Below are 54,806 nucleotides of genomic sequence, written 5' to 3'. Positions count from 1 at the left end.
TTCTTGCCGACCTCGCCGTCGACCTTCAGGACGCCGTCGTAGTTCTTGAACATGTGGTCCGCGACCGGACGCGTGAACGCGTACTGGGTGTCGGTGTCGAGGTTCATCTTCACGACGCCGTTCTCCAGCGCGGTGGCGATCTCCTCGCGCGTGGAGCCCGAGCCGCCGTGGAAGACGAAGTCGAACGGGCTGGCCTTGCCGAACTTCTCGGCGACGCCGGCCTGCAGGTCCTTCAGCAGCTCGGGACGGAGCACGACGTTGCCCGGCTTGTAGACGCCGTGCACGTTGCCGAAGGAGGCGGCGAGCAGGTAGCGGCCCTTCTCGCCCAGGCCCAGGGCCTCGGCGGTGCGGACGGCGTCCTCGACGGTGGTGTACAGCTCGTCGTTGATCTCGTGGGTGACGCCGTCCTCCTCGCCGCCGGTCGGGGTGATCTCGACCTCGAGGATGATCTTCGCGGCGGCGGCCTTGGCGAGCAGCTCCTGGCCGATGGCCAGGTTGTCCGCGAGGGTCTCGGCCGAGCCGTCCCACATGTGGGACTGGAACAGCGGGTTCTCGCCACGGGCCACGCGCTCGGCGGAGACCTCGATCAGCGGGCGGACGTAGCCGTCCAGCTTGTCCTTCGGGCAGTGGTCGGTGTGCAGCGCGATGTTGATGTCGTACTTCGCAGCGACGATGTGCGCGAACTCGGCCAGGGCGACGGCGCCGGTGACCATGTCCTTGTTGTGCTGGCCGCCCAGGAACTCGGCGCCACCGGTCGAGATCTGGATGATGCCGTCACTGCCGGCCTCCGCGAAACCGCGCAGGGCAGCGTGCAGCGTCTGGGACGAGGTGACATTGATGGCCGGGTAGGCGAACTTGCCTGCCTTCGCCCGGTCGAGCATCTCGTTGTAGACCTCGGGGGTTGCGATGGGCATTCGTCCGCTCCTTGTGATGTGCGGGTGAGTGTGGTGCTAGCCCTGACCTGGGGTCGACGTCATCGTCGGTGCGCCCATCTTTCCAGACTCCTGACCTCCCCTTACAGGTCAGGGCGGAGCGTTTCACGTGAAACACTCCGCCCTGCCCGAAAACCGCTGGTCACGCCTTGATCAGGTGGAACATCCGCTGCTGCGGCGTGGTCAGCCGAGACCCAGCTCGTCCAGCGCGTACGCGTAGAGGTACGGCACGCCGGCGGTGCCGCTGATCTTCTCGCCGGCCCCGGTGGCGCGGTCCACGATCGTCGCCACGGCGACGACCTCGGCGCCGGCCGCGCGGGCGGCCTCGACGGCGGTGAGCGGCGAGCCGCCGGTGGTGGAGGTGTCCTCGACGATCAGGACGCGGCGGCCCTTGATGTCCGGTCCCTCGACCTGGCGCTGCATGCCGTGCGCCTTGGCGGCCTTGCGGACGACGAAGGCGTCCAGGCGGCGGCCGCGGCCGGCGGCGGCGTGCAGCATCGAGGTGGCGACCGGGTCGGCGCCGAGGGTGAGCCCGCCGACCGCGTCGAAGTCCAGCTCGGCGGTCAGGTCGAGCATGACCTGACCGACCAGGGGCGCGGCAGAGCCGTCCAGCGTGATCCGGCGCAGGTCGACGTAGTAGTCGGCCTCCAGACCCGAGGAGAGGGTCACCTTGCCGTGCACCACGGCCTTGTCCTTGATCTGCTGGAGCAGCTCAGCGCGTACGTCAGTCATGCGCACGAGCTTAAAGGCCCCGCGCTAGAGCCGCCGCCACGCGATCGTCGCCTCGATCTCCAGCGGATCGATCGGGGTCACGAGCCGCGGCAGGGTGTTGAGCCCGTTCGGGGGACCGGACTGCGGCTCGACGCAGACCGCCGCGTCCTGCTCGTCGTAGATGACCACCCACTCGGCGCGGCTGGTGACCCTGACCTCGAGCCGCTCCGGCCAGGTCAGCGTCACGTCGACCCCGTCCGGCATCCCGAAGCAGTCGTCCCACGGGCCGGGCAGGGCGTGGTCGATACGGCGCCCGGTCGGCAGGTGGTCGTCGCCCCGCTCCTCCTGCCAGGCGGGCGAGAAGTCCAGCCGCACCGGCGCGGACGGGCCCTCGGGCCCGTCGAGGACCCGGTTGAACCAGGGGTGCCAGCCGGCCTGCGCCGGGAACGAGTCGGCGGCCGTCTCCACGCCCATCCGCATGGTGAGCGAGTCCTCGGCGAGCTCGAAGACCTGCGTCACGGTCCCGGCGTACGGCCAGGGCTCGCCCAGCTCGAACGTGAAGCTCGCGCTGCGCTCACCGGCCGTCGCGGGGCGCCAGGCGCCCTCCCGCACGGTGCCGTGGATGGCGTGCGGCGGGGAGTTCAGCGGCAACTGGTGCTTCTCGCCGCCGTTGCGGAACTCGCCGAGGGCGGTCCGGCCGCACCAGGGGGCCATGGGGAAACTGCCGAAATGCTCGCCCTGGCGCAGGAGCTCTGCGCCGCCGATCCGGAGGCCGGAGATACGGCAGCCGTTCTCGGGGTCGATGGTCAACTCGGCGTCGCCCGCCGTCAGTCGTGTCTGCTTGCTCACGGACCCGACCTTAGGCGCTGTCAGCGCCGGCGACGCAGTGCACGCCCGACCACCACGGCGGACGCGATGGCCAGCGCGGCCGCCGGGGCCACCCACCGCAGCGCCGCCCCGGCCCGCGCGGACTCCGGCGCCGGCACCGGCGCGTACCGGCCGCGCGGCGGCGCGTGGTCCACCTCCTCCGCGCTGCGCCCGATCATCGTCCGCCGCGCATGCGCCGCCTCGGCCGGCGGCTCGGCGTCGAACTCGCCCTCGATCAGGGGCTCCAGGGAGGAGGGCGGGACGGGCACGTCGAACACGGAGGCGGAGGCGTCGTCCTGGGGGGCGGGGGCGGGCTCGTCGTCGGGGGCGGACTCGCGGTCGGAGGCGGAGGCGTCGTCGGAAGCGGGCCCGTGATCGCGGGCGTCGTCGGGGGCGGGCCCGTCGCTCGGCTCGACGCCGTCCGTCGCCCCGGCAGGGGCATCGGCCTCGTCCGCGACCCCATCCGCGGAGGCCGGCTCGGCCCGACCGTCCGACGCTTCCCGCGCCTCCGGCAGCGCACCGGCCGCGGACTCGCCGTCGTCCGCCCCGGCGGCGGGCGTCGTCCGCTCCCGGGTCGCCTCCTCCGCCAGAGCCTCCGTGAAGCGGGTCAGGAGGCGGTGGGCCGCGGTGGCGGCGGTGGCCGGGGGGACCTCGGCGAGGCGGCCGTCGGCGGTGGCCCCGCCGGCGAAGCCGAGCGTGGCGCCGCCCTCGGCGGGTGCGAGGCGCAGGGTCAGGGCCAGCTTCGCCGCGCCCGTGCCGCGGGCCTCCGTGCCCTCGCCCTCCACCGTCCACGTGTCGTCCGCCCCCGTGAGGCGGAGGGCGCCGCGGTACGTGATGGTGTGACCGCCCACGCGGACCCGCAGCCGGCCGGCGAGCGGCCCGGCGGCCGCGTCGGCGTCCTGCTGGAGGCCGGGCACGCAGCGCGCCACCCGTGCGGGGTCCGCCAGCGTCTGGCGGAGCAGTTCGGGCGTGACCGGAACGAACACCTCATGCTCCATGGAAACCGAGCCTACTCAGCCCGCCCGCCGCCGTCTGCGCTTTGCGCCCCGCCGCGCTCACCCCGCGTACCGCGGGTGCACCAGTGTGGACGGGGGCAGGTCGCCCGGGCCGCGGGTCCGCTCGACGCGGCGCGCGCCGGTCACCAGGGCCCCCGGCGTCAGCGAGCGCAGGCGCGGGGCGTCGGCCGGCAGGGCCGTGCGCGGGGCCGCGCCGCGCGCGGCCAGCACGTACCCCCAGTCGTGGCGCGCGGCGCCCGCGTCGTACGGGCTCGTCGTGAAGCCCGCCGCGCGGAGCGTCGCGTCGACGGTCCAGTACGCGTCCGGGTGCTCCGCCGCCGAGCCTGCGTGCACCGCCAGCCGTCCGCCCGGCGCGAGGACCCGCGCGGCGAGCCCGTAGAACTCCTCCGAGTACAGCTTGGCGCTCTCGGCGACCCCGGGGTCGGGCAGGTCGGAGACGACCACGTCGTACGCCCCGGGCTCGCGCACCGCCTCCTGCCGCAGCCAGCGGAACGGGTCCGCGGCCTCCACCCGCACCCGCGGGTCCCGCAGCGCGCCGCCGTTGAGGGCGGTGAGCTCGGGGTGGCGGCGGGCGAGCCGGACGACGCCCGGGTCCCGCTCGACGACGGTGACGCACACGACCCCCGGGTACCGCAGCGCCTCGCGCGCCGCGAGCCCGTCCCCGCCGCCGAGGACGAGGACCCGGCCCCGGGAGCCGTTCATCGCGGGGTGCACGAGGGCCTCGTGGTACAGGTGCTCCCCGCCGCCGCCGGCCCGCAGCCGGCCGTCGAGGAACAGCGCGGCCGGGCCCTCGCGGCCGCCGGTCACCACGACGTCCTGGAAGTCGGTGCGCACGGCGACGCGCACCCCGTCGCCGTACACGGCCCGCCGGGCGGCCCGCTCGAAGTCGTCGACGAGCACCGTCGCGGTGGCGAGCAGCGCCAGCACGACCACGTTCACCGCGAGCAGCAGCGTCCGCGTGCGCCGCGTCAGGTCGTGCCGGAACAGCCACAGCACCAGCGCCCCGCCCGCCACCGCGTTGACCGCGCCGGTGACCAGCGCGCCGGTGAGCTGGCCGAGCCAGGGCAGCAGCAGGAACGGGAAGGCGAGGCCGCCGACCAGCGCGCCCACGTAGTCGGCGGCGAAGAGGTCGGCGACCGTACCGGCGGGGTCGTCGGCCGCGCCGGCCGCCCGCCGCCGCGCCCCGCGCACCCGCCCGCGGGGGCCCGAGCCACTGCGGGCGGGGACCCGGGCCGGGACCCGGGCGGGACCGGTGCCCGGACGGCCGTCGCCCGCGGCCGCGGCCCGCTGGATCAGCGCCATCAGCAGCGGGATCTCGGCGCCGATCAGCACCCCGATCGCCAGCGAGAACGCCACCAGCACGTACCGCGCCTCGCCGAACCAGGCGAAGGCCGCGTACAGCACGAGCGCCGAGCAGCCGCCGATGAGCGCGAGGCCCGCCTCGACCAGGCCGAAGCCGACCGCGGCGCGGCACCGCAGCCGCTTGGCGAGCAGCGAGCCGACGCCCATGGCGAAGACCATGACGGACAGCACGACGGACGCGTGGGTGACCGAGTCGCCGATCAAGTACGAGGCGAGGGCGACCAGTTCGAGCTCGTAGACCAGTCCGCAGGCGGCGCAGACGAAGACGACCGCGAGCACCCGGTACCGCACCGCGGCGGGCCGCACCGGCGGTGCCGGCGGAACCGGCGGTGCCGGCGGAACAGGCGGTGCACCCGGCCGCTGTCGCTCCGCGGGCTCGGACAGCAGGTCCGCGGGCGGGGGCGACAGAGACAGGGGCGGGTCGATCATGTCCGTAACGCTACGTCACACATGTTGAACCCTTTGTCACCCACACGAGTGCAATGGGCAGGTCTCCGGGGGTGCGAGCGGGGGCGCGGGCGGCGCTACAGGACGGTGGACATCCGCGCGCCGATGCGTGTCCGCGTCACCACCAACTGCCCTTCCTCCGGGTAGGCGTGCCAGGTGCGCCAGCGCACCTGGCCCTCGTGCTTCTGCGCCAGCATCGCGGTGAACGCGTAGGGCGAGCCCGGAAACATTCCGGCGAGGCCGTGCGGGTGGTCGGCGACCAGGGCGAGGAGTTCCTGCGCGCGGCCGGCGAACGAGCCCCGCGACAGGTTCTCGACGCGGGCGGCGAACTCGTACTCCCAGTCCCCCACGCGCTTGGACACGCCCAGCGGCAGCGGCGTACTGCTGCCGGGCATGCAGGCGACGGTCTCGGAGCAGTCGCCCTGCTCGTCCTCCAGGAGCACCTGATGGGAGGCGCCAAGCAGGCGCAACTGAAGCTTGACGCCGGTCAGTTCGAGATCGAGCACGGCGAGGGCGGGCAGCGGCTCGCGCCCGAGTGCCCAGGCCAGGTCGGCCGCGCACGTGTCGGTATAGGTGGTCTTCAGGGTGGTGAGCATGGGTCGGCTCCGCAAACACGGTTTGACGGGTGGGCCGGGGGCGCCCCGGAGAGGGTTTTCAACGGGAGTGGGGGATCGCCGTCTCGGTGCCACACACGGTCCGAGGGCTGGATGTTCTCAACAGCGAGGGAAGCACGAACTCCAGGAACCGTGCAGCGTTTTTACCCAACTTGACGTGGTTTCCATCCCCTCGGGGGCTCCTGAGTTCAACTGTTCAATGAGAACCGTTCTTCCAGTTCCGACAAGGGACCGCTCCCACGCAACAGAAGGCCGCCCGGCGTCCCTTGCCCCGCCGGGCGGCCTCCCGCCCGGCGGCGGACCGACTGCCCCGTGTCAGTCGCCTCCGCCGCCGCCCCCGCATCCGCCGCCCCCGCAGGACGACGAGCTGCACGAGCTCCCACCCCCGCAGGAGTTGCCGCCACCGCCCTCCCACCAGCTGCCCCGGCGGCCGCGCCGCTGCCCGGGCCGGGCCCGCTTGGCGCGGATGGCGACCAACAGAACGACCAGCAACGCAGCGATGATGATGATCGGAACCGCTTCCATGACGTCCCCCGTCACTCGAGTCCACGCGCCGTGCGTGCACGTGCCGGGGAAATGCCCTCGCGGCGCGCCGCCCCAACCCCACTTGAGGAACTCCAGAGCTTCGGCCCAGGATGGCCGTCATGACGAGGCCACTGCTCAACCGCCGGCTCGCGGAGTTCGGCACGACGATCTTCGCGGAGATGTCCGCGCTGGCCGTGCGCACCGGGTCGATCAACCTGGGCCAGGGCTTCCCCGACACGGACGGCCCCGAAGAGGTCCGCGAGGCCGCGGTGCGCGCGCTGCGGGACGGCCGGGGCAACCAGTACCCACCCGGCCCGGGCGTGCCCGAACTGCGTACCGCCGTCGCCGAGCACCAGCTGAAGCGGTACGGGCTCGCCTTCGACCCCGACGCCGAGGTGCTGGTCACCGCGGGCGCGACCGAGGCGATCGCCGCCTCGCTGCTCGCGCTGCTCGAACCGGGCGACGAGGTCGTCGCCCTGGAGCCGTACTACGACTCGTACGCCGCCTGCATCGCGATGGCCGGCGCGACCCGGGTCCCGGTCACCCTCCGTCCGCACGACGGCGCCTATGTGCTGGATCTGGACGAGCTGCGGGCCGCGGTCACCGACCGGACGCGGCTGATCCTGCTCAACACCCCGCACAACCCGACCGGCACGGTGCTGACGCGCGACGAGCTCGCCGCGATCGCCGAACTGGCCGTCGAACGCGATCTGCTGGTGGTCACGGACGAGGTGTACGAGCACCTGGTCTTCGACGACGCCGCGCACGTGCCGATCGCCACGCTGCCCGGCATGCGCGAGCGCACGGTCACCATCTCCTCCGCCGGCAAGACCTTCTCCTTCACCGGCTGGAAGGTCGGCTGGATCACCGCCCCGCCGGAGCTGACCGCCGCGGTCCGCTCGGCGAAGCAGTTCCTCACGTACGTCGCGTCCGGCCCCTTCCAGTACGCCGTCGCCGAGGCGCTGCGCCTGCCGGAGACGTACTTCGACGGCCTGCGCGCCGATCTGGCCGCCAAGCGCGACCTCCTGAGCGACGGCCTGGAGCAGGCCGGCTTCGCGGTGTACCGCCCGTCCGGCACGTACTTCGTCACCACCGACATCCGCCCGCTCGGCGAGACCGACGGCTTCGCCTTCTGCCGCTCCCTGCCGGACCGCTGCGGCGTCGTCGCCATCCCCAACGCGGTCTTCTACGACCACCGCGACGAGGGCGCCCCGTTCGTACGCTTCGCGTTCTGCAAAACGGCCGCCGTCCTCCAGGAGGCCTCCGACCGCCTGCAGCGTCTGGCGAGCTGACCTCGGAGCTCGGGGGGGTCCTCGGCGCGCCCCCTCCGTGGTGCCTGGATCGTCGGGTAGACCGATTTGTCGGAAATGACCCGATGTGTTTCGCCCGGAGGTGCGTCCTGTCCGCCGAGACCCTCGAACGCGCGGCCCCCTCGGCCGCGGGCGTCGTCGTCCGGGCGTTGCCGCGCCGGCAGGCGGCGCTGCGGCGGGCCGTGCCCGCGCTCGGGCTGTTCGCCGCGGCGCGGCTGACCGGGATGGCGGTGCTCGCGCTCTGGGCGTGGCACGTCGGCCGTTCGCCGCGGGCGCTGCTGGCCACGTCCCTGGACTCCGAGTGGTACGCCGGGATCGCCGCGCACGGCTACGGGCGGACACTGCACCTGGCCGGCGGGGCCGTCCACTCCGACCTGGCGTTCTTCCCGCTGTACCCCGGTCTCGTCCGGGCCGTGTGCACCGTGCTGCCGGTCACCGGCGGCACCGCCGGGCTGCTGGTGTCCTGGGCCTCGGCCGCCGCGGCCGCCTGGGGCGTGTACCTGGTCGCCGAGCGGACCGCCGGACGGGCCACCGCCACCTGGCTGGTGCTGCTGTGGGGCCTGCTGCCGCACTCGATCGTGCTGACCATGGCGTACACCGAGCCGCTCATGACCGCCCTCGCCGCCTGGTCGCTGTACGCGCTGCTCACCCGCCGCTGGCTCTGGGCCGGCGCGCTGGCAGCGCTCGCCGGGCTGTCCCGGCCGAGCGGGATCGCCGTCGCGACGGCGGTGCTCGCCGCGGCCGCCTGGGAGCTGTGGCAGGAGCGCGGCCGGGCCGGGGCCCGGGTGTGGGCCGCCGCCGCGCTCGCGCCGGCGGGCTGGCTGGCGTACGTGCTGTGGGTGGGGTGGCGGCGGCACGACCCGCTGGGCGGCTACTTCGCGGTCCAGGACGGCTGGACCTCCCGCTTCGACTTCGCCCGGGGCGCGCTGCTCGTCGTCCGGGACATGCTGCTCCGGCCCGCCCAATTCGGCTTCACCATGGCGCTGGTGATCACGGCCGCCGGGGTGCTGCTCTTCGCGCTGCTCCTGCTCGCCGAGCCGGAGCGGCGGCCCCCGCTGCCGGTCCTCGTCTACACCGGCGTGCTCGTGCTGATCACGGTCGGCGGCTCCGGCTTCTTCGAGTCCAAGCCGCGCTTCCTGCTGCCGGCCTTCCCGCTGCTGCTGCCGCTCGCGGCCGCACTGACGAGAGCCCGGCCACGGGCGGCGATCACGATCGCCGTCGCCCTGGCCGGGCTCTCGTTCTGCTACGGGGCGTACGCGCTGACGCTCGCCCGGATGGCGCTCTAGGGGAGGCCCCCCGAGCGCCCGCCGTCACTCGGAGTCGCCGGCCTCGCCGGGCTCCTTGTCCTCCGGGGAGGCCAGGCCGAACTGCTCGACGAGCCACTTGTCGAACTCGATCGACGCGCGGACCCAGCTGACCGTGGACGACACGAAGTGCTCCAGGGCGACGCCGGTGCCGATCAGCATCTGCGCCTCGCCGATGAGCCGGAGGGTGGCGGAGCCGTCCTCCTCCTCGTGCAGGTGCGTGTACACCTTGGGCCACAGGGTGCGGCGGTTCCAGTCGTCGATCGCGTCCAGGACCCTGGCGCGGTCGTCGGCGGAGTGCGGACGGTCGTAGAACGTGCGGACGGAGAAGACCTGCTGCTCGCCCTCGCCGCGGAACATGAAGTACGTGCGGAAGTCCTCCCACGGCGCGGCGAGGTCACCCTCGTCGTCCACCACGTACTTCAGCTCCATCTGGTCGAGGAGCTGCTTGACGAGATCCTGGTCGGGGACGACGGGGCCCGCCGGTCCTCCGGCCTGAGGCTGGGGCTGGGCCCCGAAATTCGGAATCGAGGACGGGTCGATGCTCACCGAGGATTTCCCTTCGTACGGATGTTGTCATCCTCTCCCATGCGGGGCGGGGGGTGGCAACCCCACCGGGCCGTATCGGGTCCGGATCAGCTGCGAGCTGACATGATCTCCCGCGCGCCGCTTACTGCGCGCTTACTGCGCCGCGCCGACGATCAGCCCGTCCTCGAAGCGGTCCACGCGGACCGTGTCGCCGTCGCGGACCTCGCCGGCCAGGATCTCCCGGGCGAGACGGTCGCCGATGGCCGTCTGGATCAGGCGGCGCAGCGGGCGCGCCCCGTACGCGGGGTCGTTGCCCTCGTTCGCCAGCCACTCCAGGGCCGCCGGGGTGACCTCCAGGGTGAGCCGGCGTTCGGCGAGCCGCTTGGCGAGGCGGTCGATCTGGAGCTGCGCGATCCGGCCCAGCTCGGCCTTGTCCAGCGCCGAGAAGACCACCAGGTCGTCCAGGCGGTTCAGGAACTCGGGCTTGAAGCTCGCCCGCACCACCTCCAGGACCTGCTGCTTCTTCTCGTCGTCCGAGGTCATCGGCTCCACGAGGAACTGGCTGCCCAGGTTCGAGGTCAGGATGAGGATCGTGTTGCGGAAGTCGACCGTACGGCCCTGGCCGTCGGTGAGCCGGCCGTCGTCGAGGACCTGGAGCAGGATGTCGAAGACCTCCGGGTGGGCCTTCTCCACCTCGTCGAGCAGCACGACGCTGTACGGGCGGCGGCGCACCGCCTCCGTCAGCTGGCCGCCCTCCTCGTAGCCGACGTAGCCGGGGGGCGCGCCGACGAGCCGGGCGACGGAGTGCTTCTCGGAGTACTCCGACATGTCGATGCGGACCATGGCCCGCTCGTCGTCGAAGAGGAAGTCCGCGAGCGCCTTCGCCAGCTCGGTCTTGCCGACGCCGGTCGGGCCGAGGAAGAGGAACGAGCCGGTGGGGCGGTCCGGGTCGGCGATCCCGGCGCGCGTCCGGCGTACGGCGTCGGAGACGGCCCGTACGGCCTCGCTCTGGCCGATGAGCCGCTTGCCCAGCTCGTCCTCCATGCGCAGCAGCTTCTGCGTCTCGCCCTCCAGGAGGCGGCCGGCGGGGATACCGGTCCAGGCGCCGACGACGTCGGCGATGTCGTCCGGCCCGACCTCCTCCTTGACCATCGTGTCTTTGGACGCCTCCTGCCGGGCTTCCGCCTCGCTGGCCTCGGCCAGCTCGCGCTCCCGGGCCGGGATCTCCCCGTAGAGCAGCTTGGACGCGGTGTCGAAGTCTCCGTCGCGCTGGGCGCGCTCGGCGCGGCCGCGCAGCTCGTCGAGCTGCTCCTTCAGCTCGCCGAGCCGGTTGAGGGACTGCTTCTCCTTCTCCCAGCGGGCGGTCAGACCGCGCAGTTCCTCCTCGCGGTCCGCGAGGTCGCGGCGGAGCTTGTCCAGGCGCTGCCTGCTCGCCGCGTCGGTCTCCTGGGAGAGCGCCAGCTCCTCCATCTTGAGCCGGTCGACGGTGCGCTGGAGCTCGTCGATCTCGACGGGCGAGGAGTCGATCTCCATGCGGAGCCGGGAGGCGGCCTCGTCGACGAGGTCGATGGCCTTGTCGGGCAGGAAGCGGGACGTGATGTACCGGTCGGAGAGCGTCGCGGCGGCGACCAGCGCGGAGTCGTTGATCTGGACCTTGTGGTGGGCCTCGTAGCGGCCCTTGAGGCCGCGCAGGATCGCGATGGTGTCCTCGACCGTGGGCTCGGCGACCAGCACCTGCTGGAAGCGGCGCTCCAGGGCCGGGTCCTTCTCGATCCGCTCGCGGTACTCGTCGAGCGTGGTCGCGCCGACCATGCGCAGCTCGCCGCGGGCCAGCATCGGCTTGAGCATGTTGCCGGCGTCCATGGCGGAGTCGCCGCCGGCGCCCGCGCCGACGACGGTGTGCAGCTCGTCGATGAAGGTGATGATCCGGCCGTCGCTGGCCTTGATCTCGGCGAGGACGGTCTTCAGCCGCTCCTCGAACTCGCCGCGGTACTTCGCGCCCGCGACCATCGCGCCGAGGTCGAGGGAGACCAGCCGCTTGCCCTTGAGGGACTCGGGGACGTCGCCCTTCACGATCCGCTGGGCCAGGCCCTCGACGACGGCGGTCTTGCCGACGCCGGGCTCGCCGATGAGGACCGGGTTGTTCTTGGTGCGCCGGGACAGGACCTGCACGACGCGGCGGATCTCGTGGTCGCGGCCGATGACCGGGTCGAGGCGGCCCTCGCGGGCGGCGGCGGTGAAGTCGGTGCCGAACTTCTCCAGGGCCTTGTACGAGCCCTCCGGGTCGGCGGTGGTCACGCGGCGCGTGCCGCGGGCCTTCTCGAAGGCGTCCTGGAGGCGGCGGGCGCCGGCGCCCTGCTGGTCGAGGACCTGGCCGGCCGTGCCGCCCTTGGCGGCGACGCCCATGAGCAGGTGCTCCGTGGACACGTACTCGTCGCCCAGCTTCTTCGCGCGCGCGGCGGCGTCGGCGATCACGGCGAGCAGTTCGCGGTTCGGCTGCGGCGGGGCGACCGTGGAGCCGGTGACGCTGGGCAGCGCGGCGAGCAGCCGCTCCGCGCCGGAGCGCACGGCGGCCTGGTCGGCCTCGACGGCGGCGAGCAGGTCGGTGATGTTCTCGTTGTCCTGACCGGCGAGCAGTGCGAGGAGCAGGTGCGCGGGGGTCAGGTCGGGGTGCCCCTCGGACACGGCGCGGCTGCTTGCCGCGTTCAGCGCGTCACGGCTCTTGTTGGTCAGTTCGGCGTCCACGTAAGTCGTCTCCTCCTCGGCGTCGGGGACCGGTTGCGGGTGTTTGAGCGTTCTCCTACTGCTCTGACCCGTCTAACATACACAAAGTTGAGTCCATTCCGCTCAAGGTGTCGGGAAGGGCCGTGCGGCGGGTAGCTTCCGGGCATGGCGATTGACCCGAGGAACCCGGACGACTCGTATCTCGGCTTCTGGCGCGAGTACCACATGTGCACCCTGACGACGCCGCGGCCGGACGGCACGCCGCATGTGGTGGCGGTGGGCGTCACGTACGACCCGGAGGGCGGCGAGCGGGGCGTCGCGCGGGTGATCACGAACAAGCACAGCCACAAGGTCGCCAACGTGCTGGCGGCGGGTCCGGAGGGCGCGCGGGTGGCGGTCTGCCAGGTGGACAAGGGCCGCTGGGCGACGCTGGAGGGCGTGGCGCGGATCCGTACGGAGGCGGACGCCGTCGCGGACGCGGTGGCGCGCTACGCGGCGCGGTACGGGCGCACGCCGGCGCCGAACCCGGACCGCGTGGTCATCGAGATCGCGCTGACCCGCGCGATGGGCCGGGCGTAAGGGCTCCGGCCGGGACCCCGGACGCGGACAGCACAGCGGCGCCATCGTGTTTCAGGTCCACGATGGCGCCGCTGTGTGGGGGAAGCACCTGAGCGATCTGGAACGACGGGGGAACCGCTCAGGCACTGCGGGGGGTGGCGGTGATGGTCTCCGGTTCGACCAGCTGGTGGTCGCGCTGGTCGAGGTTGACGAAGATCATGCCGTACCGAATGGCACAGCGGACGGGCTGCGGGGCGCCTCGGGGCCGCCGGAGACAGCGGTAGGCCCGGACGTCCTCGTCCTGCTCGCGGGCGACGACGATCGGCTCTCCGAAGAGGGTGACCATCAACGAATCGCCACGGTGGGGGATGGCCGTGACGAGGTCGATGAAGTGCCACCCGGACCGGTAGGCCGAGGCCATCTCACGCCGGAAGACCCGGTCGTCGGGCGGGAAGCTCATGCGTCAGCACCGTCCGAGGCGAAGTCCCACGAGGGCTCACCGTTGGTGCCGAGCGTCGAACCCGCCGGAGTGCTGTCCCACGAGGGCTCACCAGGTGAAGCAAGTACGGAGCTGGCCGGCGCACTGTCCCACGAGGGCTCGCTGCCGACCGAAGCACCGAACACGCCGAGAGCAGCCGCCGCAACAACAGCTATGGCGCCAAGTGCACGAACCGTCCTGGTCATGGCCGTTCTCCACCTCTTTTGATCATTACCTCCTCCCCCGCGTCTACGACGATGGCTCACTCCGAACGCTTCCACCAGCGAGGGCAGGCATCATGTTCCTGTAATTCAGGACCCTGAGGGGGGTGCATATGCGACCAAAAGGGGACGATGGGGGACATGAGCATGGTGCGGAGGAACTCTGCGCCGCAGGGAGGGACCTCTACGCGAAGGCTTTGCGATCGGGACGCATCGCGCGCAAGGAGACCGAGGTCGCTCCCTGCCTGATCGATCTTGCTCTGCTGCGCCCCGATCCGGACGACTTCACCTGGCTGAGACCCATACCGCCTTCCGTCGCCCTCAACCAGCTGATCCACCCCATCGAGCGCGAGATCCAGGAACGCCGGCAGCTCACCGTCGCCTGGGCGGACACCTTCGAGCCGTTCATGTCGATCACCACCAAGGACCCGTCCGCGGCCGACTCGATCAACGTGCTGGAAGGGCTCGGCCTGATCAACGCCACGCTGGACCGCGCGACCGCCGAGTGCACCGAGGAACTGCTCACCGTCCAGCCCGGGAGCGGACGCCGTCCTCACATCCTGCAAGAGGCGCTGCGCCGGGTCGAGCCACTTCTCGGACGCGGCATCTCGATGCGGACGCTCTATCAGCACACCGCGCGCCACCACTCGTCGACGATGGCGTACGTCGAACACGTCGCCCCGCACGGGCTCGAGGTGCGCACGCTGGAAGAGATCATCGACCGGCTGATCATCATCGATCGCAAAGTCGCCTTCGTGCCCGCCCGCACGGATCGACAGGTCGCCCTGGAACTCCGGCACGAGGGTCTCGTGCAGTACCTCGTAGGGGTGTTCGAACAGTTCTGGCTCCACGGCGTGCCGTGGGAGGACGAGGTCGTCGCGTACACCCCCGTGCTCGACGGCATCAGCGGCGTCCAGCGTTCCATCGCCCGGCTGCTCATCGAGGGGCATGTCGACGAGGCCATCGCGCGCCGGCTCGGGATGAACGTGCGGACCTGCCGGGCGCACATCGCGAAGCTCGCGTCCGCGCTCGGCAGCGGGAGCCGGGCCCAACTCGGTTATCTGATCGCCCAGTCCGGCATTCTGGAGCAAGACCGGTGAACTCATGAACACACTGTCACCGCGCGTAGACCTCGATCTCGCGGCCGGCACCGTCCGGGTCGGCGGCGAAGGGCTGCCCGAGGTCGTCGTCGCGCGGACCCCGGGCGACGGCGAGACGAACGACGCGATCCCCGTCGGCACCCGCGACCCCGCCCGCCTCACGCTCACCGTCGACGGGCGCGAGGCGCGCCTGCGGCCCGCCAAGGGGCGGGTGTTCCGGCGGTCGTTCCGCGTGGACGCGACCGTCGACGGGGTCCGGTACCGGCTCGTGCCCTGTTCGTACGTGGAGAGCCGGCTCAGCCGCGGCAGGGACGCTCTCGGGCGGCTGGACTCGACCGGGGACGGACTCGTCGGCGCCGAGTGGGACACCGAGCCCGACGCCCTGGCCCTGGCCCTCGGCACCGCCCTCGCCGCCGCCTTCGGCACCGGCGCCGCGCCGTGGTGGGAGATCATGACGGACGTGATCGGGGAGCTCATTCCGTGAGCACACGCGTGCGGGGCCCCCGGCCGGTACGACCAGGGGCCCCGCACGTGAAGCTCAGAACCTGAGAACCTCAGAACCTGAGGACTAGGAGGACTACTCCGGGCGCTTCGGGCGCCACACCACCAGCGCGCTCGCCTGCTGGACGTCCTGGTACGGCACCAGGTCGCGCCGGTACGAGGCGTGCACCTGGGCCTCGCGCTGACGCAGCGTCGCCGCCGCGCCCTCGACGGCCGCCGACAGCTCGGCGACCCGCGCCTGCAGCGCGGCGACCTGGTTCTCCAGTTCGATGATGCGCTTGATGCCGGCCAGGTTGATGCCCTCGTCCTGCGACAACGCCTGCACCGTGCGGAGCAGTTCGATGTCACGGGCCGAGTAGCGCCGGCCCCGGCCCGCGGTGCGGTCCGGGGAGACCAGCCCGAGCCGGTCGTACTGCCGCAGGGTCTGCGGATGCAGGCCGGAGAGCTGGGCCGCCACCGAGATGACGTACACCGGCGTCTCGTCGGTCAGTTCGTAGGGGTTGCGACTGCGTCCCGGACGGCTCTCCATGTCCTCATGCTCCCTTCGCGGCCTGGAACAGCTCTGCCCGCGGGTCGACGTCCGCAGTCGCCTCGCGGTACGTCTCCAGGGCCTCGCGCGCCTTGTCGGACAGGTCCGTGGGGACCTGGACCTCCACGGTCACCAGCAGGTCCCCGCGGGTGCCGTCCTTGCGGACCGCGCCCTTGCCCCGGGCCCGCATGGTGCGGCCGTTGGGGGTGCCCGCCGGCAGCTTGAGGGTGACCGCGGGGCCGCCCAGCGTCGGGACCTTGATCTCGCCGCCGAGCGCCGCCTCGTCGAAGCCGACGGGGACGGTCACGGTCAGGTTGTCGCCCTTGCGGCCGAACACGGGGTGCGCGTCGACGTGCACCACCACGTACAGGTCACCGCTCTGCCCGCCGCGCTCGCCCGGGGCGCCCTTGCCGCGCAGCCGGATCCGCTGGCCGTCGGAGACGCCCGCCGGGATCCGGACCTGCATGGTCCGGGACGACTTGGCGCGCCCGCTGCCGTGGCAGACCTCGCAGGGGTTCTCCGCGATCAGGCCGCGGCCCTTGCAGTCCACGCACGGGTCGGTGAGCGAGAAGCCGCCGCCCGAGCCGCGCGAGACCTGGCCGGTGCCGACGCAGGTCGGGCACACCCGCGGCGTGCCGTTCTTGTCGCCCGTGCCGGAACAGGCCTTGCAGGGCTGCTGGCTGGACATCCGCAGCGGAACCGTGGCCCCGTCGACCGCCTCGGTGAAGCTGAGCGTCACCTCGGACTCGATGTCCTGGCCGCGCCGCGGCTGGGTGCGCGTGCCCGCGCCGCCCGCACCGCGGTTGAACAGACCGCCGAAGACGTCGCCCAGACCGCCGCCGCCGCCGAAACCGCCGGCTCCGCCCTGGGCGCCGCCTCCGAAGAGGTCGCCCAGGTCGAAGTTGAAGGAGCCGCCGCCTCCGGGACCGGCCCGGAAGCCGCCGTTGCCGAACAGGGCGCGGGCGTCGTCGTACTCCTTGCGCTTCTTCGGGTCGCCGAGGACGTCGTTCGCCTCGGAGATCTCCTTGAAGCGCTCCTCCGCCTTGGTGTCGCCCTTGTTGGCGTCCGGGTGGTTCTCGCGCGCGAGTTTCCGGTACGCCTTCTTGATCTCGGCGTCGGTGGCGTCCTTGGGGACGCCGAGAACCTTGTAGTAGTCCTTCTCCACGAAGTCCTTCGTGCTCACCGGCGTCCCTCCTCTCGGACGATCTTCGCGTCAGCCCTTCTCGGGGCCACCGCTCTCCTCGTCGGCCTGCTTCTTGTCGTCCTTCGCGGCCGTCGCCCCGGGCTGGGGTTCCGCCACCGCTACGCGCGCGGGCCTGATGGTCCGCTCGCCGATGCGGTACCCCGGCTGCAGGATCGCCACGCAGGTCGTCTCGGTGACGTCCGGCGCATACGAGTGCATCAGGGCCTCGTGGATGGTCGGGTCGAAGGGCTCGCCCTCCTTGCCGAACTGCTGCAGGCCCATCTTCGCGACGACCGTCTCCAGCGATTCGGCCACCGACTTGAACCCGCCCACGAGCTCGCCGTGGTCCCGGGCCCGACCGACGTCGTCGAGCACCGGCAGAAGCTCCGTCAGAAGGCCCGCGACGGCGATCTCCTTGACGGTGATCCGGTCGCGCTCCACCCGGCGGCGGTAGTTCTGGTACTCGGCCTGGAGCCGCTGGAGGTCCCCGGTGCGCTCGCCGAGCGCGCTGCGGACCTGGTCCAGCTCTGCCGTCAGACCGGCGATCTTGCTCGCGTCCCCGGCCGGGGCCGCCGAGCCCTCCTTGGCGGAGGGAGTCTCGGCGGTCTCGGCGGCGTCGTCAGGGGTGGCGCCGGAGGGGACGTCGGGCTTCTCCTCGAAGCCCGGGGTCTCCTCCGTCATCAGACAGCGCCGCCCTTCGGCTTCTCGTCGTCGACGATCTCGGCGTCCACGACGTCGTCGTCGGCCTTGGGGGCCTCGGCGCCCGCGGCGCCGCCGGCTGCCTGCGCGTCGGCGTACATGGCCTGGCCGAGCTTCTGGGAGACGGCCGCGACCTTCTCGGTGGCGGTGCGGATCTCCGCGGAGTCCTCGCCCTTGAGCTTCTCCTTCAGCTCGGCGACGGCGGCCTCGACCTCGGCCTTGACGTCGCCCGGGACCTTGTCCTCGTTGTCCTTGAGGAACTTCTCGGTCTGGTAGACGAGCTGCTCGCCCTGGTTGCGGTTCTCGGCGGCCTCGCGGCGGGCGTGGTCCTCCTCCGCGTACTTCTCGGCCTCTTCGCGCATCCGGTTGACCTCGTCCTTCGGCAGCGAGGAGCCGCCGGTGACGGTCATCTTCTGCTCCTTGCCCGTGCCCAGGTCCTTGGCGGTCACGTGCATGATGCCGTTGGCGTCGATGTCGAAGGCGACCTCGATCTGCGGGACGCCGCGCGGGGCCGGCGGGAGGCCGGTCAGCTCGAACATGCCGAGCTTCTTGTTGTACGCCGCGATCTCGCGCTCGCCCTGGTAGACCTGGATCTGCACGGACGGCTGGTTGTCCTCGGCGGTGGTGAAGATCTCGGACCGCTTGGTCGGGATCGTCGTGTTCCGCTCGATGAGCTTCGTCATGATGCCGCCCTTGGTCTCGATGCCGAGGGACAGCGGGGTGACGTCGAGGAGCAGGACGTCCTTGACCTCGCCCTTGAGGACACCGGCCTGCAGGGCGGCGCCGATGGCGACGACCTCGTCCGGGTTCACGCCCTTGTTGGCCTCGTTGCCGCCGGTCAGTTCCTTGACCAGGTCGGCGACGGCCGGCATACGGGTCGAGCCGCCGACGAGAACGACGTGGTCGATCTCGGAGAGCTGGATGCCCGCGTCCTTGATGACGTTGTGGAACGGCGTCTTGCAGCGGTCCAGAAGGTCCGAGGTGAGCTGCTGGAACTGGGCGCGGGTGAGCTTCTCGTCCAGGTGCAGCGGGCCCTCGGCGGAGGCCGTGATGTAGGGCAGGTTGATCGTGGTCTCGGTCGAGGACGAGAGCTCGATCTTCGCCTTCTCCGCGGCTTCGCGCAGGCGCTGGAGAGCCATCTTGTCCTTGGACAGGTCCACGCCGTGCCCGTTGGCGAACTGCTTCACCAGGTAGTCGACGACGCGCTGGTCCCAGTCGTCGCCACCGAGGTGGTTGTCGCCGTTGGTGGCCTTCACCTCGACGACGCCGTCGCCGATCTCCAGGAGGGACACGTCGAAGGTGCCGCCACCGAGGTCGAAGACGAGGATCGTCTGGTCGTCCTTGTCCAGGCCGTAGGCCAGGGCGGCCGCGGTCGGCTCGTTGACGATGCGCAGGACGTTGAGGCCCGCGATCTCGCCGGCCTCCTTGGTGGCCTGACGCTCGGAGTCGTTGAAGTACGCCGGGACGGTGATGACCGCGTCGACGACCTTCTCGCCCAGGTACGCCTCGGCGTCGCGCTTCAGCTTCTGCAGGATGAAGGCGCTCATCTGCTGCGGGTTGAAGTTCTTGCCGTCGATCTCGATCTTCCAGTCGGTGCCCATGTGGCGCTTCACCGACCGGATGGTGCGGTCCACGTTGGTGACCGCCTGGCGCTTGGCGACCTCGCCGACGAGCACCTCGCCGTTCTTCGCGAAGGCGACGACGGACGGCGTGGTCCTGGCGCCCTCGGCGTTGGTGATGACGGTGGGCTCGCCGCCTTCGAGAACGCTGACGACGGAGTTAGTCGTGCCCAGGTCGATGCCGACCGCACGTGCCATTTCAATTCCTCCAGCTGAACTGACTTGAGTGGAACTGGCTCAAGGATGCACCACCCGTCCCGTTGAGTCAACAGACCTGAGTGGAGGGGGCTCAACTCTTCGACAGGGCGGCGGCTCAGGAAGCCTTCGAGGCCCGGTGCGGGCCGGGCGCGGCGGCCCGGGAATGAGATCCGACCGTGAGAGAGTCGGGGCATTCGACGCCCCAAAGCCGGACATATACCGAGAAGGATCCCACGAGCCGGCATGAAGCGGAGGTAAGGCATGGCGAAGGCGAAGGGCATCGACGCCAAGCGCGCACTGGACCTCACCGTCGCCCTCGTCCTGCTGGCCCTCGCCTCCCCCGCCCTGCTCGCCGTCGCGACCGCGCTCACGCTCGGCGCGCTCGGCCCCCTGGAGCCTCCCGGCGCGGTGCTGCGGCGCGAGCTGCGGGCGGGCCTGGGCGGCCGCCCGTACGAGCTGCTCACCTTCCGGCGCGGCGGCCGACTGCTCGCCCGACTGCCGCGGCTGCTCCATGTCGTACGGGGCGAGATGTCCCTGGTCGGGCCCGTACCGCTGGCGCCGGACGACGAGGAGTGCCGGGGCGACGGCGCGCGGCGGCACTCCGTACGGCCGGGGCTGACCGGACTCTGGCAGGTCAGCGGAGACCCGGACCTGCCCTGGCAGGAGCGGCCCCTGCTGGACCTCCACTATGTGGACCACCACTGGCTGGGCATGGATCTGGCCATTCTGGGCCGTACGATTCGAGCATGGCGGCGGACGCCGGCAAGGCTCACCTGAGCGACACAGATCACCGCGGGCGCAACTACAGCACGGTGGAATATCTGGGTACCCTCAGCACGGACCAAAATAAGTTACCGCTTAGTACGTTTCTGCAGCTTCCGCCTCGCAGGCCCGCCCGAGGAGCCCGTCATGCAACTCGCCGCGATCATCGTGTCGATCGCCATCACGGTGGTGGCCGTCGCGCTGTTCGGCCGCGCCACCGTGCAGATCTACCGCTTCGTGCGGCTCGGTCAGCCGGTGCCCGCCGGCACGCGTACCGGTGACCCCAAGCAGCGCACCATCACGCTGGTCAAGGAATTCCTGGGCCACACGCGCATGAACCGCTGGGGCATCGTCGGCTTCGCACACTGGTTCGTCGCGATCGGCTTCTTCGCGCTGCTGCTGACGATCGTCAACGCCTTCGGCCAGCTGTTCCAGGCCGACTGGCTGATCCCGATCATCGGCGACTGGCTGCCGTACGAGATCTTCACCGAGTTCCTGGGCACGATGACGGTGCTCGGCATCGTCACGCTCATCGTGATCCGCCAGCTGAGCAAGCCGACCAAGGCGGGCCGCAAGTCCCGCTTCGCCGGCTCCAAGACCGGCCAGGCGTACTTCGTCGAGGCCGTCATCCTCACCGTCGGCGTCTGCATCATGATGCTGCGCGCGCTCGAGGGCGCCCTGCACCACGTGGACGGCTGGGAGCCCGGCTTCTTCGCCTCGTACCCGGTGATCGCGCTGCTCGACGGCCTGGACCTGGGCACGCTGCAGAACCTCACGTACTTCTTCGCGGCGCTGAAGATCCTCACGTCCTTCACGTGGATGATCGTCGTCTCGCTCAACACCAACATGGGTGTGGCCTGGCACCGCTTCCTCGGCTTCCCGAACATCTGGTTCAAGCGCAACGCCGACGGCTCCACCGCCCTCGGCCCGCTGCAGCCGATGACGACCGCCGGCAAGGAGATCGACTGGGAGGACCCGGCCGAGGACGCCGTCTTCGGCGTCTCCCAGGTCGAGCAGTTCTCCTGGAAGGGCATCCTCGACTTCTCCACCTGCACCGAGTGCGGCCGCTGCCAGTCGCAGTGCCCCGCCTGGAACACGGGCAAGCCGCTCTCCCCGAAGCTCCTCATCATGTCGCTGCGCGACCACGCGCACGCCAAGGCGCCGTACCTGCTCGCCGGCGGCGGCAAGACGATGGAGGGCGACGAGAAGGCGACCGAGGAGCAGCTCAAGGACGTGCCCGCGGCCGCGCTGGCCGAGGCCGAGCGCCCGCTGATCGGCACCGCCGAGGAGAACGGCGTCATCGACCCGGACGTCCTGTGGTCCTGCACCACCTGCGGCGCCTGTGTCGAGCAGTGCCCGGTCGACATCGAGCACATCGACCACATCGTCGACATGCGCCGCTACCAGGTGATGATCGAGTCCGCGTTCCCGTCCGAGGCGGGCACGATGCTCAAGAACCTGGAGAAGAAGGGCAACCCCTGGGGCCTGGCCAAGAAGCAGCGGGTCGAGTGGACCAAGGAGGTCGACTTCGAGGTCCCGATCGTCGGCAAGGACGTCGAGGACCTGTCGGAGTACGACTACCTCTACTGGGTCGGCTGCGCCGGCGCCCTGGAGGACCGCGCCAAGAAGACCACCAAGGCCTTCGCGGAGCTGCTGCACATGGCGGACGTCAAGTTCGCGATCATGGGCGGCGAGGAGAAGTGCACCGGTGACTCCCCGCGCCGTCTGGGCAACGAGCCGCTGTTCCAGCAGCTCGGCGCCGAGAACGTCGCGATGCTGAACATGGCGTTCGGCGAGGACGACGAGGACGAGTCGACGAAGAAGCCGAAGTCGGCGAAGCGGATCGTCACCACCTGCCCGCACTGCTTCAACACCATCGCGAACGAGTACCCGCAGCTCGGCGGCGAGTACGAGGTCATCCACCACACCCAGCTGCTGCAGCACCTGATCGACGAGGGCCGCCTCGTCCCGGTCACCCCGGTCGACGGTCTGATCACCTACCACGACCCGTGCTACCTGGGCCGCCACAACAAGGTCTACACGCCGCCGCGCGAGATCATGTCGGCCGTCCCGGGCCTGCGCCAGCAGGAGATGCACCGCCACAAGGAGCGCGGCTTCTGCTGCGGCGCCGGCGGCGCGCGGATGTGGATGGAGGAGCGCATCGGCAAGCGCATCAACACCGAGCGCGTCGACGAGGCGCTGTCCCTCAACCCGGACATCGTCTCCACCGCCTGCCCGTTCTGCCTCGTCATGCTCACGGACTCCGTGAACGGCAAGAAGAACGACGGCAAGGCCAAGGAGAGCCTCCAGGTCGTCGACGTCGCGCAGCTGCTGCTCGACTCGGTGAAGAAGCCGGTGGAGGAGCTCCCCGCGGAGCCCGAGCCGGAGCCCGAGCCGGCGCAGTAGGACGACAGCGGTACGCGGCGGAGGGGCCGCTCCCGAGAAGGGAGCGGCCCCTCCGGCGTACCCGGGTCCGAACCCCCGGTCCGAGCCCCGTCCGGCACCCCGTCCGGCACCCCGTCCGGCACCCCGTCCGGCACCCCGGTCAGTACCCCGGTCAGTACCCCGGTCGGTACCCCCTAGGGGATGTCACAGGTCGGCCGCAAAGGGTCCCCCGCGACCCCGCGTGTGCACGACTCACAGCGGGAACGGGTACGTTCGACGACGTGGCTGGATTCAGGATCGGACGCGGCCGAAGCAACCGCACCCCGCAACAACACCCGCAGCAGGCACCGCAGTACGGGCGGCCGGCGGCCCCGCCGCCGTACGCGCAGCAGCAGTGGCAGCAGGGCTCGCAGCAGCCGTACGGGGAGCCGGAGTACTTCGGGGACCCGTACCCGCAGCAGGGCGGCCGGCCGCCCCGGGGCGGTTACCAGGGCCAGGGCGGCGCGCCCGGCGGCGCGGGCCACGCCGGCCAGGGCGGCCAGGGCGGCCAGGGCGGGTACGCGGCGAACAACGCGGGCCACACCCGCGCGTTCAGCATCCACGACGACCCGTACAACGACGGCTCCACGTACCAGGCGGGCGCGGCCCCGGCCGTCCCGGCCGGCCCGCGGCTGCCGTGGAAGGCGCTGCTGAGCGGCATCGTGCTGCGCCCCGGCCCGACGTTCCTGCAGATGCGGGACTACGCGGTGTGGGGCCCGGCGCTGGTCGTCACGTTCCTCTACGGCCTGCTGGCGATCTTCGGCTTCGACCAGGCGCGCGAGGAGGCCATCAACGCGACGCTGTCGAAGGCGGTCCCGTACGCCCTGATGACGGGCGCGGGCTTCGTCGTCGGCGGTCTGATCCTCGGCGCGGTGACCCACACCCTGGCCCGCCAGCTCGGCGGCGACGGGGCGTGGCAGCCGACGGTGGGCCTGTCGATGCTGATCATGTCGATCACGGACGCGCCCCGCCTGATCGTCGCCCTGTTCCTGGGCGGCGAGAACGGCCTGGTGCAGGTGCTGGGCTGGGTGACCTGGCTGGCTGCGGGCGCGCTGTTCACCTCGATGGTGAGCAAGTCCCACGACCTGCCGTGGCCGAAGGCGCTGGGCGCCTCGGCGATCCAGCTGATCGCGCTGCTGTCGCTGATCAAGCTGGGCACGATCTGAGTCTTTGCGGCGGAGGCCGCCGTCGGCCGGGTGACCGGTCGGCGGCGGCCTCTTTCGTACGCCCGCGGCTACAGGTCCGAGGACTGCAGCAGCAGGTTCGGGGAGCCCTTCGAGACGGTCAGGACGTCCTGCGCGCCGTGCTCGAGGACCCAGTCCCGGACGGTGTTCGCGTCCGCGGCCGGGTGCGCCGCCTTGTAGAGCGCGGCGACGCCCGCGACGTGCGGCGCCGCCATGGACGTACCGTCCATCGGCATGCTGCCGCCGCCCCTGCGGGCGGAGACGATCTGCGCGCCGGGGGCGTAGATCTCCAGGCAGGGACCGAAGTTGGAGAAGTCGGTCTCACGGTCGCGGTGGTCGGTGGCGCCGACGGTCAGGACGCGCTCCGCGCTCGCCGGCGAGATCTGGCAGGCGTCGAGCGAGCTGTTGCCCGCGGCGACGACGGGCAGGATGCCCTTGGCGGCCACGGCGTCGACCGCGTCGTTCAGAGCCTGGCTGCGGGCGCCGCCGAGGGAGCCGTTGAGCACGCCGACGACGCCCGCGTCGGCCTGCCGGCCCACGTAGTCGAAGCCGGCGATCATGCCCGAGTACGAGCCGGAGCCCTGGCAGTCCAGCACGCGGACGCTGACCAGGTCGGCGGCGCGGGCCACGCCGAAGCTCGCGCCGCCGGCCGTGCCCGCCACGTGGGTGCCGTGCCCGTTGCAGTCGGCGCCCTGGCGGCCGTCGCCGACCGCGTCGTACCCGAACCAGGCCCGTCCGGCGAACTCCTGGTGGCCGTAGTCGAGGCCGGTGTCCACCACGAAGACGGCGACGCCCCGGCCGTCGGAGCCCACGTCGAACCGGTTGTCGAGCGGCAGGTACGGCTGGTCGATGCGGTCGAGGCCCCAGCTCTGCGCGACGACGCTCCTCCGGGCGGCCACGGGCCCGACCTTGACGGTCGCGTCCTCCTCGACGGCCGCGACGCCCGGGGTGCGGCGCACCGCGTCCAGCTGGGCGGGCGTCAGCTTCGCGGCGAACCCGTTGAGCACGGAACTGTACGTGTGGAGCGCCTTCACCCCCGGGACCTGCGCCGCGAGGGCGGCCGCGTCCTGGCCGCCCGAGAGGGTGACGATGTACTGGCCCGGGATGGCGTCCGCCGACGCGCGCAGCGGGGCCGGCACGGGGGACGGGACGGGCGCGTCCGCCGCCGACGGCGCGGCGGCGGCGAGCGGGAGGGCGAGGAGGAAGGCTGCGGCGGTGACGTGCGCGGACAGGCGCATGGAAGGGTGCTCCGTTCGGAAGGGGACCGCGCGCCCCGGCCGACGGGCCGGGGCGCGCGCATCACAGCCCTGCCAAGCAAGCACGGCACGGATGTGCGAAAACGTTCACTCGCACCGCGACATCACGAGTCCCGGGACCGGAACCCGTATGCCGCGCCCGGTCGGGTGAGCCGGGCCACCACCTCGTTGCTCAGCCGTACCGGCGCGGTGTCCAGGTGATCGTGCGGCCGTCGGCGCGCTCGACCGCACGGGTCTGGGAGGAGCCGATCAGGAGGAGGGTGCGCATGTCGACCTCGGAGGGTTCCAGGGTCTTCAGGGTCACCACCCGCAACGACTCCTCCGGGCCGCCGACGTCGCGGGCCACCACGACCGGGGTCTCGGGCGAGCGGAGTTCCAGGAGCAGCTCGCGGGCCGCGGCGACCTGGTGCGTACGGGACTTGGAGCCCGGGTTGTACAGGGCGAGGACGAGGTCGGCCTCCGCGGCGGCGCGCAGCCGCCGCGCGATGACGTCCCAGGGCTTGAGCCGGTCGGAGAGCGAGATGGTCGCGTAGTCGTGGCCGAGCGGCGCGCCGGCCGCCGCAGCCGCCGCGTTGGCGGCCGTCACGCCGGGCACCACGCGCACCGGCACGTCCGTGTACGCCGGCTCCGAGGCGACCTCAAGGACCGCCGTCGCCATGGCGAACACACCCGGGTCGCCGCCGGAGACCACCGCGACGCGGCGGCCGCGGCGGGCCAGGTCGAGCGCGAACTCGGCGCGCTCGGACTCGACCTTGTTGTCCGAGCCGTGCCGCCGCTGCCCGGGCCGCAGCACCGGCACCCGGTCCAGGTAGGTGGTGTAGCCGACCAGGTCGTCCGCGTTCTGCAGCACGCCCCGCGACTCCGGCGTCAGCCAGCGCGCCCCGGCCGGGCCGGTGCCCACGACCACGACCTCGCCGACCTCCGGACGGGACTCCGGCGCCTGCGCGTCGATCCGGGACGGCAGCACGGCCACCGAGAAGTACGGCACCGACTCCGGGTCCACGTCCGCCAGCCGCCCGGTCCGCTCGCCCGCCATCGTGGCGCGCTCCACGTACCGCGCGTCCTCCAGCCGGCCGGCGCGCTCCAGGGCCCGCTTCACGGCCGGGAAGGTGCGGCCCAGCTTCATCACGACCGCCGAGTCCGTACCGGCCAGACGGGCCGTCAGCTCCTCCTCCGGCAGCGTGCCGGGGACGATCGTCAGCACCTCCTCCGCCTCGCACAGCGGCTCCCCGAGCCGGGCGGCGGCCGCGCTGACCGAGGTGACGCCGGGGATGACCTCGGTGTCGTAGCGGTGCGCGAGCCGCTTGTGCATGTGCTGGTACGAGCCGTAGAACAGCGGATCGCCCTCGGCGAGCACGGCGACCGTGCGGCCCGCGTCGAGGTGCGCGGCGAGCCGCGCCGACGCCTCCTCGTAGAAGTCGTCCAACGCGCCCCGGTAGCCGCCGGGGTGGTCCGTGGTCTCCACCGTGAGCGGGTACATCAGCCGCTCCTCGACGTGGTCCTCGCGGATGTGCTCCGCGGCTATCGAGCGCGCGATGGAGCGGCCGTGCCGGGCGGAGTGGTACGCGATCACGTCGGCGGCCGCGATGGCCTTCACCGCGGCCACGGTCATCAGATTCGGGTCGCCGGGGCCGAGGCCCACGCCGTACAGCTTGCCGGTCACTTCTGGATCTCCGCTTCGTGCGCGAGGGCGTTGAGCGCGGCCGCCGTCATGGCGCTGCCGCCGCGCCGGCCCCGTACGACCAGGTACTCCAGGCCGAGTGCGTTCGCCGCGAGGGCGTCCTTCGACTCGGCCGCGCCGATGAAGCCGACCGGGATGCCGAGCACGGCCGCCGGGCGCGGCGCGCCCTTCGCGATCATCTCCAGGAGGTGGAACAGCGCGGTCGGCGCGTTGCCGATGGCGACGACCGAGCCTTCGAGACGGTCGCCCAGCACCTCGAGGGCGGCGGCGCTGCGGGTGGTGCCCCGCTGCGCGGCCAGCTCCGGCACCGACGGGTCGGACAGCGCGCAGAGCACCTCGTTGTCGGCGGGCAGCCGCTTGCGGGTGACGCCGCTGGCGACCATCTGCGCGTCGCACAGGATCGGCGCGCCGGCCCGCAGCGCGGTCCGGGCGGCCGTCACGACGCCCGGGGAGTACGCGAGATCGCGGACCAGGTCGGTCATGCCGCAGGCGTGGATCATCCGTACCGCGACCTGGCTCACGTCGGCGGGCAGGCCGGCGAGATCCGCCTCGGCGCGGATCGTGGCAAAGGACTGGCGGTAGATCTCCGCGCCGTCCTTCTCGTAGTCGAACATCCTGGTGCTCTCGCTCATCTCGTCGTACGGGCCGTGGCGACGGCTTCGGGCAGGGAGGTACGGGGGACGGGGACGCCGTCCACCAGGTAGCCGCCGCCCTCGGCGGCGAGCACGTCGACCCAGTCGCCGTGCGGGTGGCCGCAGCGGCGCGCACAGCCGGAGTAGTGGACCGGCAGCCCGGTGCGGCCGCCGGGCACGGCGTCGGCCCGCACGTCCGCCAGGGACTTGGCGCAGCCGGGGCGTCCGGTGCAGGCGCTGACGCCGGCCCAGGGCGAGTCGGGGCGGGCGATCAGCCCGGCGGCGGCCAGCTCCGGCAGCCGCGCGGCGGGCGCGCCGACGGCGACCGCCCCGCGCCACGGCGTCAGCCGCACCTCGTCGGCGGGCAGCAACGCCCGCAGCTGCGCCGCGGTGAGCCGCCCGAGCGGCGCGAGCACGTACACGGCCCGCTCGCCGAGCGCGCCGGGCGCGGGCGGCGCGCCGTGCGGCAGCGGCGGCGGTACGGGGAGCGGTTCGGCGGTCACGCCGGCGCGGGCGAGGGCGGCGGCGAGGTCGACGGCCGCTCCGTCCGGGAGTTCCCGCACCCGCCAAGCCCCGCTCGTCCGCGCCGCGCGCAGGAACGCGTCGGCCGCGGCAAGCGCCGCACGGGGGGCGTCCGGAGCGGGGAGGCGGTACGTCTGTCCGCCGATGTGCAGCTGGGCCGTGCCGTCCGCGCCTGCGATCAAGGTCACATCCCCGCCGAGGCCCGCGACATCGCCGCGGCCGTCGTCCAGGACGAAGAGGAAACGGCCCGAAAGGGACGTCGTCCACGCTTCGTCGCACAGCAGCGCGTCCAGCTCCCGGGCCCACAACTGCACGTCCGCGCCGCCGAGTCCGTCGAGGTCGGCGGCCGGGGAGGCGACGATGTTGCGGATCCGTTCGTGCTCGGCCGACGGCAGCAGGCCGACGTCCGCGAGCAGCGCCGCGAGTTCCGCCCCGCAGCCGTCGCCGAGGCCGCGCAGCTCGGCGTTGCCGCGCGAGGTGACGGTGATCCGCCCGTCCCCCAGGGACTCCGCGGCGGCCGCCAGAACCTCAACCTGATGTACCGTCAAACGCCCTGCGGGCAGGCGCAGTCGGGCCAGACGCCCGTCGTCGGCGGGGTGCAGGCGCAGCGCCCCGGGGCAGGCGTCGCCTCGGTCCCGTATGGGACTTTCGCCCGACTCGGGCGACGTGGGTGGGGTGGGCGGCATGGCGGCGAGCATACCCACGGGAAACCGGCCTTCCACGAGGTGTGATCCGGTCGACTCCGCGGCCCCGCCCGGCCCGCCGCGGCCAGGATCTACTATGCACACGGCATGGGGTCGAAGGACCCCGGGGAGGAAGCCCGGTGAGATTCCGGCGCGGTCCCGCCACTGTGAGCCGGCCCCGCCGTAACGGGGACGGTGAGTCAGGAACTCCTGCCATCCACACGACCACCCGGGGCGCGGACAACCCCGAGGAAGGCCAGCGCTCGCATGCGAATCCTGCTGCTGTCGCACTCCGACACCGACCTGCTCAGCGCCCGAGCGGCGGGCGGTCCGGTCGAGTACCGCTTCGCCAACCCCTCCCGCCTCGCGGCAGACGACCTGCCGGGGCTGCTCGACGGCTCCGACCTCGTCGTGATCCGCCTGCTCGGCGGCGTCCGCGCCTGGGAGGAGGGTCTCGACACGATCCTCGCGGCCGGAAAGCCGGTCGTCGTGCTCACCGGCGAACAGGCCCCCGACGCCCAGCTCATGAGCACCTCCACCGTGCCGGTCGGCGTGGCCACCGAGGCGCACGCCTACCTGGCGCACGGCGGCCCGGACAACCTGGAGCAGCTCGCCCGCTTCCTCTCCGACACCGTGCTGCTGACCGGCCACGGCTTCGAGGCCCCGGCGGCCGCCCCGACCTGGGGCCCGCTGGAGCGCACCCCGCGGAACACCGACGGCCCGACCATCGCCGTGCTGTACTACCGCGCCCACCACATGAGCGGGAACACCGCGTTCGTCGGCGCGCTCTGCGAGGCGATCGAGGACGCCGGCGCGCAGGCCCTGCCGCTGTACGTGGCCTCCCTGCGCGCCCCGGAGGAGGAGCTGGTCGAGACCCTCCGTTCCGCCGACGCCATCGTCACCACCGTCCTCGCGGCCGGCGGCACCAAGCCCGCCGAGGCGCAGGCCGGCGGGGACGAGGAGTCGTGGGACGCGGGCGCGCTCGCCGCGCTCGACGTGCCCGTCCTCCAGGCGCTGTGCCTGACCGGCTCGCGGGAGGCCTGGGAGGAGAACGACGAGGGCCTGTCCCCGCTGGACGCCGCCAGCCAGGTCGCCGTCCCCGAGTTCGACGGCCGCCTGATCACCGTCCCGTTCTCCTTCAAGGAGATCGACGAGGACGGCCTGCCCGCGTACGTCGCCGACGCCGAGCGCGCCGCCCGCGTCGCCGGCATCGCCGTCCGCCACGCCCGGCTGCGGCACATCCCCAACGCCGAGAAGAAGCTGGCGCTGGTCCTCTCCGCGTACCCGACCAAGCACTCCCGGATCGGCAACGCGGTCGGCCTGGACACCCCGGCCTCCGCGGTCGAGCTGCTGCGCCGGCTGATCGCCGAGGGCTACGACTTCGGCCCGACGGCCGACATCCCCGGCCTGGTGTCCGGCGTCGGCGACGAGCTGATCTACGCCCTGATCGAGGCCGGCGGCCACGACCAGGACTGGCTCACCGAGGAGCAGCTGGCGAGGAACCCCGTCCGCATCCCGGCCGCCGACTACAAGCGCTGGTACGCCGAACTGCCCGCCGAACTGCGCGAGCAGGTCGAGGAGCACTGGGGCCCGGCCCCCGGCGAGATGTTCCTGGACCGCTCCCGCAACCCGGAGGGCGACATCGTCCTCGCCGCGCTGCGCCGCGGGAACCTGCTGGTCCTCATCCAGCCGCCGCGCGGCTTCGGTGAGAACCCGATCGCGATCTACCACGACCCCGATCTGCCGCCCTCGCACCACTACCTGGCCGCCTACCGCTGGATCGCCGCCCGCGCCGAGGACGGCGGCTTCGGCGCCGACGCCATGGTGCACCTGGGCAAGCACGGCAACCTCGAATGGCTGCCGGGCAAGAACGCGGGCCTGTCCGCCGCCTGCGGCCCGGACGCGGCCCTCGGCGACCTGCCGCTGGTCTACCCCTTCCTGGTCAACGACCCGGGCGAGGGCACCCAGGCCAAGCGGCGTGTGCACGCCACGCTCGTCGACCACCTCGTCCCGCCGATGGCGCGCGCCGACTCGTACGGCGACATCGCCCGCCTGGAGCAGCTGCTCGACGAGTACGCGCAGATCAGCAGCATGGACCCGGCGAAGCTGCCGGCGATCCGCGCCCAGATCTGGACGCTGATCCAGGCCGCGAAGCTCGACCACGACCTCGGCATGGAGGAGCGGCCCGACGACGACGGCTTCGACGACTTCCTGCTGCACGTCGACGGCTGGCTGTGCGAGGTCAAGGACGCCCAGATCCGCGACGGTCTGCACGTCCTCGGCGGCGCGCCCACCGGCGAGGCGCGGGTGAACCTGGTCCTGTCGATCCTGCGGGCCCGTCAGATCTGGGGCGGCACGCAGGCCCTGCCGGGTCTGCGCGAGGCCCTCGGCCTGGACGAGTCGGCCGCCACCCGCACCACCGCCGACGAGGCCGAGGCGAAGGCGCGCGAGCTGGTCGAGGCGATGGAGTACGCGGACTGGAACGTCGCCGCGGTGCCCGACGCCTACGGTCCGGACGTCGCGGCGGTGCTCCGCTTCGCCTGCGAGCAGGTCGTGCCGCGCCTCGCGGCCACCACGGACGAACTCACGCACGCGGTGCACGCGCTGAACGGCGGTTTCGTGCCGGCCGGTCCGTCCGGCTCGCCGCTGCGCGGCCTGGTCAACGTGCTGCCGACCGGACGCAACTTCTACTCCGTCGACCCCAAGGCCGTGCCGTCCCGGCTCGCCTGGGAGACCGGCCAGGCGCTGGCCGACTCGCTCCTGGAGCGGTACCGCACCGACAACGGCGAATGGCCCACCTCCGTCGGCCTCTCCCTGTGGGGCACGAGCGCGATGCGCACCGCGGGCGACGACGTCGCCGAGGCGCTGGCGCTGCTCGGCGTCCGCCCGGTGTGGGACGAGGCGTCCCGGCGCGTGAAGGGCCTGGAAGCCGTCCCGCTGGAGGAACTGGGCCGCCCGCGCATCGACGTGACCCTCCGTATCTCCGGCTTCTTCCGGGACGCGTTCCCGCATGTCATCGGCCTGCTCGACGACGCCGTCCGGCTGGTCGCCGGGCTCGCGGACGAATCGGCCGAGGACAACTTCGTCCGCGCGCACGCCCAGGCCGACCTCGCCGCGCACGGCGACGAACGCCGCGCCACCACCCGTATCTTCGGCTCCCGGCCGGGCACGTACGGCGCGGGTCTGCTCCAGCTGATCGACTCCCGCGACTGGCGCACCGACGCCGACCTCGCCGAGGTGTACACGGTGTGGGGCGGCTACGCGTACGGCCGCGGCCTCGACGGGCGGCCGGCGCGCGAGGAGATGGAGACGGCGTACAAGCGGATCGCGGTGGCCGCGAAGAACACCGACACCCGCGAGCACGACATCGCCGACTCGGACGACTACTTCCAGTACCACGGCGGCATGGTGGCGACGGTCCGCGCGCTGCGGGGCACCGCCCCGGAGGCGTACATCGGCGACTCCACCCGCCCCGAGACCGTGCGCACCCGCACGCTGGTGGAGGAGACGAGCCGGGTCTTCCGCGCCCGCGTGGTCAACCCCCGCTGGATCGAGGCGATGCGCCGGCACGGCTACAAGGGCGCGTTCGAGCTGGCGGCGACCGTCGACTACCTCTTCGGCTACGACGCCACGACGGGGGTCGTAGCCGACTGGATGTACGACAAGCTGACGCAGGAGTACGTCCTCGACCCGGCGAACCAGGCCTTCCTGAAGGAGGCCAACCCCTGGGCCCTGCACGGCATCGCGGAGCGCCTCCTGGAGGCGGAGTCGCGCGGCATGTGGGAGAAGCCGGACCCGGAGACCCTGGCCGCCCTACGCCAGGTGTTCCTGGAGACGGAGGGGGACCTGGAGGGCGACGACGACTGACCTGCGGCCCGGGTTACGATCCCGTCCGCACAATTGTGCGGACGGGGAACGTGACTTGGGGCGGGGTGGTGGGCATGCGTGCCCGTGGAGCGGTGACGACGGCGGTGGCGCTGAGCCTGGGCCTGGCCCTGGGGGCCTGCTCGGGAGGCGGCGGAGGCGGTACGGCTCCGAAGCCGGGCGCCACGCCGTCCGGGAAGCCCTCCGCCACGGCCACGCCCTCGCCCTCGGCCTCCGAGTCGGGGACCCCGGCGAGGCCCCCGGCCACGACCCCGCCGCGGGTCGGGATCACCCCGGGCGTCGGGGGCGGTTCGGCGAAGCCGTACCGGCCGGGCGGAGCCGGCAAGCCCGGTGGCATCCGGAAGAAGGCGGCCGCGGCGGAGCCGCAGAACCCGAACACGGGGCGGAACCCGCGCCCCGCGCCGCCGCGCCCGATCCCGACGCCGGAGGTCCCGCCGCCGTGGACGCCGGGCGACGACGTCGTCGTCACGCCGCCCACCGTCGCCGCGCCGACGTTCACACCGGACACGGTGCGCTAGCGGTACGTGCCGCCGCCCATGGGGCCAGCTCGACTCGGCGGCCCCGGAAGCCCGCGCGGATCCGGCGGTCGTGGGTGACGATCACCAGCGTGCCGGCGTAGCGCGCGAGGGCGGCCTCCAGCTCCTCCACCAGGCCGGGGGCCAGATGGTTGGTCGGCTCGTCGAGCAGCAGCAGGTCGACCGGACGGGTCACCAGACGGGCCAGTTCCAGTTTCCGCCGCTGTCCGGTGGAGAGCTCGCGCACGGGGGTGGCGAGGTCTCCGGCCGCGAACAGCCCGAGGGAGAGCAGTTCCTGCTCCCGGCCCTCGCCGAACGCGGCGGCGACCGTGCGGGGGTCGTCGGGCAGGGCGGTGTCCTGGCGCAGCATGCCCACCCGGGGCGGGGCCGTCACCGTGCCGTCGTCCGGGGCGAGTTCGCCGGCCAGGACCTTGAGCAGTGTGCTCTTGCCCGCGCCGTTGGGCCCGGTGACCAGGAGCCGCTCGCCCGGGTCCAGGCGGAGCGCGTCCAGGCGCAGCCGGCCCTCGACCCGTACGCCGGTCAGATCGACCGCGCGGGCGGGCGCGTAGGTGGGCGCGTCGGCGGGTCCTCCGGCGGCTTCGAAGCCCGCCGTGAACCGCAGCGGCTCCGGCGGTGCGGCGACCGGGTGCTCGGTGAGCCGGCGCTGCTGCTCGCGGGCCGCGCGGATCCGGCTCATCGCGCCGTGCGCCCGTGACCGGGCCCGGAACGCGCCCGCGCCGCTGAAGGACGCCGGGGCCTTGCGGGGGATGGCGGTGAACCGGTCGATGTTCGCGTCGGCGACCGCGGAGTACCGGGCGAGCTCGCCCTTCCACTCCTCGTACTCCCGCTCCCAGCGGGCCCGTTCGGCGGCCCGGCCGGTCAGGTAGCCGGCGTAGCCGTTGCCGTACCGGCGCACGGTGTGCCGTTCGTGGTCCACCTCCAGGACGGTCGTGGTGACCCGGTCCAGGAAGACCCGGTCGTGGGTGACGGCGACGACCGTCCCCCGGTGGGCGCGCAGCCGCTCCTCCAGCCAGGCCACGGCCTCGTCGTCGAGGTCGTTGGTCGGCTCGTCGAGCAGCAGCAGCTCGGGGTCGGCGGCGAGGGTCGCGGCGAGCGCGAGCCGGGAGCGCTGTCCGCCGGACAGCGTGCCCAGCGGGCGGCCGCGGTCGAGCGGGGCGGACTCGCCGAGCTGCCGCAGGACCGTCTCGACGCTCCGGTCGGCGTCGGCGCCGCCGCGCGCCTCGTAGGCGGCGAGCAGCGCGGCGTATCCCTCGAGGTCACCGGTCGCGTCGAGCTCGGCCTCGGCCTCGCGGATCGCCCGCTCCAGCTCCCGCAGGTCGGCGAGGGCGTGGTCGATCGCCTCGCCGACGGTCGCCGTGGCGGGCAGGTCCAGGGTCTGGGCGAGATGGCCCAGACCGCCGGGGGAGACGACGGTCACGGCGCCGTTGTCCGGCTGCTCCAGGCCGGCGAGCAGCCGGAGCAGCGTGGACTTGCCGGAGCCGTTGTCGCCGACGACGCCGACGCGCTCGCCGGAGCGGACGGAGAGTCCGACCCGGTCGAGGACGAGCCGGGTGTCGTAGCGCTTGGTGACGTCGGTGAGATGGACACGGAACAAGAGCGCCTCCTGCGGCGGTCGACGGCATCGCTTGACGAGACGGTACGTCTCGTTTCGCTTCGAAGACCGTACGACATGCGGAGCGCGTTCGCAAGACGCTGCGTCTCGCTGACTTCCGGGAGGCGTCAGACGGAGAGCAGGCGCAGGGCGAGGGCGGCCATCGCCAGCAGCGTGAGCACCACGACCGGGGCCACCTCGAAGTCCTTCTTGCGCAGGTGCGCGATCAGCGCGCCGACGAAGTAGAGGACGACGCCGACCGCCGCCGCGCCGCCGAGCAGCGGGACCGCGAGACCGGCGAGCAGGCCGAGCGCGCCGGCGACCTTGGCGGTGGCGAGCCACGGCAGCCAGGACTCGGGCACGTCCAGCTTGGTCATGCTGCCCACGATCTGCGGATTCCTGGTGAAGGTCAGGAAGGCGGAGGCGGACAGGGCGAACGCCAGCAGGACGGCGACGGAGGCATAGCCGATGAACATGGGGATACTCCAAGAGTCTCAATGGTCCGGGGACGAAAACCGTTGATGACTATAAACGATTTCTCCGGCTCCACAATGGGCCCGCTGCTACGGTGGACGCCATGGCAGCAGCTGACTCCAACGACCGCCTCGGCTTCCTCCTCTCGTACCGGGGAGAGCTGACCGGCACCCGCATCCGCGCCGCGCTGGCCGTCGCCGGGCTGCACCCGAGGAACGCCATGACGCTGATGCAGCTGGCCCCCGGGGCCATGAGCCAGCGGGACCTGGCCGCCGCACTGGAGGTCGATCCCAGCCAACTCGTCGCGATCCTCAACGACCTGGAGGGCTCCGGACTCTGCGAGCGGCGCCGCGATCCGGCGGACCGGCGCCGGCACATCGTGGAGATCACGGACGCGGGCGCGGCCACGCTCGATCAGGTCGACGCAGCGGTGAGCGAGGCCGAGCGGGAGCTCTTCGCGAACCTCACGGACGCCGAACAGGACACGCTGCGCCGTCTGTTGGACCGGGTCGTCGTGGACCGCGGCACGCACGAGTGCGGGACGGAGTAGGCGCGGGGGCGATGCGGCGATTTCCGGCCGGCGCCCACCCGTCCCGTGATTGTTCTAGTAGAGTGCGAACAACTCGAACTAGGGGAGGGTTGGGATGACCTCGGACACGACGCGCCGGATCCGGCTCCCACTGCTGGCCGCACTGCCGTTCCTGCTCGCCCTCGCGGCGTACGCGACGGCGCTCGCCGTCTGGTGGGGACGGCTGCCCGACCCGGTGGCCACGCACTTCTCCGGCGACGGCCGCGCCGACGGCTGGACGTCCCGTACGGGCGTCGCCGCGATCGGCGCGGTGCTGCTGTGCGCGGCAGGCGCGGCGTGGACCGCGTTCGCCCGGCGGAAAGTGCTGGCGGGCGCCTGGGCGACGGCCGGGTTCCTGGGCGTGCTGCTGATCCTCATGCTGCGCGACAACCTGGACGCCCCCGATCCGCAGCTCGTCGTCTCGCCGCTGGTCAACCTCGCCGTGGCGGTGGGCGCCGCAGGGCTCGCGGCGCTGGTGGGGTGGGCGGCGGCCCGGCTCGTACCGGAGGAGGAGCGGCCGGCCGCGGACACGGCGGGCGCGGAGGCGTACGAGCGGCTGCCGCTGGGGCCGGGCGAGGTGGCCGGCTGGTCCCGCGACGCCGGCTCCGGGGTGCTGACCGCGCTCGGCGCGGCGCTGGTCCTGGGCGGTCTGGTCGCGCTGGTCCTCGCGCCGTGGCCGCTCGCGACGATGCTGCTCGTGGTCGGGGCTCCGGGGCTCGCGCTGTCCCGGGTGCGGGTGACGGCCGACCGGCGCGGGCTGACCGTCGCGCCGGCCCTGGCCGGGCGGCCCCGGATCCGGGTGCCGCTCGACGAGGTCGAGAGCGCGGGCGTGCGGGACGTGGACCCCGTGGCGGACTTCGGGGGCTGGGGCTACCGGGTCCGCGCCCACCGCACCGGCGTGGTGCTCCGCTCCGGCGAGGCCCTGGTCGTACGGCGGCCGGGCGGCCGGGAGTTCGCGGTCACCGTCGCCGACGCACGCACCGCGGCGGCACTGCTGAACGCCCTGGTCGCACGCCGGGACGCCGCGCGCGGGGAAGGGGTCTGACCGTGCTGTTCCGGGTGGATCCCGCCTCCGCGGTCCCGCTGGGCGACCAGATCGCCGCCTGCGTCCGCTCCGCACTCGCCGACGGCGCCGCCGAACCGGGCGAACGCCTCCCGGCCGCCCGCCAGTTGGCCGACTCCCTCGGCGTCAACGTGCACACCGTCCTGCGCGGCTACCAGCGCCTGCGCGAGGAGGGCCTGATCGAACTCCGCCGCGGCCGGGGCGCCGTCATCGTCCCCGACGCCACCGCCCCGACCCGCGCCCGCCTGGTGGAACGCGTCCGCGAAGTGGCCCAGGAGGCACGCGAGTTGGGTGTCTCGGAGGAGGAGCTCCTGGGCCTCGTACGGACGGAGCTGGCGGGAGGGTAGAGCCGCACCCGCCGGGGCGCCCGCGCGCCCCGGCGCGGTCAGTCCGTCGAGACCTCCGGCCCCGCCAGGGGTTCGCCCAGGTGGAGGTTCCAGCGGCCCGCGCGCCCCGAGAGATGCGTCGCGGTCAGCGGGCGCGGGTCCAGACGCCACAGCGCCGCGTCGTCCAGGGACAGGGCGTGGACCACCGCCGCGCGCAGGACGTCGGGTTCGACGACCGCGAGCACCGGGCCCGGCTCCAGGCCGTCCAGCCACGCGCCGACCCGTTCCCGTACCGCCCGCAGCGATTCGCCGCCGTGCGGCGCGGCCGACGGGTCGGCGAGCCAGGCCGCCACGGCCGGACCCTCCTCCGCCGCCACCGCGTCGAGCCGCCGTCCGGCCCAGCGCCCCATCGCGCAGCCCGCGAGCGCCGCGCGCGGCTCGGCCGTCGCGCCCAGGCCCAGCGCGCGCGCCGTCTCGCGGCAGCGCTGTGACGGCGAGACGCGCACCCGCGCGTCCCCGGCGTGCAGCGTTCCGGCCGCCGACTGCGCCGCGGCGCGGCCCGCAGGGTCAAGCGGCGCGTCGGCGAACCGGGCCTCGCGGAGCGCCGAGTTGAGCGCCGGAGCGATCAGCGTCAGCCGTACCGTCATCGTGATTCATCCCTCACGGCCTTGGCGGCGACCGTCCGTCGCGGTACGGTCACCGCGACAATTCCACAAACTCGACGACGGCGAGACGGAAGTCCGGTGCAACTCCGGCACGGTCGCGCCACTGTGAGCCGCCCCCTTGCGAGGGGACGGTGAGTCAGACCCGCGGACCGTCGTCGCGCACCACCGTATGGGACGCGAGCTCCCGAGGAGGTTCCACCATGGCCGAGGCCGTCGCCCCCGCCGTCTCCACCAACCCTTCCGTCGCCGTGCCGGCTGCTCTGCCGGTCCGTGCCGTCCTGCCCTGGGCCGTCTTCGGCGGTCTGCTGATGCTGATCGCCCTCTACTTCGTCGGCGCCGAGCAGGGCGCCACCTCCGTCTTCGCGGGCGCCGAGGTGCACGAATGGGTGCACGACGGCCGCCACCTGCTCGGCTTCCCCTGCCACTGAGGGGCGGCAAGCACGTGCACGGTTCCACCGTCAGATCCCTGCTGGTCCGCGGCATGCTCGCGGGCCTGATCGCCGGACTGTTCGCCTTCGCCGTCGCGTACGTCGCGGGCGAGCCATCCGTCGACGCCTCGATCGCGGTCGAGGAGGCGGCGGCCGCCAAGGAGGCCGCCGCCCACCCCGGCCACCACGAGGAGGAGGAAGAACTCGTCAGCCGGGCCGTCCAGTCGACGGCCGGCCTTGCCACGGGCGTTCTCGTCTACGGCGTGGCGATCGGCGGCATCGCCGCCCTCGCGTACTGCTTCCTGGCCGGCCGCGTCGGCCGGTTCACCCCGCGCGCGACCGCGGCGCTCACCGCCGGGGCCGCGTTCGTCACCGTCTACCTGGTGCCGTTCCTGAAGTACCCGGCGACCCCGCCGGCCGTCGGGAACCCGGACACCATCGGGAAGCGCACCACGCTCTTCTTCCTGATGATCCTGCTGAGCGTGCTGCTCGGCGTCGCCGCGACCATCCTCGGCCGCCGCCTCGCACCGCGCCTCGGCAACTGGAACGCCACCCTCGTCGCCCTCGCCGGCTTCGTCGCCGCGGTCGTGCTCGCCTGTGCGGTGCTGCCCGGCAACGACGACGCGGTGGCGGAGAGCTTCCCTGCGGCGGTCCTGTGGGACTTCCGGATGGCGGCCCTCGCGGTGCAGGTCACGCTGTGGGCGGTGTTCGGCGCCGCCTTCGGGTACCTCGCCGAGCGGGTCGCCGGGCGTGCGGACCGGGCCGCCGGTCAGGTCGCCGGTCAGGTGGCGCCCTCTTAGACTGGCCGAGCCGTGCAAAGTACGACAGAGGGAGACGAACCCCATGTCCACACGAGGCAACAAGCGGCGCGCGCGCAAGAAGAAGAAGGCGAACCACGGCAAGCGTCCCAACACCTGACCGTCCTCGCCGAAGAACGTGAGAAAACGCGACACCCCGGGTCGATGCCCGGGGTTTCGCGCGTTTGGGGGGCCGTCATGGGGACGGTGGGGCCGTCTCGGGGACGGCGGCCATCCCGGGGCCGGTGGGGCCGCCTCGGGGACGGTGCGGCACTCAGCCGAAGTAGGCGGCGGCCGTGGGCGTCGCCAGCAGGGCGACGACCGCGAGCGAGCCGAGGGTCGCGAGGGGGAAGCGGACCAGGACCAGCGCGCGCAGCCAGCCGGGGAAGCGGGAGTTGGCGGCGGCGATGACGGCGCGGGCGTCGATGGCGCGGACCGCCGGGTCCTCGGAGCGCCGGAACGCGGCCTCGGTGTACTTCACCGCGAAGACCTGACCGGCCGTGATGAAGCCGACGACCAGGAAGACCAGCGGCTCGGCGATCCAGGACGCGAGCCGCGCGCTGTCGTGGGCGGCGAGGGTGAGCGAGGCGAGGGTGACGAGGAGCGCGCCGATGGAGAGCGCGAGGGCGAACTCCCAGCGCTCCTCCTTGAAGCGGATGCCGTGCCGGGCGAGGACGTCCGCCCCGTGGCCCTGCCGGACGACCTCCGCCTCGGCGGCGCGCTGGGCGGCGGCGCCGGTGAACCAGACGGTGACCGGGATGACGAGGAAGCAGGCGGCGAGGAGGAGCTGGAGGGCGACGGCGAGGCTGACGGTGAGCGGCATGGGAGGGGTCTCCTGGGGTGAGTGTCGAGGGAGTTCGAGTTGCACTAAGTTCAAGTGGTGGGCAGGGGTCGCCCGGATTCAGACGTGGGACGTCAGGCGGCGAGCGCGGTCACGGCGACCGCGAGCGCGGAGCCGGCGAAGACGACGGTGTGACGCACGTTCTGCAGGACGCGGGTCCAGGCGGGGAAGGCGTCCTCGGCGGCCTTGAGCAGCGCCGGCACGTCGATGAGCTTGAGGCTCGGGTCGCCCTTGCGCTCGAACGCGGCCCGGACGGACTGGGCGGCGGTCAGCTGGCTGTACAGGATCACGCCGTTGCCGAGCAGGACGAGAGACTGGAAGATCCAGGTCAGCAGCGGGCCCCAGCTGTTGCCGAAGAAGTTGAGCCCGGCCAGGACCGCGACGAGGGCGGCGATGGAGACCGGTGCCCAGGTCTCGTGACCGCTGGCGTCGAAGCGCATCCCGTTCTCCTCCAGGACCGTGTCCCGCGCACCCTGGCGGCGCAGCTCGGCCTTGGCGGCGACCTTGGCGCGGTCCCCGACGCGGGCCCGCAGGACGGGGATGCTGACGAACGCGGCGGCGACGAGGAGCTGGGAGCCGGCGGCGACGGTGGCGAGAGCGTTCATGGTCTTCCCTTTCGGTCCAGCGCCCCCCTGCGGGGCGCTTGCACTTTGTTCAAGTAGAACGTAGCCCGGCGCTTGAACTATGTGCAAGTGGTCTCTCGAACTTTGTGCAAGAAACCGGGGAGCCCCTATCGTGAGCCCATGCCGCGTGACAACTTGACCCGGGAACAGATCATCCGGACCGCCATCGAGCTCCTCGACGAAGAGGGCCTGGAGGGCCTCAACATGAGGGCCCTCGGCCAGCGCCTCGACTCCGCGGCCACGGCCGTCTACTGGCACGTCAAGAACAAGGACAACCTCGTGACGCTGGCCGGCGACGAGGTCTGGAACGAGATCCGGCTGCCCGACCTCGACGTCGTCGGCTGGCGCGCCGCCGCGTTCTCGATGGCCGCCGACCTGTACGGGATGTTCTACCGCCACCCGTGGCTCGTGCAGGCCTTCGCCGGCCACTTCTTCTTCGGCGTCGGCAAGTCCCGCCTCGACGACCACACCCTCGCCGTCTACGAGAAGGCCGGCTTCACCGGCCCCGAGGCCGACCGCGCCGCGGCGAGCGTCTTCACGTACGTGCTCGGCAACGCGCTGGGCGCGGCCGCCACCGCCTCCCTGACCCGCCGGATCGAGAAGGGCGGCGGCGACGCGGAGGAGGCCTTCGCCGCGACGATGAAGGCGGCCGCCGAGACCGCGTCACGGTTCCCCCGGCTGGCCGCCCGCATCGGCTCGACCGAGTACGCGGAGGGCCCGGAGGAGTCCTTCGAGTTCGGCCTCAACGCCGTACTGGACGGGCTGGAGGCCCGCCTGAACCCGGCCTGACGGCGGGTGCGGCGGTTCCGGCGGCGGGTGCGGCAGGTCCCACGGCGGGCGGGGCGGGCCTGAGGGCGGGCGGACGGTACGTCTCGGTTCCCGCCGGCGTCTCCCCCAGCAGCTCCCGCACCCCCCGCTCCGTCCAGTGCCCGGCCGCGCCCGGCAGCCCGGCCAGATAGCGGGCGATCTCGTCGGCGTCCCAGGCCCCGGCCTCGTCCAGGCCGGCGGCGAGATGCCGCAGATACGCGGGCGACGGCGGCCGCGTCCGCACGTCCGCCAGGCTCCAGGGCGCGGTGAACGTCAGCACGGGCGCCCCGTCGAGCTCCCCGGCGCAGACCAGCGTCTCGTAGATCCCCGGCCCCAGCGCGAGCCGCCCGCCCGCGACGACCGCGGCCAGGTCGAGGTCCGTCCCCGGCGGCCGGTCCATCTCCTGGGCGGCGATGTCGCAGAACTGCCCCGCGCGCAGCAGATGGGCCCGCCCGTACGCGACGCCCGCCGCGCCGGGGTCGTAGTAGCCGCGTCCGCCGGTCCAGACGGGGGACTCGGTGGCGAAGTACACCGCCCCCGGCAGCTCCACGGCCGTCGACCGCACCGGCTCGGACGCGTCCCGGCACCCGGGATACACGCGCTCCGTGCCCGCCGGCGCGCCCCCGGCGAGATAGGCCCGCAGACGCGCGGCATGCATGTTCGACCCGTAGGCCGCGTACCAGACGAACCCCTCGATCATGCTCCGATTGTCCCCCTCCACGCCCCTCCCTATGTTGGAAACAGTGAGGTGAGGAGGGCCGCGATGGCCGCCGCCGTAGCCGTACGCACCGCCGTCCTGGGCGACGGGCGCCCCACCCTCCCGTACGCGGAGGCGGGCGGGCCCGACGGCGCGCCGGTCGTCCTGGTCCACGGCTACCTGGACTCCTGGTGGGCGTTCGAGCCGATGCTGCGCCGGATGCCCTCGGCCCTGCACGCGTACGCCCCGACCCAGCGCGGTCACGGCGACGCCGACAAGCCGGAGGAGGGGTACGGGCCGGAGGACTTCGCCGACGACCTCGTCGCGTTCCTGGACGCCGTGGGCCTCGGCCGCGCGGTGCTTGTGGGCGGGTCGAGCGGCGGCGTGCAGGCCCGGATCGTGGCCGGGCGGCGCCCGGACCGGGTGGCCGGGCTCGTCCTGCTCGGCACGCCCGCGGAACTGGCGGACAAGCCGGGGGTGGCGGAGCTCTGGGAGCGGGTGCGGACGATGGAGGACCCCGTGGACCGCGCGTTCGCGGAGGAGTTCGTGCGCGGGCTGACGGCCGCCCCGGTGGGACGCGGCTTCCTGGAGACCGTGATCGACGAGAACCTCAAGGCCCCGGCGCGGGTGTGGCGGGAAACCCTGCGCGGCCTGATCGAGACGGACCTGAGGGCGACGCTGACCGGGATCCTCGTGCCCACGCTCGTCGTCTGGGGCGACCGGGACCCCCTCCTCCCCCGTACGGACCAGCAGACCATCCTCGACACGATTCCCGACTCACGCCTTGAGGTGTACGAGGGCGTGGGCCACCTCGCGTACTGGGAGGCCCCGGACCGGGTGCTCCGGGACCTGGCGGCGTTCACGGCGGGCGTTACGCTCCCCGGGTGAACGCACGCGAACGCTCCTCGAACGGCTCCTCGGACGGCACCTCGGAAGGTGCCCCCGAAGGCTCCCCGGCCGACTTCCCCTGCTTCTGCCTCCTCTGCGCCCCCACGGAATGGGGCGGCCCGGCGTGGGAGGAACGCGACCGCCGCGTCATGAAGAGCGTGGCCGAGTTCGGCTGGCACGTGATGGGCGTGGCCGGCGGCGACGCCCCCGGCGACTGGGGGTACTCGATCGGCCTCTGGCACACCCTGCGCAGCCCCGAGATCAGCGTCTTCGGCCTGCCCCAGCAGACCGCGATGCGCGTCGTGAACGCGGCGGGCGCGGCGATCCGCGACGGCGCGCCGGTCGAACTCGGCGCGCGCCGCGACGACGTCCTGAACGGCGGCCTCGACGTGATCGTCCATCCGGTGCACCCGAGCTGGTACCACGACTTCTTCGGCGCGGGCATCGACTACTACCAGACCCCGCCGCTGCCGATCGCCCAGTTGTTCTGGCCCGACAAGGCCGGCCGCTTCCCGTGGGAGGACGGCGCGGACGAGCAGTGCCGCAGGCTGCAGCCGCTGCTGTGGATCCCGAAGGAGGAGACGGAGGGCGACGACTGGACGAAGCCGGCGACGACGGAGCAGTAGCGCCGGGAACTCCCCTCGGACCCCCTGAGAACTCCCCTCGGACCCCCTCCATTTGCACCGATCAGGATCGAAGAAGCGGGATCGGGCCGCCCCAACTAACGTGACGTGCATGGACATCACCATCCACACCACGGTCCTCCCACACGACGACCCGGACGCCTCGCTCGCGTTCTACCGCGACGTCCTCGGCTTCGAGGTCCGCAGCGACGTCGGCCAGGGCAAGATGCGCTGGATCACCGTCGGGCCGGCCGGCCGGCCGGGCACCTCGATCCTGCTGGCCCCGCCGGCCGCAGACCCCGGCATCACGGAGGACGAGCGCCGCACGATCACCGAGATGATGGCCAAGGGCACGTACGGCTGGATCCTCCTGGCCACCCCGGACCTCGACGGCGTCTTCGACAAGGTGCAGGCCCGCGACGCGGAGGTCGTCCAGGAGCCGACCGAGCAGCCGTACGGCGTGCGCGACTGCGCCTTCCGCGACCCGGCCGGCAACCTCGTCCGCATCCAGGAAGTTCGCTGAGCCGGAGGGGGCCCGCATGTGCCAACCGGCCTGGGCGCGCGCCCGCATCGAGGCGCAGCGCCTGACGGACTACGCGCGGCTGCGCCGCGTCCGCGACCGGCTCGACCGCGAGTACGCCCGCCCGCTGGACGTCGAGGCCCTGGCGAGGGCCGCGGGCATGACGCCGGCCCAGCTGAGCAGCGGTTTCCACGAGGCGTACGGGATGACGCCGTCCGCGTACGTACGCGCGAGGCGCGCGGCGGAACGGGAACGTACAGAGCACCGCACACCCGCACACGGCAACGGGAGACGACGATGACGAAGCACGAAGGCTTCACCGCGGACGAGCGGGCGGCGATGAAGGAGCGGGCCAAGGAGCTGAAGGCCCCCGCGCGCGGCGCGCGGGGCGCGAAGGCGGACCTGGAGCCCGAGGTCCTCGCGAAGATCGCCGAGATGCCGGAGGCGGACCGGGCGCTGGCGGAGCGCGTCCACGCGCTGGTGCGCGAGGCGGCCCCGGAGCTGGCGCCGAAGCTCTGGTACGGGATGCCGGCGTACGCCCGGGACGGCAAGGTCGTCGTCTTCTTCCAGAGCGCCGACAAGTTCAAGGCCCGCTACGCCACCCTGGGCTTCAACGACACGGCGCGGCTGGACGAGGGCACGATGTGGCCGACGGCCTTCGCCCTGACGACCCTGAAGCCGGAGGACGAGTCCCTGATCAGCGCGCTGGTGCGGAAGGCCGCGGGCTAGGGGGTGTCTGGCGCCGGGCTATGAGGCGGTCCTCGCGAGGGCGGTGAGGCCGGTGACGCAGTCGGGGTGGCGCGGGGTCCAGCCGAGTTCGGCGCGGGCCTTGGCATTGGAGACGCGCAGGTTCGTGGTGGCGATCCGGTGCGCGTACGACATGGGGCGGGTCATCCAGGCCGGTACGGTCGGCGGCGTGGGCGTGCCGAAGGCCGCGGCGACACCGCGGACGTGCGCGCCGAAGCCGGTCGGGGTGTCGTCCGCGATGTTGTACGCCTCGCCCGGCCGCCCGCCCTCGACCGCGAGGGCCACCGCCCGTGCCGCGTCGCCCAGTTCGACCCAAGGCAGTACGCGGCCCCGGTCGGCCACGGCCGGCAGCTTCCGCCCCCGGAGCAGTTCCACGAACGTGTCGGTGCCGCCGGCCCCGTAGAACAGGCCGAAGCGCAGCGCGACGCCCTCGATCCCGTCGGCGCCGAGCATCAGCTCCTCCTTGACCCGCACCGCGTCGACGTGCGCCTGCGAGGGCCGGTCCATGCCGGTGGGCGCGAAGACGTCGGCCTCGGTGAGCACCCGTCCCCCGAAGTCCCCGTACCCGTAACCGAAGACCATCGACTCGGCGATCATCCGCCGCGCGCCCACCGCCCGCGCCGCCTCGACGAGATGGGCGGTGCCCGCGACCCGCAGCGCGTCGGTGGCGTCCAGGTCCCGGTGTTTCATGGGCGACTCGCGCAGCGCGGTCGCCGCGTGGACGACCGTGTCGACGGCCCGCCCGTCGACGGCCGGCTTCTCGACGGCCCTCAGCAGCCCGTCACGGTCCATCAGGTCGGCGACGACGTCGTTGCCGGGCCCCCGGCCCAGGCTCAGCACGCGGTACCCCGCGACGGTCAGCTCCCTGGCGACATGGCGCCCGAAGACCCCGCTCGCCCCTGCCAGCAGCACGCTCTTGGTGTCCTTCATGCCCACGAGACACCCGGACCGCGGCGCACGTGACACCCCATAGCGTTCACCACCGCTCCATTGCAACGTTATCCTTCGACTCGTTGCATTAGACGTCATCGTCGTTGCAATGATTTCAGGGAACTGACCTGCGATTTCAGGGAATTCACGCAACGAAGGCGTTGCCAGATTCTTGAACGCAACGTAGCTTTTCCATTGTCAGAAACACCACGGCAACGGAAAAGCCAGGAGCCCACCATGCAGCAGTTCGCCACCTCCGCCCCCGTCTCGCTCGTCCTCGACATCGCCGCCGGCCAGGTCCGCCTCATCGCCGCCGACCGCACCGACACCACCGTCGAGGTCCGCCCCGAGAACGCCGGCAAGAGCAAGGACGTGAAGGCCGCCGAGCAGACCGAGGTCACCTACGCCGACGGGATCGTGCGGATCACGACCCCCGAGGCCGGCAACCAGATGCTCGGCGCGGCCGGCGCGATCGAGGTCACCGTCCAGCTCCCCGCCGGCTCCCGCGTCGACGCCAAGGCCGCCGCGGCCGAGTACCACGGCGTCGGACGCCTCGGGGACGTCACGCTCGAGGGCGGCCACCGCGCCGTCAAGCTCGACGAGACCGCGAGCGCCCGGCTCACCGCCCTCGACGCCGACGTCACGATCGGCCGCCTCACCGGCGCCGCCGAGATCAGCACGCAGCGCGGCAGCATCCGCATCACCGAGGCCGTCGGCGGCGACGTCGCGCTCACCACCCAGCAGGGCGACATCACCGTCGCCACCGCCCCCGGCACGTCCGCCACCCTCGACGCCCGCACCGAGTACGGCCGCGTCCACAACGCCCTCGCCAACACCGCCGGCGCCGACGCGGCCCTGAACATCCGCGCCACCACGTCGTACGGCGACATCACCGCCCGCACCGCCTGACCGCCCGACCGCGTGACGGCGGGACCGCGTGACCGCGTGACCGCGGGAGCACGACGAAAGCCCCGGGCCGATGCCCGGGGCTTCGTCCGTTCGCGGGTTCGCTCACTCCGCCGCGTAGGCGGCCGTGGCGTAGTCGAGTTCCGGATCGGGCGGCCCGCACCGCAGGATCGCGTCCACCGCCGGCCAGACCTCGAGCGGTACGGCGTAGCAGTGGAGCATCCAGGGGTCGTCCGCGTCCGGCTCGATCACTTCCCGGAGCCGCAGGATCTGCTCGCGGCTGATGGCGTGCCGGGTGCGCAGGAACTCGTCCGCCTTGCTGAACCCCTCCAGGACCCAGTCGACCGGATGGGCGAGGTCTTCCGCATGCTCACTGGACATGCGCTCAGCATGACCGTCGTCCGGGGCCGGGGACCATTCGTTTTCGGGGCCGGCCGTGCCCCTTGGGCGGCGCATACCAGTCCGCCTGAGCTGCGGTTCCGTAGAAAGACACGAACAACGCAGCTCGAGGTGATCAAGGTTTCAGGTTTTCAACGCCTGCTTGAATCAAGGGAGTTGGCGCTGTAATGCTCGGACATGCCGAATCAACGAACAGGAAAAGCCTTGTCCGAGAAGCTGCCTGGCCGTCAGATCGAGATCTCCTGGCCCGACCTCGGCATCACGGTCACCGCCGACCTCGACGGCCGCAACCCGGCGCTCGCCGACGCCCTGTGGGAGTCCCTGCCGTACCGGAGCCTCCAGGGACACGCCCTCATCGCGGGCGAGCACCTGTACCACGTCGCGCCGATCCCCACCCTGCTGCACACCCCCCACGACACCCGTATCCCGGACCGGCGCGAGGCCCCCGACGGCACCGTGTTCTGCTCCGGTCTGCAGCACCTGGGCATCAAGTACGGCACCCTGACGGAGCCGATGCCCGCCACCCCCGTCGGCCGGATCCGTGAGGCGGACATGCCCGCCCTGCTGGAGGCCGGGGCCGCGATCTGGGACGCCGTCTACTCCACGAAGAAGCAGATCCTCGCCGAAGTCCGCCGCGCCGGCGAGCCGGGCGGCCACCGCATCCCGATGCTCCGCGCCGCCCACACGGACGCCGCCCGCCTGATCGCCGACATCCACGCCGAGACCGAGAAGATCTGGCTCGCGCCCCCGTCCGAGCTGGACGACCTCCACCAGGGCGTCATCCCCTCCCGGGCGGGCAACTTCGGCACCGTCCTGCCCACCCTGCTGTTCGTCAACGGCGAGACCAGGCCCCTGGGTTACGCCTCCTACGGCGGGCTCGTCCGCGCCGCCGTCCAGGGCATGCCGATGGACTCCCTCGTCCACATGACCCGCCTCCTGGTCGGCGTCCCCGCCGAGTTCCTGGGCTACTGCGGTCTGGAGCGGCTGTGGGCGTTCACCCAGCGCTTCCTCGCGGTCCTGGACGAGCTCGACCGTGACGACTTCTACGCCGTCACCAGCCAGATGGCCCTCTACATCAACTGCCTCGGCGGCTGGAACCTCCAGCTGTACCCGTGGGAGACCGGGGACCACCTGCGGCAGCAGGCCGCGTAGGGGGCGCCGAGGCCGCATCGGCCGCATAGGCCGGATGAGCAGCCGCCGAACCCCAGGAAGCCGCTGAACCCCGCACCCCGACCCCGTACCCCACACCCGAGGAGAGGGAAGACCTTGAGCGCCGCCGCCCTGCCTGCCCGCGCCGACGCCGTCGTCATCGGCGGCGGAGTGATCGGAACGTCCGCCGCCCACCACCTCGCCGAAGCCGGCGTGGACACCGTGCTGCTGGAACGCGGAGGCCTCGGCGGCGGGGCGTCCGCGCACACGGCGGGCATGGTCCGCACCTACTTCCCCGGCAGCCCCGCCACCGGGCGCAGGGCCGTGCGCAGCCTGAACGCGTACCAGGACTTCGCCCGCCGCACCGAAGCCCCGCTCGCCCTGAAGCGCCTCGGTTTCATGGCGCTGTTCACCGAGGAAGAGCAGCTCGCCTCGTTCGAGGCCGACCATCCGGCCCAGCAGGCCGCCGGCGTCCAGGTCGGCCTGATCGGCGCCCGCGAAGCGGCCGAGCGCAACCCGCTGGTCGACGAGAAGGCCGTCCTGGCCGCCGCCTGGTCGCCCGAGGCGTACCACGTGGACGGCCTCGACATCGTGCGCGGCTACGCCGCCGGCGCCCGCAGCCACGGCGCCCGGCTGTTCACGCACACACCCGTCACACGCATCGACGACGACAACACCGTCCACACGCCGCGGGGCAGCATCAAGGCGGACAGCATCGTGTGCACGGCCGGGCCCTGGTCCGGCGAGGTGGCGGCCATGGCGTCGGTCGACCTGCCGCTGGCGCCCCGAACGATGGAGATGCTGTTCACGGACGTCCCACCCGCCCCGCACCCCGAGCTTCCTATGACGATGCACGCCGCGTCCGGGCTGCGGATCCGTTCCTGGAAGGACCGCATCCTCCTCGCCATGGGCGCGCCCAAGGCCGGGGAGACGCGCGAGGCCTGGCTGGGCCGCATCGCCGGACATCTCGGCACCCTGTTCCCCGCGTTGGACGGCATCGGCCTGCACCGCGCGTGGAGCGGCGACTTCGACGCCGCCCCCGACAACACCGCCCTCATCGGCGCACACCCCACCCGCCGCTTCCTGTACGCGGCCGGATTCACCGGTGCGGGTCTGTGCCAGGCGCCCGCGGCGGGGGAGCAGCTCCGCGACCTACTGATCGCCACATAACCCCATGACAGGAACAGGAAAGAACGCTGTGATCGTTCTTGGATGCAATGGTTTCAGCCGGGTGTCGGAGTTCTTCTCCGAGCGTCTCGGCGCGACCGGCGTCAACAAGCACTACCTCTTGGGCCACGACGCCGCCGCCGCAGTCCTGATCGACGGCCGGCTGGTCGCCGCGGTGGAGGAGGAACGCCTCAACCGGGAGAAGAAGACCACCGACTTCCCGGCGAACGCGATCGACTGGTGCCTGAAGGAGGCCGCGGTCACGTTCGACGACGTCGACCTGTTCGCCTTCCCCTGGAACTGGTCCCCCCAGGTCCTGGACGAGATCCTGGACGGCATCCGCGCCTCGTCGCTCTCACCGGCCGCGAAGACCCGCCTCATGGGCGACATGGCCGATCTGTTCGACCAGGTCGTCAGCCCGGAAGCGGTGCTCGCGGACTTCGAGGCCCGTACCGGCCACCGCCCCGACCCGGCCAAGGTCCGCTTCGTCCCCCACCACCTGGCCCACGCCACGACCGGCTACTACCTCGCCGGCATGAAGGACGCCGCGTTCCTCGTCAGCGACGGCCGCGCCGAACGCTTCTCGACCCTGGCGGGCGAGATCCGCGACGGCCGGATCACCGTCTTCGACGACACGGTCACCGGCGCCCAGTACTCCATCGGCACCCTGTTCTCCGCCATCACCCGCTTCCTCGGCTTCGTCCCCAACAACGACGAGTACAAGGTGATGGGCCTGGCCGGATACACCGTCCCCCCGGTTCCCAACCCCTTCGTCGAGGAGCTCCTGACGCTCCACGACGACGGCCGCTACACCTTCACCACGCCGCTGCGGACCGACGACCTCCACAGCCACGACGCCCTGTTCGAGGAGTACTTCGGGCCCTTCGAGGACACCCTCGCGTACAAGGCCCGCGTCGCCGCCGCCGCACAGGAGATGCTGAACGTGGCCACCGCCCACCAGGTCCGCCACCTGGAGAAGCGGACGGATCTCGACCGGCTGCTGTTCGAGGGCGGCGTCGCCCTGAACTGCCTGAACAACACGCCGATGTTCGAGGGCTCGCGCTTCGAGGACATGCAGGTCAGCTTCGGCGCCTCGGACACCGGCATCACCATCGGAGCGGCCGCGCACGCCTGGCTCAACGACCCCGGTACCACCCCCGCGGACGTCCTCGCCGCCTCCGCCCCCGTCACCCCCTACCTCGGCCCCTCCTACGACGAGTCCGCGATCGAGGAGGCCCTGGAGGCCTTCGCCGGCCGCGTCACCGTCTCCCGCCTCGACGACGACGAGGTGGTCGACCATGTGGCGGAGCTGCTGACGCGGAAGGTCGTCGTCGGCTGGTTCGAAGGCCGCGTCGAACACGGGCCGCGCGCGCTGGGGCACCGCAGCATCCTCGCCAACCCCGGCTTCAGCGACATCAAGGACATCATCAACACCCGGGTCAAGCACCGCGAGCCCTTCCGCCCGTTCGCTCCCCTCGTCCTCGAGGAGCGGGCGCCGGAGATCTTCGACATGGGGCGCAAGACCAGCTCCCCGTACATGACGTTCGTCTTCCCCGTCCGCGACGCGTACAAGGACCGCATCCCCGGCGCCGTGCACGTGGACGGGACCTCCCGCATCCAGACCCTGACGGACGAGGGAACCCCGAGGCTCACGGCGCTGCTGCGGAGGTTCACCGAACTCACCGACGTCCCCTGCCTGATCAACACCTCGTTCAACGTCGCCGGCGAGCCCATCGTCTGCACCCCGACCGACGCCCTGAACTGCTTCATGGGCACCGAGATCGACTACCTGATCCTCGGCAACCACGTCATCGCCAAGAGCTAGGAGCGCACTGTGCCGATCCAGACCCAGATCCAGCGCAAGCACACCATGTACCACTCGACCGTCCTCGACGCCGACCCGGACACCGTGTGGGCGACCGTCCGCGACGCCATGCAGATCCTGGACATCGTGTCCCCGGGCGACCTGGACATCCACCGGGACGTCAGCTGGGTGGAGGGCGGCTCGGTCGACACCGTCCCGGCCCGCTACGACTTCAAGCTCACGCTCAACGGCCGCCTCGTCCAACAGGAGATCGCCGCCCGGGACGAGATCAACAGGACCCAGTCCTACCGCGCCATCGCCCCCACCAGCGGAGTCGCCAAGTACGAGGCCACCATCCGCGTGTTCCCCATCACCAACGACCCGGCCCGCAGCTTCTTCGACTGGTCGCGGACCCTGGACATCGCCGAGGACGCGGACCTGAACGTGGTCGCGGCCATCATCGACGTCATGGAGAAGCAGACCGACGCCGTACGGGACCACTTCGCGAAGACCGCGAAGTGAGCGACGTGGGGAAGGTGAGCGACGTGAGCGCAGTGAGCAACGCAAGCGACGAGCGCGACGTGAGCGACGTGACGTGACGACGCTCGTACTGCTGCGCCACGGCGAGACCCTGCTGACCCCGGAGCGCCGGCTCTCCGGCAGCTCGGGCTCCAACCCGGGCCTCTCCCCGTCCGGCCGCCGCCAGGTCCGGGCGGCAGCGGACGCCCTGGCCCGCCGCGGCGACATCGACGCGATCGTCACGTCACCGATGCGCCGCTGCCAGGAGACGGCCCGTCCCGCGGCCGCGCGCCTCGGCCTGAACGTCCAGGTCGAGGCGGACCTGCGGGAGGCGGACTTCGGCGCCTGGGAGGGCCTGACCTTCGCCGAGGTCCGCGAACGCCACCCGGACGACCTGGGCGCATGGCTCGCCTCGCCCGACAGTCCGCCCACGGGCACGGACGAGACCATGCAGCACGTCAGCCGCCGGGTCTCCGCCGTACGAGACGCCCTCCTGTCCCGCTACGCCGGCGCCACGGTCCTGCTCGTCTCCCACGTCGTACCGCTCCGCACCCTGATCCGCCTCGCCCTCCAGGCCCCACCGCACACACTGTTCCGCCTGGACCTCGCGGCAGCCTCCCTGTCGACGATCACCTACGCCAAGGACGGCACCGCCACCCTGCACTCCCTCAACGACACCCACCACCTGAACTGACCCCACAACGACGAAGCCCCCGGTCAACGAGCCAGGGGCTTCGTCGTTGTGGGGGCGGAGGCGGTGGGGGCAGTGGGGGCAGTCGGAGCGCAACAGCCCCTGCCCTGGTCAGGTCCTCCCCGATACCGGGGGTTTCCGCGACTAGCCTCCGCATCATGCTGCGCATCGCCGACACCCGTACCGGCCGGCTCGTGGAGATTCCCTCCGTACGCCGGCATCTGCTGAGCATCTGCGTCCACCTGCCGGACAGCGACGCCGGGATCGGCACGGCGGACCTGCGGGCGCTCCTGGTCGGCGACGTACTGGCACGCACGGCGGAGCTGCACGGCCTGCAGTCCCGCACGTTCCTCACCACGCCGGACCTGCCGCAGGAACAGGCCCGGGCACTTGATCGCGCCATGTCCGCCCTTGGCATCCACCCGCCCGCCACGGCCGGTGGCTCGGCCGCTTCCGACGTACACGTCCACGCGCACGGGACCGCCGCACAGGACGCGGCGGACGGGGTCCACATCGAGGTGGGCGAGGTCGACCCGGACGCCTTCGACCCGGAGGGCACCGATCCGCTGGCCGCGAGGCTGCTGATGCTCGGCCACGCCTACCGGACGCCGGTCGTGGCCACCGGGACGGCGCTCGACGAGGCCCGGCGGAGGCTGGCGGACTGGCGCCGGCTGGTGGCCGACTGGGCGCAGGAACCGTCCAGACCGATCCCCGCCGACGTACTGCGACACGCCCATGCCGTACTGGCCGACGATCTCGGCGTCCCTGCCGTCCTGGACACCCTGGACACCGTGGCGACGCGGGCCGACGTACCGCCCGGCGCGAAGTTCGAGACGTACGCGTTCCTCGACCGCGTCCTCGGACTGGACCTCGCCCGCGAGGTCGGCCACCAGCACCGGCCGGGGACCTGACGCGCCTCCACCGGCATGTTGTGGCACGGCGGCGTGCCTGCCGCGAGCCCCCGTTCCGAAGGATGGTCACGTGGATCATGCCGGTGTGACCGTCGGTTACGCTCCCCGGCGTTTTGACGTGATCCAGTGGTTCGGGGGTTCGGCGATGGAGTTTCGGTACGGCACGGGCCAGGGCCGGTGGCCGCGGGGGAACGACCTGGAGGCCACCGAGGTCATCCCACGCCTCCCGCACTCGGTTGCAGCCGACGCGTCCGCCGCTCTGCCCGACGAGGTGACATCGACCAGGCCCCTGCCCCGGATCGATGACGCCCACCCGGCCGCCTCCGTCCCCGCCCGGCCCCGTCGGGCTCCAGCCCGCGCGGCGGTTGCCGGCGCCGTGCTGCTGGCGTGTGCGGGCGTCGGTCTGGCGGTCGGCGGACTCCTCTCCGGCCGGGACGGAGCCGTCCCGAAAGCGACGGCGGCCGAGGACGGCGAGAAGGCCGCGCCGAGCGAAGCACCGTCAGCAGGTGGGGCCGACGCGCGAGGAGGCAGCTATCGCGTCACCATCCGGACCTCCGACGCGGACGGCGCCGGTACGGACTGCGATGTGCAGGGCCGTCTGACGGACGCGGAGGGCCGAACGTCGCCGTGGACGGTCCTCGACACCTCTGACCACGACGACTTCGAGGCGGGCGGCACGGACACGTACACGATCGCCGTGCCGGCGGACTTCGGCCGGCCGGTGACGTTCCAGTTGTGGAAGGCGAAGGGTGACGACTGGGCGCCGTACGCCCGTACCCGTATCACCGGCCCGGACGGCTTCGAGGGCCTATGGGGCGGCGAGGCGGAGGCGGAGCGCTACTGGCTCACCGACGACAGCGGGACGCCGGGCGAGGACGACGAGCAGGAGGGCGTTTCGTACGGGCCCTACAGCCCCGAGTGGGCGGTGACCGCTGCCGACGACTGATCGACCGCCCGTCCGCAACGACGTCGGCGGCGCTCACTTGCTCCGGAGCATTCCGAGCGGACCGGGGTCCTCGTCCAGGGCGGTGACCGCCGCCTTCCACCCGGAGTCGTCGCCCTGGAGGGTGCTGCGCAGGTAGGCGGTGGTGAGCTGCTGGATCAGGGCGACGCGGGCGGGCGATTCGTCCGTGGTCTCGGCGACCTCGTACCCGGGGATCCCGCCGAGCGAGTGCTCGGCGCCGAACAGCGTGAGCAGGGTCTTGTCGCCGGGGCTGTGGGTGTAGGGGTCGGTGAACCAGTCGGGTCCGCGGGTGGACAGCGGAGACCGGTCGTGGGGGGGGGGGGGGGGGGGGGGCCGGGGGGTGGGGGGGGGGGCCCCCCCCCCCCCCCCGGGCCGGGGTGTTCATGCTGTCGAACGACGGCTTCATGAAGGGGAAGTGCTCGGCGGCGAACGGAGTCAGGTCGTCACCGAGGCCGGTGAGGGCGAGCAGGACACCCGCTTTGACGCGGGGGTCGGACAGGTCTTCGCCGGGCACGCCGTCGCCGTCGAGGACGCGGGCGCCCAGCAGCGTGCTCACCGTCTGGGCTCCCCAGGAGTGGCCGGCCACGGCGATGCGGCCGTGGTCGAGGCGCCCGGCGAGGCCGGGTACGGCTGCTTCCAGGGCGTCGAGCCCGTCCAGTACGCAGGTGACGTCCTCGATGCGGTGGCGCCAGATCCGCGGGGTGCGCGGGTCCTCGG

55 protein-coding genes, 1 pseudogene and 2 riboswitches (2 of these 58 running past the window's edge) are annotated in these 54,806 nt (G+C 72.5%); of the genes and pseudogenes, 30 read left to right on the top strand and 26 right to left on the bottom strand.

The features are described from left to right. The 6 genes from fbaA to ACGFMM_RS10565 form a co-directional block, all read right to left on the bottom strand. On the bottom strand, positions 1-914 hold the 5' portion of the coding sequence (fbaA, locus tag ACGFMM_RS10590) for a class II fructose-bisphosphate aldolase (protein WP_393645148.1). Its footprint begins 109 nt before the window's first position; 914 of the gene's 1,023 nt are visible here — the first part of the coding sequence; the start codon lies at positions 912-914; its stop codon lies off the left edge, out of view. A 201-nt stretch (positions 915-1,115) separates the two neighbouring features. Next, positions 1,116-1,664, bottom strand: a complete 549-nt coding sequence (pyrE, locus tag ACGFMM_RS10585; RefSeq protein ID WP_393645146.1) for an orotate phosphoribosyltransferase — start codon at positions 1,662-1,664, stop codon at positions 1,116-1,118. Positions 1,665-1,688: 24 nt separating this feature from the next. Beyond that, the gene (locus ACGFMM_RS10580; protein ID WP_393645144.1) at positions 1,689-2,492 is read right to left on the bottom strand and encodes an aldose 1-epimerase; all 804 of its coding nucleotides are present in this window, start codon (positions 2,490-2,492) and stop codon (positions 1,689-1,691) included. Between the two features lie 20 nt (positions 2,493-2,512). Next, positions 2,513-3,508 (bottom strand): SRPBCC domain-containing protein, encoded by a 996-nt coding sequence (locus ACGFMM_RS10575; RefSeq protein ID WP_393645142.1) that lies wholly within the window; start codon positions 3,506-3,508, stop codon positions 2,513-2,515. A 57-nt stretch (positions 3,509-3,565) separates the two neighbouring features. Beyond that, positions 3,566-5,317 carry a spermidine synthase gene (locus ACGFMM_RS10570; RefSeq protein ID WP_393645140.1) on the bottom strand — a complete coding sequence of 584 codons (1,752 nt, stop codon included), beginning with the start codon at positions 5,315-5,317 and terminating at the stop codon, positions 3,566-3,568. 95 nt (positions 5,318-5,412) lie between these two features. Further along, positions 5,413-5,931 carry a DUF2617 family protein gene (locus ACGFMM_RS10565; protein WP_393645138.1) on the bottom strand — a complete coding sequence of 173 codons (519 nt, stop codon included), beginning with the start codon at positions 5,929-5,931 and terminating at the stop codon, positions 5,413-5,415. Between the two features lie 653 nt (positions 5,932-6,584). Between ACGFMM_RS10565 and ACGFMM_RS10560 the strand changes: the two genes are divergently transcribed. After that, positions 6,585-7,766 carry a pyridoxal phosphate-dependent aminotransferase gene (locus tag ACGFMM_RS10560; RefSeq protein ID WP_393645137.1) on the top strand — a complete coding sequence of 394 codons (1,182 nt, stop codon included), beginning with the start codon at positions 6,585-6,587 and terminating at the stop codon, positions 7,764-7,766. Positions 7,767-7,933: 167 nt separating this feature from the next. Continuing rightward, positions 7,934-9,070 (top strand): hypothetical protein, encoded by a 1,137-nt coding sequence (locus ACGFMM_RS10555; protein ID WP_393645512.1) that lies wholly within the window; start codon positions 7,934-7,936, stop codon positions 9,068-9,070. A gap of 24 nt (positions 9,071-9,094) precedes the next feature. Here ACGFMM_RS10555 and ACGFMM_RS10550 read toward each other — a convergent pair whose 3' ends face one another. Both ACGFMM_RS10550 and clpB read right to left on the bottom strand, forming a co-directional pair. Continuing rightward, positions 9,095-9,637, bottom strand: coding sequence for a YbjN domain-containing protein (locus ACGFMM_RS10550; RefSeq protein ID WP_393645135.1), 543 nt, complete (start codon positions 9,635-9,637; stop codon positions 9,095-9,097). A 132-nt stretch (positions 9,638-9,769) separates the two neighbouring features. Next, entirely contained in the window at positions 9,770-12,361 is a 2,592-nt protein-coding gene (clpB, locus tag ACGFMM_RS10545) for an ATP-dependent chaperone ClpB (RefSeq protein WP_393645133.1), read from the bottom strand. A gap of 144 nt (positions 12,362-12,505) precedes the next feature. On the opposite strand from clpB, the gene ACGFMM_RS10540 reads away from it, so the two are divergent. After that, positions 12,506-12,919 (top strand): pyridoxamine 5'-phosphate oxidase family protein, encoded by a 414-nt coding sequence (locus ACGFMM_RS10540; protein ID WP_393645131.1) that lies wholly within the window; start codon positions 12,506-12,508, stop codon positions 12,917-12,919. Positions 12,920-13,037: 118 nt separating this feature from the next. On the opposite strand, the gene ACGFMM_RS10535 is transcribed toward ACGFMM_RS10540, so the two are convergent. Beyond that, positions 13,038-13,358, bottom strand: a complete 321-nt coding sequence (locus ACGFMM_RS10535) for a (2Fe-2S)-binding protein (RefSeq protein WP_393645129.1) — start codon at positions 13,356-13,358, stop codon at positions 13,038-13,040. A gap of 352 nt (positions 13,359-13,710) precedes the next feature. On the opposite strand from ACGFMM_RS10535, the gene ACGFMM_RS10530 reads away from it, so the two are divergent. After that, positions 13,711-14,697, top strand: a complete 987-nt coding sequence (locus ACGFMM_RS10530) for a helix-turn-helix transcriptional regulator (RefSeq protein WP_393645128.1) — start codon at positions 13,711-13,713, stop codon at positions 14,695-14,697. A 4-nt stretch (positions 14,698-14,701) separates the two neighbouring features. After that, the gene (locus ACGFMM_RS10525; RefSeq protein ID WP_393645126.1) at positions 14,702-15,181 is read left to right on the top strand and encodes a hypothetical protein; all 480 of its coding nucleotides are present in this window, start codon (positions 14,702-14,704) and stop codon (positions 15,179-15,181) included. A gap of 93 nt (positions 15,182-15,274) precedes the next feature. On the opposite strand, the gene ACGFMM_RS10520 is transcribed toward ACGFMM_RS10525, so the two are convergent. The 4 genes from ACGFMM_RS10520 to dnaK are packed head-to-tail and all read right to left on the bottom strand — an operon-like array spanning position 15,275 to position 19,426. After that, positions 15,275-15,727 carry a heat shock protein transcriptional repressor HspR gene (locus ACGFMM_RS10520; RefSeq protein WP_393645124.1) on the bottom strand — a complete coding sequence of 151 codons (453 nt, stop codon included), beginning with the start codon at positions 15,725-15,727 and terminating at the stop codon, positions 15,275-15,277. A 4-nt stretch (positions 15,728-15,731) separates the two neighbouring features. Continuing rightward, the gene (gene dnaJ, locus ACGFMM_RS10515; protein WP_393645122.1) at positions 15,732-16,910 is read right to left on the bottom strand and encodes a molecular chaperone DnaJ; all 1,179 of its coding nucleotides are present in this window, start codon (positions 16,908-16,910) and stop codon (positions 15,732-15,734) included. A 30-nt stretch (positions 16,911-16,940) separates the two neighbouring features. Next, on the bottom strand, positions 16,941-17,591 hold the full coding sequence (gene grpE / locus ACGFMM_RS10510) for a nucleotide exchange factor GrpE (protein WP_393645121.1): 651 nt from the start codon (positions 17,589-17,591) through the stop codon (positions 16,941-16,943). Then, on the bottom strand, positions 17,591-19,426 hold the full coding sequence (dnaK, locus tag ACGFMM_RS10505) for a molecular chaperone DnaK (protein ID WP_393645120.1): 1,836 nt from the start codon (positions 19,424-19,426) through the stop codon (positions 17,591-17,593). Before dnaK ends, grpE begins: the two co-directional genes overlap by 1 nt. 261 nt (positions 19,427-19,687) lie before the next feature. Between dnaK and ACGFMM_RS10500 the strand changes: the two genes are divergently transcribed. The 3 genes from ACGFMM_RS10500 to ACGFMM_RS10490 all read left to right on the top strand — a co-directional run bounded on the left by ACGFMM_RS10500 (position 19,688) and on the right by ACGFMM_RS10490 (position 23,778). Beyond that, positions 19,688-20,203: a sugar transferase gene (locus ACGFMM_RS10500; RefSeq protein ID WP_393645118.1), complete on the top strand. Its 516-nt coding sequence runs from the start codon at positions 19,688-19,690 to the stop codon at positions 20,201-20,203. Between the two features lie 132 nt (positions 20,204-20,335). Continuing rightward, positions 20,336-22,594 carry a (Fe-S)-binding protein gene (locus ACGFMM_RS10495; protein WP_393645116.1) on the top strand — a complete coding sequence of 753 codons (2,259 nt, stop codon included), beginning with the start codon at positions 20,336-20,338 and terminating at the stop codon, positions 22,592-22,594. Positions 22,595-22,854: 260 nt separating this feature from the next. Then, positions 22,855-23,778: a Yip1 family protein gene (locus ACGFMM_RS10490; protein WP_393645114.1), complete on the top strand. Its 924-nt coding sequence runs from the start codon at positions 22,855-22,857 to the stop codon at positions 23,776-23,778. Between the two features lie 68 nt (positions 23,779-23,846). On the opposite strand, the gene ACGFMM_RS10485 is transcribed toward ACGFMM_RS10490, so the two are convergent. The 4 genes from ACGFMM_RS10485 to ACGFMM_RS10470 all read right to left on the bottom strand — a co-directional run bounded on the left by ACGFMM_RS10485 (position 23,847) and on the right by ACGFMM_RS10470 (position 28,585). Next, the gene (locus ACGFMM_RS10485) at positions 23,847-25,034 is read right to left on the bottom strand and encodes a S8 family peptidase (RefSeq protein ID WP_393645113.1); all 1,188 of its coding nucleotides are present in this window, start codon (positions 25,032-25,034) and stop codon (positions 23,847-23,849) included. Between the two features lie 190 nt (positions 25,035-25,224). Then, a complete protein-coding gene (locus ACGFMM_RS10480) occupies positions 25,225-26,715 on the bottom strand; it encodes a precorrin-2 C(20)-methyltransferase (RefSeq protein ID WP_393645111.1) in 1,491 nt (496 codons plus the stop codon). Beyond that, complete coding sequence (locus ACGFMM_RS10475; protein ID WP_393645109.1) at positions 26,712-27,365, bottom strand: precorrin-8X methylmutase; 654 nt, start codon at positions 27,363-27,365, stop codon at positions 26,712-26,714. The genes ACGFMM_RS10480 and ACGFMM_RS10475 overlap by 4 nt, the downstream gene beginning before the upstream one ends. After that, complete coding sequence (locus tag ACGFMM_RS10470; protein WP_393645510.1) at positions 27,362-28,585, bottom strand: cobalamin biosynthesis protein CobG; 1,224 nt, start codon at positions 28,583-28,585, stop codon at positions 27,362-27,364. Before ACGFMM_RS10470 ends, ACGFMM_RS10475 begins: the two co-directional genes overlap by 4 nt. Positions 28,586-28,671: 86 nt before the next feature. Then, positions 28,672-28,799, top strand: a riboswitch (cobalamin riboswitch). Between the two features lie 38 nt (positions 28,800-28,837). Between ACGFMM_RS10470 and cobN the strand changes: the two genes are divergently transcribed. Both cobN and ACGFMM_RS10460 read left to right on the top strand, forming a co-directional pair. After that, the gene (cobN, locus tag ACGFMM_RS10465) at positions 28,838-32,437 is read left to right on the top strand and encodes a cobaltochelatase subunit CobN (RefSeq protein WP_393645107.1); all 3,600 of its coding nucleotides are present in this window, start codon (positions 28,838-28,840) and stop codon (positions 32,435-32,437) included. A 74-nt stretch (positions 32,438-32,511) separates the two neighbouring features. Beyond that, positions 32,512-32,973, top strand: coding sequence for a hypothetical protein (locus ACGFMM_RS10460; RefSeq protein ID WP_393645105.1), 462 nt, complete (start codon positions 32,512-32,514; stop codon positions 32,971-32,973). On the opposite strand, the gene abc-f is transcribed toward ACGFMM_RS10460, so the two are convergent. Together abc-f and ACGFMM_RS10450 are read right to left on the bottom strand one after the other, a co-directional pair. Continuing rightward, the gene (gene abc-f, locus ACGFMM_RS10455) at positions 32,951-34,585 is read right to left on the bottom strand and encodes a ribosomal protection-like ABC-F family protein (RefSeq protein ID WP_393645103.1); all 1,635 of its coding nucleotides are present in this window, start codon (positions 34,583-34,585) and stop codon (positions 32,951-32,953) included. The genes ACGFMM_RS10460 and abc-f overlap by 23 nt on opposite strands. A gap of 125 nt (positions 34,586-34,710) precedes the next feature. Next, positions 34,711-35,058, bottom strand: coding sequence for a DoxX family protein (locus ACGFMM_RS10450; protein ID WP_393645101.1), 348 nt, complete (start codon positions 35,056-35,058; stop codon positions 34,711-34,713). A 101-nt stretch (positions 35,059-35,159) separates the two neighbouring features. On the opposite strand from ACGFMM_RS10450, the gene ACGFMM_RS10445 reads away from it, so the two are divergent. The 3 genes from ACGFMM_RS10445 (at position 35,160) to ACGFMM_RS10435 (ending at position 37,034) form a co-directional block, all read left to right on the top strand. Beyond that, on the top strand, positions 35,160-35,606 hold the full coding sequence (locus ACGFMM_RS10445; RefSeq protein WP_393645099.1) for a MarR family winged helix-turn-helix transcriptional regulator: 447 nt from the start codon (positions 35,160-35,162) through the stop codon (positions 35,604-35,606). Positions 35,607-35,700: 94 nt separating this feature from the next. Further along, entirely contained in the window at positions 35,701-36,669 is a 969-nt protein-coding gene (locus ACGFMM_RS10440) for a DUF1648 domain-containing protein (RefSeq protein WP_393645097.1), read from the top strand. Between the two features lie 2 nt (positions 36,670-36,671). Continuing rightward, positions 36,672-37,034, top strand: coding sequence for a GntR family transcriptional regulator (locus ACGFMM_RS10435; RefSeq protein WP_393645095.1), 363 nt, complete (start codon positions 36,672-36,674; stop codon positions 37,032-37,034). Positions 37,035-37,072: 38 nt separating this feature from the next. Here ACGFMM_RS10435 and ACGFMM_RS10430 read toward each other — a convergent pair whose 3' ends face one another. Beyond that, positions 37,073-37,660 carry a histidine phosphatase family protein gene (locus tag ACGFMM_RS10430; RefSeq protein ID WP_393645093.1) on the bottom strand — a complete coding sequence of 196 codons (588 nt, stop codon included), beginning with the start codon at positions 37,658-37,660 and terminating at the stop codon, positions 37,073-37,075. 30 nt (positions 37,661-37,690) lie between these two features. After that, a riboswitch (cobalamin riboswitch) is annotated at positions 37,691-37,846 on the top strand. Positions 37,847-37,878: 32 nt separating this feature from the next. Between ACGFMM_RS10430 and ACGFMM_RS10425 the strand changes: the two genes are divergently transcribed. From ACGFMM_RS10425 to ACGFMM_RS10415, 3 genes are read left to right on the top strand one after another with little or no spacing between them, the layout of a single operon-like run. Next, entirely contained in the window at positions 37,879-38,106 is a 228-nt protein-coding gene (locus ACGFMM_RS10425) for a CbtB-domain containing protein (protein WP_393645091.1), read from the top strand. Between the two features lie 14 nt (positions 38,107-38,120). After that, positions 38,121-38,906: a CbtA family protein gene (locus ACGFMM_RS10420; RefSeq protein ID WP_393645089.1), complete on the top strand. Its 786-nt coding sequence runs from the start codon at positions 38,121-38,123 to the stop codon at positions 38,904-38,906. Between the two features lie 43 nt (positions 38,907-38,949). Then, a complete protein-coding gene (locus tag ACGFMM_RS10415; RefSeq protein WP_381671703.1) occupies positions 38,950-39,024 on the top strand; it encodes a 50S ribosomal protein bL37 in 75 nt (24 codons plus the stop codon). A 153-nt stretch (positions 39,025-39,177) separates the two neighbouring features. Here ACGFMM_RS10415 and ACGFMM_RS10410 read toward each other — a convergent pair whose 3' ends face one another. Next, positions 39,178-39,726: a hypothetical protein gene (locus ACGFMM_RS10410; protein WP_393645088.1), complete on the bottom strand. Its 549-nt coding sequence runs from the start codon at positions 39,724-39,726 to the stop codon at positions 39,178-39,180. Positions 39,727-39,818: 92 nt separating this feature from the next. Further along, complete coding sequence (locus ACGFMM_RS10405; protein WP_393645086.1) at positions 39,819-40,349, bottom strand: hypothetical protein; 531 nt, start codon at positions 40,347-40,349, stop codon at positions 39,819-39,821. Between the two features lie 138 nt (positions 40,350-40,487). Between ACGFMM_RS10405 and ACGFMM_RS10400 the strand changes: the two genes are divergently transcribed. After that, the gene (locus tag ACGFMM_RS10400; RefSeq protein ID WP_393645085.1) at positions 40,488-41,156 is read left to right on the top strand and encodes a TetR/AcrR family transcriptional regulator C-terminal domain-containing protein; all 669 of its coding nucleotides are present in this window, start codon (positions 40,488-40,490) and stop codon (positions 41,154-41,156) included. Here ACGFMM_RS10400 and ACGFMM_RS10395 read toward each other — a convergent pair. Beyond that, positions 41,110-41,874 (bottom strand): histone deacetylase, encoded by a 765-nt coding sequence (locus ACGFMM_RS10395; protein ID WP_393645084.1) that lies wholly within the window; start codon positions 41,872-41,874, stop codon positions 41,110-41,112. The two genes, ACGFMM_RS10400 and ACGFMM_RS10395, sit on opposite strands and share 47 nt — an antisense overlap. Before the next feature lie 63 nt (positions 41,875-41,937). Here ACGFMM_RS10395 and ACGFMM_RS10390 point away from each other — a divergent pair, with 63 nt between their 5' ends. The 5 genes from ACGFMM_RS10390 to ACGFMM_RS10370 all read left to right on the top strand — a co-directional run bounded on the left by ACGFMM_RS10390 (position 41,938) and on the right by ACGFMM_RS10370 (position 44,631). After that, the gene (locus ACGFMM_RS10390; protein WP_393645082.1) at positions 41,938-42,759 is read left to right on the top strand and encodes an alpha/beta fold hydrolase; all 822 of its coding nucleotides are present in this window, start codon (positions 41,938-41,940) and stop codon (positions 42,757-42,759) included. Further along, complete coding sequence (locus tag ACGFMM_RS10385) at positions 42,756-43,385, top strand: DUF4262 domain-containing protein (RefSeq protein WP_393645081.1); 630 nt, start codon at positions 42,756-42,758, stop codon at positions 43,383-43,385. The genes ACGFMM_RS10390 and ACGFMM_RS10385 overlap by 4 nt, the downstream gene beginning before the upstream one ends. Positions 43,386-43,494: 109 nt before the next feature. After that, entirely contained in the window at positions 43,495-43,905 is a 411-nt protein-coding gene (locus ACGFMM_RS10380; protein ID WP_393645079.1) for a VOC family protein, read from the top strand. Positions 43,906-43,921: 16 nt separating this feature from the next. Then, positions 43,922-44,203: a hypothetical protein gene (locus ACGFMM_RS10375; RefSeq protein WP_393645078.1), complete on the top strand. Its 282-nt coding sequence runs from the start codon at positions 43,922-43,924 to the stop codon at positions 44,201-44,203. After that, positions 44,200-44,631 (top strand): iron chaperone, encoded by a 432-nt coding sequence (locus ACGFMM_RS10370; RefSeq protein ID WP_393645076.1) that lies wholly within the window; start codon positions 44,200-44,202, stop codon positions 44,629-44,631. Before ACGFMM_RS10375 ends, ACGFMM_RS10370 begins: the two co-directional genes overlap by 4 nt. A gap of 18 nt (positions 44,632-44,649) precedes the next feature. Here ACGFMM_RS10370 and ACGFMM_RS10365 read toward each other — a convergent pair whose 3' ends face one another. Then, entirely contained in the window at positions 44,650-45,579 is a 930-nt protein-coding gene (locus tag ACGFMM_RS10365) for an NAD-dependent epimerase/dehydratase family protein (RefSeq protein WP_393645075.1), read from the bottom strand. Positions 45,580-45,816: 237 nt separating this feature from the next. Here ACGFMM_RS10365 and ACGFMM_RS10360 point away from each other — a divergent pair, with 237 nt between their 5' ends. Further along, complete coding sequence (locus ACGFMM_RS10360) at positions 45,817-46,488, top strand: DUF4097 family beta strand repeat-containing protein (protein ID WP_393645073.1); 672 nt, start codon at positions 45,817-45,819, stop codon at positions 46,486-46,488. Positions 46,489-46,590: 102 nt separating this feature from the next. On the opposite strand, the gene ACGFMM_RS10355 is transcribed toward ACGFMM_RS10360, so the two are convergent. Further along, complete coding sequence (locus ACGFMM_RS10355) at positions 46,591-46,866, bottom strand: hypothetical protein (RefSeq protein WP_393645071.1); 276 nt, start codon at positions 46,864-46,866, stop codon at positions 46,591-46,593. A 222-nt stretch (positions 46,867-47,088) separates the two neighbouring features. On the opposite strand from ACGFMM_RS10355, the gene ACGFMM_RS10350 reads away from it, so the two are divergent. The 7 genes from ACGFMM_RS10350 to ACGFMM_RS10320 all read left to right on the top strand — a co-directional run bounded on the left by ACGFMM_RS10350 (position 47,089) and on the right by ACGFMM_RS10320 (position 54,071). Beyond that, positions 47,089-48,036, top strand: a complete 948-nt coding sequence (locus ACGFMM_RS10350; RefSeq protein WP_393645069.1) for a hypothetical protein — start codon at positions 47,089-47,091, stop codon at positions 48,034-48,036. A gap of 114 nt (positions 48,037-48,150) precedes the next feature. Continuing rightward, entirely contained in the window at positions 48,151-49,203 is a 1,053-nt protein-coding gene (locus tag ACGFMM_RS10345) for an NAD(P)/FAD-dependent oxidoreductase (RefSeq protein WP_393645067.1), read from the top strand. A gap of 28 nt (positions 49,204-49,231) precedes the next feature. Further along, entirely contained in the window at positions 49,232-51,025 is a 1,794-nt protein-coding gene (locus tag ACGFMM_RS10340) for a carbamoyltransferase (RefSeq protein ID WP_393645065.1), read from the top strand. 9 nt (positions 51,026-51,034) lie between these two features. Then, positions 51,035-51,526: an SRPBCC family protein gene (locus tag ACGFMM_RS10335; protein ID WP_393645063.1), complete on the top strand. Its 492-nt coding sequence runs from the start codon at positions 51,035-51,037 to the stop codon at positions 51,524-51,526. A 73-nt stretch (positions 51,527-51,599) separates the two neighbouring features. After that, positions 51,600-52,217 (top strand): histidine phosphatase family protein, encoded by a 618-nt coding sequence (locus tag ACGFMM_RS10330; RefSeq protein ID WP_393645061.1) that lies wholly within the window; start codon positions 51,600-51,602, stop codon positions 52,215-52,217. 155 nt (positions 52,218-52,372) lie between these two features. After that, positions 52,373-53,125 carry a hypothetical protein gene (locus ACGFMM_RS10325; protein ID WP_393645059.1) on the top strand — a complete coding sequence of 251 codons (753 nt, stop codon included), beginning with the start codon at positions 52,373-52,375 and terminating at the stop codon, positions 53,123-53,125. Between the two features lie 85 nt (positions 53,126-53,210). Beyond that, entirely contained in the window at positions 53,211-54,071 is an 861-nt protein-coding gene (locus ACGFMM_RS10320; protein ID WP_393645057.1) for a PLAT/LH2 domain-containing protein, read from the top strand. Between the two features lie 33 nt (positions 54,072-54,104). Here the strand turns inward: ACGFMM_RS10320 and ACGFMM_RS10315 are convergent. Next, positions 54,105-54,806 (bottom strand): annotated as a pseudogene (locus tag ACGFMM_RS10315) (alpha/beta hydrolase family protein) (it continues 259 nt past the right edge of the window).

The sequence above is a fragment of the Streptomyces sp. NPDC048604 genome, assembly GCF_043199435.1.
In the GTDB taxonomy this organism is placed as follows: Bacteria; Actinomycetota; Actinomycetes; order Streptomycetales; family Streptomycetaceae; genus Streptomyces.
Note: the sequence above shows the minus strand (reverse complement) of the source record. Positions and strands in the feature narration are given on the sequence as shown.

What these genes read in the sequence shown, in the direction of transcription:
- ACGFMM_RS10525 (WP_393645126.1), top strand. Translation starts at nt 14,702, where the DNA reads ATGAACACACTGTCACCGCGCGTAGACCTCGATCTCGCGGCCGGCACC.
- ACGFMM_RS10360 (WP_393645073.1), top strand. Translation starts at nt 45,817, where the DNA reads ATGCAGCAGTTCGCCACCTCCGCCCCCGTCTCGCTCGTCCTCGACATC.
- ACGFMM_RS10425 (WP_393645091.1), top strand. Translation starts at nt 37,879, where the DNA reads ATGGCCGAGGCCGTCGCCCCCGCCGTCTCCACCAACCCTTCCGTCGCC.
- ACGFMM_RS10445 (WP_393645099.1), top strand. Translation starts at nt 35,160, where the DNA reads ATGGCAGCAGCTGACTCCAACGACCGCCTCGGCTTCCTCCTCTCGTAC.
- ACGFMM_RS10370 (WP_393645076.1), top strand. Translation starts at nt 44,200, where the DNA reads ATGACGAAGCACGAAGGCTTCACCGCGGACGAGCGGGCGGCGATGAAG.
- ACGFMM_RS10500 (WP_393645118.1), top strand. Translation starts at nt 19,688, where the DNA reads ATGGCGAAGGCGAAGGGCATCGACGCCAAGCGCGCACTGGACCTCACC.
- ACGFMM_RS10380 (WP_393645079.1), top strand. Translation starts at nt 43,495, where the DNA reads ATGGACATCACCATCCACACCACGGTCCTCCCACACGACGACCCGGAC.
- cobN (WP_393645107.1), top strand. Translation starts at nt 28,838, where the DNA reads ATGCGAATCCTGCTGCTGTCGCACTCCGACACCGACCTGCTCAGCGCC.
- ACGFMM_RS10325 (WP_393645059.1), top strand. Translation starts at nt 52,373, where the DNA reads ATGCTGCGCATCGCCGACACCCGTACCGGCCGGCTCGTGGAGATTCCC.
- ACGFMM_RS10430 (WP_393645093.1), bottom strand. Translation starts at nt 37,660, where the DNA reads ATGACGGTACGGCTGACGCTGATCGCTCCGGCGCTCAACTCGGCGCTC.
- ACGFMM_RS10495 (WP_393645116.1), top strand. Translation starts at nt 20,336, where the DNA reads ATGCAACTCGCCGCGATCATCGTGTCGATCGCCATCACGGTGGTGGCC.
- ACGFMM_RS10535 (WP_393645129.1), bottom strand. Translation starts at nt 13,358, where the DNA reads ATGAGCTTCCCGCCCGACGACCGGGTCTTCCGGCGTGAGATGGCCTCG.
- ACGFMM_RS10520 (WP_393645124.1), bottom strand. Translation starts at nt 15,727, where the DNA reads ATGGAGAGCCGTCCGGGACGCAGTCGCAACCCCTACGAACTGACCGAC.
- ACGFMM_RS10410 (WP_393645088.1), bottom strand. Translation starts at nt 39,726, where the DNA reads ATGCCGCTCACCGTCAGCCTCGCCGTCGCCCTCCAGCTCCTCCTCGCC.
- ACGFMM_RS10530 (WP_393645128.1), top strand. Translation starts at nt 13,711, where the DNA reads ATGCGACCAAAAGGGGACGATGGGGGACATGAGCATGGTGCGGAGGAA.
- ACGFMM_RS10460 (WP_393645105.1), top strand. Translation starts at nt 32,512, where the DNA reads ATGCGTGCCCGTGGAGCGGTGACGACGGCGGTGGCGCTGAGCCTGGGC.
- ACGFMM_RS10390 (WP_393645082.1), top strand. Translation starts at nt 41,938, where the DNA reads ATGGCCGCCGCCGTAGCCGTACGCACCGCCGTCCTGGGCGACGGGCGC.
- ACGFMM_RS10450 (WP_393645101.1), bottom strand. Translation starts at nt 35,058, where the DNA reads ATGTTCATCGGCTATGCCTCCGTCGCCGTCCTGCTGGCGTTCGCCCTG.
- ACGFMM_RS10540 (WP_393645131.1), top strand. Translation starts at nt 12,506, where the DNA reads ATGGCGATTGACCCGAGGAACCCGGACGACTCGTATCTCGGCTTCTGG.
- ACGFMM_RS10470 (WP_393645510.1), bottom strand. Translation starts at nt 28,585, where the DNA reads ATGCTCGCCGCCATGCCGCCCACCCCACCCACGTCGCCCGAGTCGGGC.
- ACGFMM_RS10440 (WP_393645097.1), top strand. Translation starts at nt 35,701, where the DNA reads ATGACCTCGGACACGACGCGCCGGATCCGGCTCCCACTGCTGGCCGCA.
- ACGFMM_RS10485 (WP_393645113.1), bottom strand. Translation starts at nt 25,034, where the DNA reads ATGCGCCTGTCCGCGCACGTCACCGCCGCAGCCTTCCTCCTCGCCCTC.
- ACGFMM_RS10560 (WP_393645137.1), top strand. Translation starts at nt 6,585, where the DNA reads ATGGCCGTCATGACGAGGCCACTGCTCAACCGCCGGCTCGCGGAGTTC.
- grpE (WP_393645121.1), bottom strand. Translation starts at nt 17,591, where the DNA reads ATGACGGAGGAGACCCCGGGCTTCGAGGAGAAGCCCGACGTCCCCTCC.
- dnaK (WP_393645120.1), bottom strand. Translation starts at nt 19,426, where the DNA reads ATGGCACGTGCGGTCGGCATCGACCTGGGCACGACTAACTCCGTCGTC.
- pyrE (WP_393645146.1), bottom strand. Translation starts at nt 1,664, where the DNA reads ATGACTGACGTACGCGCTGAGCTGCTCCAGCAGATCAAGGACAAGGCC.
- ACGFMM_RS10365 (WP_393645075.1), bottom strand. Translation starts at nt 45,579, where the DNA reads ATGAAGGACACCAAGAGCGTGCTGCTGGCAGGGGCGAGCGGGGTCTTC.
- ACGFMM_RS10570 (WP_393645140.1), bottom strand. Translation starts at nt 5,317, where the DNA reads ATGATCGACCCGCCCCTGTCTCTGTCGCCCCCGCCCGCGGACCTGCTG.
- ACGFMM_RS10475 (WP_393645109.1), bottom strand. Translation starts at nt 27,365, where the DNA reads ATGAGCGAGAGCACCAGGATGTTCGACTACGAGAAGGACGGCGCGGAG.
- ACGFMM_RS10395 (WP_393645084.1), bottom strand. Translation starts at nt 41,874, where the DNA reads ATGATCGAGGGGTTCGTCTGGTACGCGGCCTACGGGTCGAACATGCAT.
- ACGFMM_RS10565 (WP_393645138.1), bottom strand. Translation starts at nt 5,931, where the DNA reads ATGCTCACCACCCTGAAGACCACCTATACCGACACGTGCGCGGCCGAC.
- ACGFMM_RS10400 (WP_393645085.1), top strand. Translation starts at nt 40,488, where the DNA reads ATGCCGCGTGACAACTTGACCCGGGAACAGATCATCCGGACCGCCATC.
- ACGFMM_RS10375 (WP_393645078.1), top strand. Translation starts at nt 43,922, where the DNA reads ATGTGCCAACCGGCCTGGGCGCGCGCCCGCATCGAGGCGCAGCGCCTG.
- ACGFMM_RS10405 (WP_393645086.1), bottom strand. Translation starts at nt 40,349, where the DNA reads ATGAACGCTCTCGCCACCGTCGCCGCCGGCTCCCAGCTCCTCGTCGCC.
- ACGFMM_RS10355 (WP_393645071.1), bottom strand. Translation starts at nt 46,866, where the DNA reads ATGTCCAGTGAGCATGCGGAAGACCTCGCCCATCCGGTCGACTGGGTC.
- ACGFMM_RS10575 (WP_393645142.1), bottom strand. Translation starts at nt 3,508, where the DNA reads ATGGAGCATGAGGTGTTCGTTCCGGTCACGCCCGAACTGCTCCGCCAG.